Source organism: Actinomyces sp. W5033 (assembly GCF_051303165.1).
Genome location: NZ_JBPPGD010000006.1, coordinates 102,915 through 158,816, shown reverse-complemented (window position 1 = coordinate 158,816; position 55,902 = coordinate 102,915). Strand labels below are relative to the sequence as shown.

The 55,902-nt window shown below is 71.2% G+C and carries 50 protein-coding genes, 1 tRNA gene, 1 pseudogene and 1 riboswitch (1 of these 53 cut by a window edge); of the genes and pseudogenes, 24 read left to right on the top strand and 28 right to left on the bottom strand.

Annotated features, from left to right (window positions below):
• Positions 1-310, top strand: the 3' portion of a protein-coding gene (locus ACSJJR_RS05895; protein WP_435942643.1) for a LytR C-terminal domain-containing protein. Its footprint begins 314 nt before the window's first position; only the last 310 of its 624 coding nucleotides appear in the window; its start codon lies off the left edge, out of view; it ends in the stop codon at positions 308-310.
• Between the two features lie 181 nt (positions 311-491).
• Here the strand turns inward: ACSJJR_RS05895 and ACSJJR_RS05890 are convergent, their stop codons facing one another.
• The gene (locus ACSJJR_RS05890) at positions 492-1,886 is read right to left on the bottom strand and encodes a uracil-xanthine permease family protein (protein WP_435942641.1); all 1,395 of its coding nucleotides are present in this window, start codon (positions 1,884-1,886) and stop codon (positions 492-494) included.
• Between the two features lie 181 nt (positions 1,887-2,067).
• Between ACSJJR_RS05890 and ACSJJR_RS05885 the strand changes: the two genes are divergently transcribed.
• Positions 2,068-2,442 (top strand): DUF4190 domain-containing protein, encoded by a 375-nt coding sequence (locus ACSJJR_RS05885; RefSeq protein WP_435942640.1) that lies wholly within the window; start codon positions 2,068-2,070, stop codon positions 2,440-2,442.
• Between the two features lie 43 nt (positions 2,443-2,485).
• Entirely contained in the window at positions 2,486-3,226 is a 741-nt protein-coding gene (locus ACSJJR_RS05880; RefSeq protein ID WP_435942638.1) for a glutamine amidotransferase-related protein, read from the top strand.
• A 49-nt stretch (positions 3,227-3,275) separates the two neighbouring features.
• On the opposite strand, the gene ACSJJR_RS05875 is transcribed toward ACSJJR_RS05880, so the two are convergent.
• The gene (locus ACSJJR_RS05875) at positions 3,276-4,106 is read right to left on the bottom strand and encodes a phosphorylase family protein (RefSeq protein ID WP_435942637.1); all 831 of its coding nucleotides are present in this window, start codon (positions 4,104-4,106) and stop codon (positions 3,276-3,278) included.
• A gap of 152 nt (positions 4,107-4,258) precedes the next feature.
• Between ACSJJR_RS05875 and ACSJJR_RS05870 the strand changes: the two genes are divergently transcribed.
• The 3 genes from ACSJJR_RS05870 to ACSJJR_RS05860 are packed head-to-tail and all read left to right on the top strand — an operon-like array spanning position 4,259 to position 7,892.
• The gene (locus ACSJJR_RS05870) at positions 4,259-4,636 is read left to right on the top strand and encodes a hypothetical protein (RefSeq protein WP_435942635.1); all 378 of its coding nucleotides are present in this window, start codon (positions 4,259-4,261) and stop codon (positions 4,634-4,636) included.
• A 26-nt stretch (positions 4,637-4,662) separates the two neighbouring features.
• Positions 4,663-7,248, top strand: coding sequence for an ATP-dependent helicase HrpB (hrpB, locus tag ACSJJR_RS05865; protein WP_435942633.1), 2,586 nt, complete (start codon positions 4,663-4,665; stop codon positions 7,246-7,248).
• A 20-nt stretch (positions 7,249-7,268) separates the two neighbouring features.
• Complete coding sequence (locus ACSJJR_RS05860; RefSeq protein WP_435942631.1) at positions 7,269-7,892, top strand: low molecular weight protein-tyrosine-phosphatase; 624 nt, start codon at positions 7,269-7,271, stop codon at positions 7,890-7,892.
• 58 nt (positions 7,893-7,950) lie between these two features.
• On the opposite strand, the gene ACSJJR_RS05855 is transcribed toward ACSJJR_RS05860, so the two are convergent.
• Positions 7,951-9,039 carry an alpha/beta hydrolase gene (locus ACSJJR_RS05855; protein ID WP_435942629.1) on the bottom strand — a complete coding sequence of 363 codons (1,089 nt, stop codon included), beginning with the start codon at positions 9,037-9,039 and terminating at the stop codon, positions 7,951-7,953.
• 99 nt (positions 9,040-9,138) lie between these two features.
• Positions 9,139-9,230: riboswitch (SAM riboswitch) on the top strand.
• Positions 9,231-9,295: 65 nt separating this feature from the next.
• Between ACSJJR_RS05855 and ACSJJR_RS05850 the strand changes: the two genes are divergently transcribed.
• From ACSJJR_RS05850 to ACSJJR_RS05840, 3 genes are read left to right on the top strand one after another with little or no spacing between them, the layout of a single operon-like run.
• Positions 9,296-10,285 (top strand): methionine ABC transporter ATP-binding protein, encoded by a 990-nt coding sequence (locus tag ACSJJR_RS05850; RefSeq protein ID WP_435942673.1) that lies wholly within the window; start codon positions 9,296-9,298, stop codon positions 10,283-10,285.
• A complete protein-coding gene (locus ACSJJR_RS05845; RefSeq protein ID WP_435942628.1) occupies positions 10,282-11,019 on the top strand; it encodes a methionine ABC transporter permease in 738 nt (245 codons plus the stop codon). Before ACSJJR_RS05850 ends, ACSJJR_RS05845 begins: the two co-directional genes overlap by 4 nt.
• Positions 11,020-11,074: 55 nt before the next feature.
• The gene (locus tag ACSJJR_RS05840) at positions 11,075-11,953 is read left to right on the top strand and encodes a MetQ/NlpA family ABC transporter substrate-binding protein (RefSeq protein WP_435942626.1); all 879 of its coding nucleotides are present in this window, start codon (positions 11,075-11,077) and stop codon (positions 11,951-11,953) included.
• A 182-nt stretch (positions 11,954-12,135) separates the two neighbouring features.
• Here the strand turns inward: ACSJJR_RS05840 and upp are convergent, their stop codons facing one another.
• On the bottom strand, positions 12,136-12,774 hold the full coding sequence (upp, locus tag ACSJJR_RS05835; RefSeq protein WP_435942624.1) for a uracil phosphoribosyltransferase: 639 nt from the start codon (positions 12,772-12,774) through the stop codon (positions 12,136-12,138).
• A 46-nt stretch (positions 12,775-12,820) separates the two neighbouring features.
• Positions 12,821-13,252, bottom strand: a complete 432-nt coding sequence (locus ACSJJR_RS05830; RefSeq protein ID WP_435942672.1) for a nucleoside deaminase — start codon at positions 13,250-13,252, stop codon at positions 12,821-12,823.
• 149 nt (positions 13,253-13,401) lie between these two features.
• Here ACSJJR_RS05830 and ACSJJR_RS05825 point away from each other — a divergent pair, with 149 nt between their 5' ends.
• Together ACSJJR_RS05825 and ACSJJR_RS05820 are read left to right on the top strand one after the other, a co-directional pair.
• Positions 13,402-13,974, top strand: coding sequence for a DapH/DapD/GlmU-related protein (locus tag ACSJJR_RS05825; RefSeq protein WP_435942622.1), 573 nt, complete (start codon positions 13,402-13,404; stop codon positions 13,972-13,974).
• A 70-nt stretch (positions 13,975-14,044) separates the two neighbouring features.
• Positions 14,045-14,133 (top strand) — tRNA-Ser (locus tag ACSJJR_RS05820).
• A 195-nt stretch (positions 14,134-14,328) separates the two neighbouring features.
• On the opposite strand, the gene ACSJJR_RS05815 is transcribed toward ACSJJR_RS05820, so the two are convergent.
• The 7 genes from ACSJJR_RS05815 to ACSJJR_RS05785 form a co-directional block, all read right to left on the bottom strand.
• Positions 14,329-15,354: a Fic family protein gene (locus ACSJJR_RS05815; RefSeq protein ID WP_435942621.1), complete on the bottom strand. Its 1,026-nt coding sequence runs from the start codon at positions 15,352-15,354 to the stop codon at positions 14,329-14,331.
• A 552-nt stretch (positions 15,355-15,906) separates the two neighbouring features.
• A complete protein-coding gene (locus ACSJJR_RS05810; protein WP_435942619.1) occupies positions 15,907-16,404 on the bottom strand; it encodes a formate/nitrite transporter family protein in 498 nt (165 codons plus the stop codon).
• Positions 16,301-16,753 carry a formate/nitrite transporter family protein gene (locus ACSJJR_RS05805; RefSeq protein WP_435942618.1) on the bottom strand — a complete coding sequence of 151 codons (453 nt, stop codon included), beginning with the start codon at positions 16,751-16,753 and terminating at the stop codon, positions 16,301-16,303. Before ACSJJR_RS05805 ends, ACSJJR_RS05810 begins: the two co-directional genes overlap by 104 nt.
• A 69-nt stretch (positions 16,754-16,822) precedes the next feature.
• Entirely contained in the window at positions 16,823-17,686 is an 864-nt protein-coding gene (locus ACSJJR_RS05800) for a hypothetical protein (RefSeq protein WP_435942617.1), read from the bottom strand.
• Positions 17,687-17,728: 42 nt separating this feature from the next.
• Positions 17,729-18,928 (bottom strand): Fic family protein, encoded by a 1,200-nt coding sequence (locus tag ACSJJR_RS05795; RefSeq protein WP_435942615.1) that lies wholly within the window; start codon positions 18,926-18,928, stop codon positions 17,729-17,731.
• 149 nt (positions 18,929-19,077) lie between these two features.
• Positions 19,078-20,052 (bottom strand): class 1b ribonucleoside-diphosphate reductase subunit beta, encoded by a 975-nt coding sequence (gene nrdF / locus ACSJJR_RS05790; protein WP_435942613.1) that lies wholly within the window; start codon positions 20,050-20,052, stop codon positions 19,078-19,080.
• A gap of 228 nt (positions 20,053-20,280) precedes the next feature.
• Positions 20,281-21,765 (bottom strand): sugar porter family MFS transporter, encoded by a 1,485-nt coding sequence (locus ACSJJR_RS05785; protein WP_435942611.1) that lies wholly within the window; start codon positions 21,763-21,765, stop codon positions 20,281-20,283.
• A gap of 255 nt (positions 21,766-22,020) precedes the next feature.
• Between ACSJJR_RS05785 and ACSJJR_RS05780 the strand changes: the two genes are divergently transcribed.
• A complete protein-coding gene (locus ACSJJR_RS05780; RefSeq protein WP_435942609.1) occupies positions 22,021-22,677 on the top strand; it encodes a phosphoribulokinase in 657 nt (218 codons plus the stop codon).
• Between the two features lie 128 nt (positions 22,678-22,805).
• Here the strand turns inward: ACSJJR_RS05780 and ACSJJR_RS05775 are convergent, their stop codons facing one another.
• From ACSJJR_RS05775 to nrdH, 4 genes are all read right to left on the bottom strand, one after another.
• Positions 22,806-23,189 carry a rhodanese-like domain-containing protein gene (locus ACSJJR_RS05775; protein WP_435942607.1) on the bottom strand — a complete coding sequence of 128 codons (384 nt, stop codon included), beginning with the start codon at positions 23,187-23,189 and terminating at the stop codon, positions 22,806-22,808.
• A gap of 79 nt (positions 23,190-23,268) precedes the next feature.
• Entirely contained in the window at positions 23,269-25,422 is a 2,154-nt protein-coding gene (gene nrdE / locus ACSJJR_RS05770) for a class 1b ribonucleoside-diphosphate reductase subunit alpha (RefSeq protein ID WP_435942606.1), read from the bottom strand.
• Positions 25,407-25,832, bottom strand: coding sequence for a class Ib ribonucleoside-diphosphate reductase assembly flavoprotein NrdI (nrdI, locus tag ACSJJR_RS05765; RefSeq protein ID WP_435942604.1), 426 nt, complete (start codon positions 25,830-25,832; stop codon positions 25,407-25,409). The genes nrdE and nrdI overlap by 16 nt, the downstream gene beginning before the upstream one ends.
• 13 nt (positions 25,833-25,845) lie before the next feature.
• Complete coding sequence (gene nrdH, locus ACSJJR_RS05760; protein WP_435942603.1) at positions 25,846-26,091, bottom strand: glutaredoxin-like protein NrdH; 246 nt, start codon at positions 26,089-26,091, stop codon at positions 25,846-25,848.
• Between the two features lie 589 nt (positions 26,092-26,680).
• Here nrdH and ACSJJR_RS05755 point away from each other — a divergent pair.
• The 5 genes and pseudogenes from ACSJJR_RS05755 (at position 26,681) to ACSJJR_RS05735 (ending at position 31,975) form a co-directional block, all read left to right on the top strand.
• Positions 26,681-27,190 carry a 3H domain-containing protein gene (locus tag ACSJJR_RS05755; RefSeq protein WP_435942602.1) on the top strand — a complete coding sequence of 170 codons (510 nt, stop codon included), beginning with the start codon at positions 26,681-26,683 and terminating at the stop codon, positions 27,188-27,190.
• A gap of 137 nt (positions 27,191-27,327) precedes the next feature.
• Entirely contained in the window at positions 27,328-28,407 is a 1,080-nt protein-coding gene (locus ACSJJR_RS05750; RefSeq protein WP_435942601.1) for a PTS transporter subunit IIC, read from the top strand.
• 181 nt (positions 28,408-28,588) lie between these two features.
• Positions 28,589-29,188 (top strand): annotated as a pseudogene (locus tag ACSJJR_RS05745) (DUF4956 domain-containing protein); the annotation flags it as partial.
• A 90-nt stretch (positions 29,189-29,278) separates the two neighbouring features.
• Entirely contained in the window at positions 29,279-30,184 is a 906-nt protein-coding gene (locus ACSJJR_RS05740; protein ID WP_435942599.1) for a polyphosphate polymerase domain-containing protein, read from the top strand.
• 63 nt (positions 30,185-30,247) lie between these two features.
• Positions 30,248-31,975, top strand: coding sequence for a carbohydrate-binding domain-containing protein (locus tag ACSJJR_RS05735; RefSeq protein ID WP_435942597.1), 1,728 nt, complete (start codon positions 30,248-30,250; stop codon positions 31,973-31,975).
• Positions 31,976-32,046: 71 nt separating this feature from the next.
• Here the strand turns inward: ACSJJR_RS05735 and ACSJJR_RS05730 are convergent, their stop codons facing one another.
• Complete coding sequence (locus ACSJJR_RS05730; protein ID WP_435942595.1) at positions 32,047-33,882, bottom strand: glycoside hydrolase family 13 protein; 1,836 nt, start codon at positions 33,880-33,882, stop codon at positions 32,047-32,049.
• Positions 33,883-34,119: 237 nt separating this feature from the next.
• Here ACSJJR_RS05730 and ACSJJR_RS05725 point away from each other — a divergent pair, with 237 nt between their 5' ends.
• Positions 34,120-34,377: a type II toxin-antitoxin system Phd/YefM family antitoxin gene (locus ACSJJR_RS05725; RefSeq protein WP_435942594.1), complete on the top strand. Its 258-nt coding sequence runs from the start codon at positions 34,120-34,122 to the stop codon at positions 34,375-34,377.
• A gap of 6 nt (positions 34,378-34,383) precedes the next feature.
• Positions 34,384-34,638 carry a Txe/YoeB family addiction module toxin gene (locus ACSJJR_RS05720; protein ID WP_435942592.1) on the top strand — a complete coding sequence of 85 codons (255 nt, stop codon included), beginning with the start codon at positions 34,384-34,386 and terminating at the stop codon, positions 34,636-34,638.
• 154 nt (positions 34,639-34,792) lie between these two features.
• Here ACSJJR_RS05720 and ACSJJR_RS05715 read toward each other — a convergent pair whose 3' ends face one another.
• The 3 genes from ACSJJR_RS05715 to ACSJJR_RS05705 form a co-directional block, all read right to left on the bottom strand.
• Positions 34,793-36,550 carry an L-serine ammonia-lyase gene (locus ACSJJR_RS05715; protein WP_435942590.1) on the bottom strand — a complete coding sequence of 586 codons (1,758 nt, stop codon included), beginning with the start codon at positions 36,548-36,550 and terminating at the stop codon, positions 34,793-34,795.
• An 87-nt stretch (positions 36,551-36,637) separates the two neighbouring features.
• On the bottom strand, positions 36,638-38,689 hold the full coding sequence (locus ACSJJR_RS05710; protein WP_435942588.1) for an alpha-amylase family protein: 2,052 nt from the start codon (positions 38,687-38,689) through the stop codon (positions 36,638-36,640).
• A gap of 81 nt (positions 38,690-38,770) precedes the next feature.
• On the bottom strand, positions 38,771-40,111 hold the full coding sequence (locus tag ACSJJR_RS05705) for a Fic family protein (RefSeq protein WP_435942587.1): 1,341 nt from the start codon (positions 40,109-40,111) through the stop codon (positions 38,771-38,773).
• 116 nt (positions 40,112-40,227) lie between these two features.
• On the opposite strand from ACSJJR_RS05705, the gene ACSJJR_RS05700 reads away from it, so the two are divergent.
• Positions 40,228-41,046, top strand: a complete 819-nt coding sequence (locus ACSJJR_RS05700) for a bifunctional hydroxymethylpyrimidine kinase/phosphomethylpyrimidine kinase (RefSeq protein WP_435942585.1) — start codon at positions 40,228-40,230, stop codon at positions 41,044-41,046.
• A 111-nt stretch (positions 41,047-41,157) separates the two neighbouring features.
• On the opposite strand, the gene dnaB is transcribed toward ACSJJR_RS05700, so the two are convergent.
• Entirely contained in the window at positions 41,158-42,702 is a 1,545-nt protein-coding gene (dnaB, locus tag ACSJJR_RS05695; RefSeq protein WP_435942583.1) for a replicative DNA helicase, read from the bottom strand.
• Between the two features lie 517 nt (positions 42,703-43,219).
• Between dnaB and ACSJJR_RS05690 the strand changes: the two genes are divergently transcribed.
• Entirely contained in the window at positions 43,220-44,608 is a 1,389-nt protein-coding gene (locus ACSJJR_RS05690) for an MATE family efflux transporter (RefSeq protein WP_435942671.1), read from the top strand.
• A 114-nt stretch (positions 44,609-44,722) separates the two neighbouring features.
• Here ACSJJR_RS05690 and ACSJJR_RS05685 read toward each other — a convergent pair whose 3' ends face one another.
• From ACSJJR_RS05685 to ACSJJR_RS05660, 6 genes are all read right to left on the bottom strand, one after another.
• Positions 44,723-45,718, bottom strand: coding sequence for a hypothetical protein (locus ACSJJR_RS05685; protein WP_435942581.1), 996 nt, complete (start codon positions 45,716-45,718; stop codon positions 44,723-44,725).
• 334 nt (positions 45,719-46,052) lie between these two features.
• Positions 46,053-46,508, bottom strand: coding sequence for a 50S ribosomal protein L9 (gene rplI, locus ACSJJR_RS05680; protein WP_435942580.1), 456 nt, complete (start codon positions 46,506-46,508; stop codon positions 46,053-46,055).
• A gap of 15 nt (positions 46,509-46,523) precedes the next feature.
• Positions 46,524-46,760, bottom strand: coding sequence for a 30S ribosomal protein S18 (gene rpsR, locus ACSJJR_RS05675; RefSeq protein WP_166858113.1), 237 nt, complete (start codon positions 46,758-46,760; stop codon positions 46,524-46,526).
• A gap of 89 nt (positions 46,761-46,849) precedes the next feature.
• Complete coding sequence (locus ACSJJR_RS05670) at positions 46,850-47,419, bottom strand: single-stranded DNA-binding protein (RefSeq protein WP_435942579.1); 570 nt, start codon at positions 47,417-47,419, stop codon at positions 46,850-46,852.
• Between the two features lie 27 nt (positions 47,420-47,446).
• The gene (gene rpsF / locus ACSJJR_RS05665) at positions 47,447-47,734 is read right to left on the bottom strand and encodes a 30S ribosomal protein S6 (protein WP_435942578.1); all 288 of its coding nucleotides are present in this window, start codon (positions 47,732-47,734) and stop codon (positions 47,447-47,449) included.
• A gap of 206 nt (positions 47,735-47,940) precedes the next feature.
• The gene (locus tag ACSJJR_RS05660) at positions 47,941-50,214 is read right to left on the bottom strand and encodes a transglycosylase domain-containing protein (protein WP_435942577.1); all 2,274 of its coding nucleotides are present in this window, start codon (positions 50,212-50,214) and stop codon (positions 47,941-47,943) included.
• A gap of 179 nt (positions 50,215-50,393) precedes the next feature.
• Here ACSJJR_RS05660 and ACSJJR_RS05655 point away from each other — a divergent pair, with 179 nt between their 5' ends.
• Positions 50,394-53,243 carry a cation-translocating P-type ATPase gene (locus tag ACSJJR_RS05655; protein WP_435942576.1) on the top strand — a complete coding sequence of 950 codons (2,850 nt, stop codon included), beginning with the start codon at positions 50,394-50,396 and terminating at the stop codon, positions 53,241-53,243.
• 44 nt (positions 53,244-53,287) lie between these two features.
• Here the strand turns inward: ACSJJR_RS05655 and ACSJJR_RS05650 are convergent, their stop codons facing one another.
• On the bottom strand, positions 53,288-54,601 hold the full coding sequence (locus ACSJJR_RS05650) for an MFS transporter (RefSeq protein WP_435942574.1): 1,314 nt from the start codon (positions 54,599-54,601) through the stop codon (positions 53,288-53,290).
• Positions 54,602-54,725: 124 nt separating this feature from the next.
• On the opposite strand from ACSJJR_RS05650, the gene ACSJJR_RS05645 reads away from it, so the two are divergent.
• Both ACSJJR_RS05645 and ACSJJR_RS05640 read left to right on the top strand, forming a co-directional pair.
• Positions 54,726-55,370, top strand: coding sequence for a TetR/AcrR family transcriptional regulator (locus ACSJJR_RS05645; RefSeq protein WP_435942573.1), 645 nt, complete (start codon positions 54,726-54,728; stop codon positions 55,368-55,370).
• On the top strand, positions 55,352-55,837 hold the full coding sequence (locus ACSJJR_RS05640) for a hypothetical protein (RefSeq protein WP_435942571.1): 486 nt from the start codon (positions 55,352-55,354) through the stop codon (positions 55,835-55,837). Before ACSJJR_RS05645 ends, ACSJJR_RS05640 begins: the two co-directional genes overlap by 19 nt.
• Positions 55,838-55,902: the final 65 nt, after the last annotated feature.

Here is a 55,902-nt window from a genome sequence, read left to right as displayed (position 1 = left end):
GTCTGTCAGCATGGTGGCGGACTGGCACCTGGGCTCCTACAACGGCAACGTCCTGCTGACCACCTCCGAGGCTGGCCTGGCCAACGCCTACACCCTCGCGCAGGCCTTCACCGGGGACGTGTCCATCTCCCTGGACCGGGAGCAGGACCCGGCCGACACCACCGTCAACGTCGTCCTGGGCAGCGCCTACGCGCAGGGCGTCCTGGCGGCCACGGAGATCGGCCAGGTCCAGGCGCAGCAGCCCATCACCGCGACCGCAGGGTGCCTGGACCCCACGTCGGCAGGAGCCGGGGCCACGCCGTCGCAGTGAGACCTCAGGACGAAGGACCTCGCACACCACGGCTGAGGCGGCCCGCCCCCACAGGGGCGTGGACGCATCCACCGATGACGAGTTCTTCCAGGCGCCAGGAGGACCCCCCCCCCCCATGTTGGGGGCGCCCCCCCCCAACGGGGGGTGTCCCGCCTCAGCCGTGTGCGGGCTCGCCCGGCGGTCAGTGGCGCTGACGGGCGCGGGTGGAGTAGGCCGGGCCCTCCAGGTCGGTCCCAGCCGGGGCGGAGGCCGGGGAGGCCTGCTCAAGGTTGGTGCCGCGCGCCCTCGAGATCCAGCGCATGGCGTGGTAGACGGCGATAGCCGCCATGGAGCCCAGGGCGATACCGGTGAAGGTCATATCACCCCAGTGCCAGGTGTAGTCGGCGATGGCCACCACCATGGCGACGGCCGCCGTGTTGAGGTTGACGGGGTCAGCGAAGTCCACGCGGTTCTGCACCCAGATGCGCACGCCGAGCATGCCGATCATGCCGTACAGGATCGTGGCGGCGCCGCCGAGGACTCCCGCGGGGATGGTTGCGATGATCTCACCGAACTTGGGCAGCATGGACAGGCCCAGGGCGGTGAGCGCCGCGACGACGTAGGCGGCGGTGGAGTACACGCGCGTGGCCGCCATGACGCCGATGTTCTCCGCGTAGGTGGTGGTGCCGGAGCCGCCGCCGACGCCGGCCAACGCCGTCGAGACGCCGTCGGCGAAGAGGGCGCGCCCGGTGACGCCGTCGAGGTTCTCCCCGGTCATGGCGGCCACGGACTTGACGTGGCCGATGTTCTCGGCCACGAGCACGAGCACGACGGGGATGAACAGGCCCAGGAGGCTGAGGTCGAAGGACGGGGCCCGGAAGGCGGGGACGCCCACCCAGTCCGCCCCGGCGATCGCGTCGAAACTGACCTCGCCGCGCACGCAGGCGGTGGCGTAGCCGATGAGGACACCGATGAGGATGCTCAGCCGGCCGATGATGCCCTTGAACAGGACGGTGATGAGCAGGATCGACACGATGGTGACCATCGCCGTCACAGGCGCCGTCTTGACGTTGTTCCAGGCACTCGGGGCGAGGTTGAAGCCGATGAGGGCGACGATGGCGCCGGTGACGATCGGCGGCATGAGGCGGTCGATCCACGCGGTGCCGGCGAAGTGGACGACGACGCCGATGAGCGCCAGCGACAGGCCCGCGGCGATGATGCCGCCCTGCGCCATGGAGGCCTTGGCCGCGTCGATGGGGCCACCGCCGTCAGACACATACCCCGTGACCGCACCGATGGGGGCGATAAGAGCGAAGGACGATCCCAGGTAGGAGGGCAGGCGCCCGCTCGTGACGGCGAGGAACAGGAGGGTGCCGAACCCGGTGAAGAACAGGGTGGTCGAGGGGTCGAAGCCCGTGAGCAGTGGGACCAGGAAGGTCGCCCCGAACATGGCGACGACGTGCTGCACGCCGATGCCGACGGTACGGGGCCAGGTGAGACGCTCATGGGGAGCGACGACCTCGCCGGGGGCGATCGAGCGGCCGTCGCCGTGGAGGGTCCAGCCGCGCAGGAGGCGGCTGCTGGAGGAGGAGGACACGTGGGCTCCTGTCGCGTGGGAACGGGGACCGGCGCCGTGAACGGGTCAGCGGGGCGCCGGAGCGACAGGGCCCGGCAGAGCCCTGCCGGGGCTCCAGTCTAGGAGCCGAAGGAGCGGGTGTCGGGCCGGGATCCTCCTGAGGCAGGATGCCATCCGCCACACGCACCGGCATCATGGGGCCGTGACCTCTCCCCTGACACCGCGACCGGGCCAGACGACGCCCTCCTGGCAGGAGCAGGACACCTGGCCCACGCTGCGGCCCCCCTTCCCCGGCACGGAGCACCTGAAGGCGGCAGAGGTCTTCTCCGGGCCCGGCTACCAGGCGCCGCGCCCGTCCCCGGACCCGGTCGCCGTCCTCGCCCTCGTGCTGGCGCTGGCCTCCGTGGCGCCAGGCGTGGGACTGGCGGCGGTGGCGGCGGGCACGTGGGCGCTGCACCGCCGTCGCGGCCGGTGGGCCAGCAGCCCGGGCATGGCCTGGTTCGCCGTGGTCGTCGGCTGCGCGACCTCGCTCGTGTGGCTGTGGGCGTGGTGGCTCTACCACGCCCTCGGGGCCTGAGGCCCTCAGTCCCCGCCCGGGAGGAGTCGTTACACTGCCGGGCGTGAAGCCCTTCATCATGGTGTCCACGCGCCCCGAGATCGAGGCCGCTGAGCAGGAGTACGAGTCCTTCCGCATCCAGGGCGGTCTGGAGCCCGCGGACCTGCACCACGTGCGCCTGGAAGAGGTCGATTTCCTCAGCAGCTTCCAGGCGGGAGACGTCTCGGGGGTCTTCATCGGCGGCAGCCCCTACGACGTCTCGACTCCCGCGGCCTCCAAGACGCGCACCCAGCTGCGTGTGGAGGAGCAGGTGCGCGACCTGCTGTCGGTCGCCCTCAAGGAGGGGGTGCCGGTGCTCGCGACGGGCTTCGGCCTGGAGGTGCTCGCCGGCTACCTGGGCACCGGGACCTCGACGCGCTACGCCGAGGTGCTGGGCTCCGCGGAGATCTACCTGACGGCCGAGGGCCGCCAGGACCCGGTCCTGGCGGGCATGCCCGAGGTCTTCACGGCCTTCGTCGGGCACCACGAGGGCGTCGGCGAGGTACCGGCGGGGGCCAGCCTGCTGGCGACCTCCCCGGACTGCCCGGTGCAGATGGTCCGGGTGGGACGCAGCGTCTACGGCACACAGTTCAACCCCGAGCTCGACGTCAACCTCTTCCTGGCCCGCCTGTCGATCTACAAGGACGCCGGCTACGGGGACCCGGGCCTCATCGACGACCTCCTCGACCAGGCGCGCACCAGCGGCTCCAGCCACGAGGCGGGGCGTCTCATCCGCTCCTTCGTCGAGCACTTCTCCCAGGCCTGACCCGGGCCCGCAAGAGCCCGGCGAGCCCGGGCCCGCGCGGCGCCACCCCCTAGCCGAGCCCGGCGAGGACGGCCTCCACCGCCTCGTGCACCACCTGTGCGGCAGGGTGCGGCGGCTGCTGCGCGCCCACCTGGCCGTCGGCCACGCGGCGACCCCCCTGTCGCCGGCCCGCCTGGCCGGGGCCGGCCCCCACGACCGTGTGGTCAACGCAGGCGAGGCCGGCGACGCGCACGCCCCGTGAGGCCAGGACCATGGCCTCGGCGACGCTGTCCATGACGACGGCGTCCACCCCGAGCCCGCGCAGGATGAAGGCCTCGGCCGGGGTGGGCCGGGTGGGACCGGGCACGAGGCCGACGACGCCCGCGGCGCCGACTCCAGCGAGCTGTGTCAGGCGCGCCAAGAGGCCCGGGTCCCAGGCGGCGTCGAGCGGCTCGGTGGCGCGCAACAGCGACGCGCCGGTGAGGTTGACATGGTCCCCGACGGCCAGGATGTCCCCACCGGTGGCGGTCAGTGCGCAGGCGCGCGTGACGAGCAGGGCGGCGCGCACCCCCGCGCCCGCGGCGATCCTCGCGAGGGCGGTCGTGCGGTGCGCCGGGCCACCCTCGTAGGCGGCGGTGCGGCCGCGGGCGACGAGGACACCGAGGCCACCGCGGTCGTAGGAGTCCAGGGCGTCCTCCTGCCCTGCGCCGGCAGGGGCGCTGACCCCGGGCAAGTAGGACAGCCGCACGCGCGCACCGGGCCTGCCCCAGGCCCGGACGGTCTCGGTCAAGAGGGCAGGCTCGGCGATGACGAGCAGGTCGTGCCTGGCCCGGCCGGTGGACAGGAGGATGGAGACGCCGTCGGGGTCCTCGTCCCAGGTGGCTGCGGGCTGCACGGTCACGGCTCCTCCTTGCTGCTGGCTCGTCCTCGGCTGGCGTGCGTGGCAGCCCCCATCTTGTCACGCACGCCCTGGCGCGGCGGGACCGCCGCCAGCGTCCCGGGCCGGTGCGCCGCAGTACCCGCGCACCGGCCCGGGGCACGTAGCCTCGACCCGTGCCCACCATCACCGCCCTCATCGCCCACGCCCCCGAGCCGCAGGTCCGCGCCCTCCTCAGCAGGCTCTTCACCGAGGGTGGGTGGCGCGTCACCGACGGCCCGGGCACCCTCGTCGTCGAGCGAGGCTCACGCGGCAAGACCCTCCTGCTCGGCGGCGGCGCCGGCGAGGACTTCTACCTGCGCCAGACGCTGGCCCTCGAGCCCGGCCGGCACGAGGGCGAGCCCACCACCGCCATCACCTACCCCACCTCCGGCGCCGCCATCACCCGCGGCGGCCCCTACGGCGCCGAGCGCGAGATGCGCCTGCACGAGGAGTTCTCCCAGCGCATCGTCACCGTCCTGCGCGAGGCCGACGTCGTCGTCGGCCTCGCCTGAGCCTGAGGCACCCGGGCCCCGCAACCGTGAGGAGCGACCCGATCGCGAGCCTGCTCGCCGCCCCACCCGACCTACCCGTCGTCGCCGGGCTCGACGGGCTGCGCAGCCTGCTTGAGGAGCACGCCTGCGCCGTCGTCACCGCCCCGCCCGGCACGGGCAAGACCACCCTGGTCCCGCCTCTTGTCGCCGACGTCCTGCGCGGGCGGGGCCGTGACGGGCGCGTGGTGGTCACCCAGCCGCGCCGCGTCGCCGCCCGGGCCGCCGCCCGCCGCCTGGCGGACCTGCTCGGTGAGGAGATCGGCCACAACGTCGGCTACGCCGTGCGCGGAGAGCGAAGGACCGGCCGCAGCACCCGCATCGAGGTCGTCACCGCCGGGCTCCTCCTGCGGCGCCTCCAGGCCGAGCCCGACCTCCCCGGAGTCGCCGCCGTCGTCCTCGACGAGGTCCACGAGCGCTCCCTCGACTCCGACCTCCTGCTCGCCCTCCTGCTCGACGCGCGCGCCCTGCGCGACGACCTGCTCCTCGTCGCCATGTCCGCCACCGTCGATCTCACGGTCCTGCCCCACCTGATGGGCCCCGACGGCGACGCCCCCGTCCTCGACATCCCCTCCGCCCTGCACCCGGTCGAGGAGCGCTGGGCTCCTGCGCCCCCGGCGGTCGCGCGGCTCGCCGAGCACGGGGTGCCGCAGGCCTTCCTCGCCCACGTCACCAGCACCGCCCTGGACGCCCTCGCCCACGAGGACGGCGACCTGCTCGTGTTCCTGCCGGGAGCCCGGGAGGTGGACGAGGTGGTCGCACGGCTGGGCTCCTCGGTGCCCGACGGCGTCGATGTCCTGGCGCTGCACGGACGCTTGGGGGCCGCCGCCCAGGACGCCGCCCTGAGGCCCTGCCCACCCGGGCGCAGGCGCGTCGTCGTCTCCACCAACGTCGCCGAGTCCTCACTCACCGTTCCGGGGGTGCGCGTCGTCATCGACTCCACGCTCACCCGCGAGCCGCGCCTCGACGTCGCCACCGGGATGAGCGGGCTCGTCACCGTCGGTGCCGCGCGCGCCAGCGGGGTGCAGCGGGCGGGCAGGGCGGGGCGCGAGGGCCCTGGCGTCGTCGTGCGCTGCTGCTCACCGGTGGACTGGGCGCGCGCTCCGCAGGCCCCCACGCCCGAGATCCTGTCCGGTGACCTCACCAGCGCCGCGCTCGAGCTCGCCGCCTGGGGCGCGCCCGGTGGAGGCGGCCTGGCCTGGATCGACCCTCCTGCGGCGCCCGCCCTCGCCTCGGCGAGCGCCACCCTTGAGCGGCTGGGGCTCACCGGGCCGTCGGGAGCACCCACCCCTGTGGGCCGCGCCGTCGTCGCGGTGCCCGCGCCTGTGCGCGAGGCCCGGGCAATGCTGGCTGCCGCACCCGGGCTCGGGCTGCGGCGCGCAGCCGAGGCGACCGCCCTGCTCACCGCCGACCTGCGCGCCCCGGGTGGGGACCTCACCGCGCTCGCCCGTCAGGTGCGCGACTCCTGCCCGGCGTGGCGCGCCGAGGCCCGGCGCTTGGAGAGGGCGGCCGACCAGGCGCTGCGCGGGCTGCCAAAGGCCGTCGCGCCTCAGGCACCGGCCACCGTCGGCGCCCCGGGACACCCGGGTGGTGCCCTCAGCCCCGGCGAGGCCGTCGCCCGGGTCGCCGCCCTCGCCCGCCCCGAGTGGCTCGCCCGGCGCCGCGGACCCCTCACCGGGCAAGAGGCCGTCTACGCGACGGTCGGTGGCACCGGCCTGCGCGTGCCGGCACGCTCCGCCCTGGCGGCCTGCGAGTGGCTCGCCGTCGCCGCCGTCGAGCGCGCCCCCGGCAGCGCGGACGCCCTCGTGCGCGCCGCGGCCCCCGTGGACGAGGAGCTGGCGCTCGAGGTCGCCTCCGCCTGGCTCACCGAGACCGAGCGCACCGTCTGGGAGGGCACGCGCCTGCGCGCGCAACGGGTGCGCTGCCTCGGCTCCATCATCCTGTCCGCCACGCCGGTCACGCCCTCACCGCAGGTGGTGAGTGACGCCGTCGTCGCACGCTGCCGCCAGGAGGGGCTGGACGTCCTGCCCTGGGGGGAGGCGGCCCGGCTGCGCGCGCGGATGCGCTTCCTGCACCGCGTGCTCGGCGATCCGTGGCCTGCCGTTGACGACTCCAGCCTGCTGGCCCGGTCCGATGAGTGGCTGCGTCCAGCCGCCCAGGCCCTGGGCGGACAGCGCCACCTGGATCTTGGGCGCCTCGAGGTCGGCGCGGCGCTGAGGGCCCTGCTGCCCTGGCCCCAGGCGGCCCACCTGGACGAGCTGGCCCCCGAGCGCCTCGAGGTGCCCTCCGGCTCCCGGGTGGGCCTCAGCTACGACGGCGAGCGGCCCGTGCTCGCCGTGCGCGTGCAGGAGTGCTTCGGCTGGGCCCAGACGCCGCGCGTGGCCGGGGTGCCCGTCCTGCTGCACCTGCTGTCGCCGGCCCGGCGCCCGGTCGCGGTCACCGACGACCTGCGCTCCTTCTGGCAGGGCCCCTACCAGCAGGTGCGGCGTGAGCTGCGCGGGCGCTACCCGAAGCACGCGTGGCCCGAGGACCCGTGGACAGCGCCCGCCCTGAGGGCAGCCCCGAGGCGCGGATGAGCGTGAGCCACAATCGGGGGGTGAGCACCGCCCCGACCCCGCCCGTCCTGCCCGCACCCCGCGACCCCACCGGGCCCTACCGCGTCACCATGGTCTGCACCGGCAACATCTGCCGATCCGTCATGGCACAGGTGGTCCTCACCGACCGGCTGGCCGCCGCGGGACTGGCGGGGGACGTCCTGGTCACCTCCAGCGGCGTCAGCGACGAGGAGCACGGCAAGCCCATCGACCCCCGGGCGCTGCGCCTGCTGGGCGAGCGCGGCTACGGCCAGGGGGACGACGTCGCCGCCCACGCGGCGCGGGCGGTCCTGTCCGGCCACCGGGCGCACCGTGTCACCGACCTCGAGCTCGCCTCACACGACCTCCTCCTCGCCATGACCGAGGCTCACCGGCGCGAGCTCGTGCGCCGCGCGCAGCAGGTCGGCACCGACGACGGGCGCGTCCACATGTTCCGCGCCTGGGACCCGGCCGCCCCGGCGCAGGCCACCGGGTCCCCGGCCAAGGCCACCGGCCGCCACCTGGACGTGCCGGACCCGTGGTACGGGACGATGTCGGACTTCGTGGACACCCTCGAGGTGGTCGAACGGGTCTGCGACGCCCTGGTGACGGCCCTGCGGCGGCTGCGCGCGCCCCGCCCGGCCTGAGCCGCGCCCACCCGGCCCCGGGGCGGGTGGGTGCGCCGTCGGCCCTCCCGGCGGGGCCTCAGACGGCAGGACCCAGCCGCGCGGCCAGCCAGCCGGTCAGCGTGGACAGGTACTCGCCACGAGCCGGCTCGGGCGACAGCGCCAGGTCGTGCACGCCCCCGGGCACCTGGCGGACCGTGACGTCACTGCCCAGGAAGGGGGCGCGCGCCACCATCTGGCGCACGTCGAGCACGAGGTCCTGGCGCAGCGCCTCCTGCGGCGTCATGTCCCCCCGGGCGGCACCGGGGGCCGAGTCGGTCGAGCAGCACAGGAGCACCGGCACCGCGATGCCCAGGCCGTGGTGGACGTCACGGTGCGCGCGTCGCACAGCCGCCATGAACCCCGCCCTCACGGGGAAGGACGGCGTCGGCTTGAGCGCCAGGTCCCAGTCCCACTCGCCTCCCCAGCGGCAGTGGAGGGGGCGCCCGTACAGGTCGTCGGCGACGTCGCCCAGCGTGGCGCCCACCGCCCAGTCGGCGGGCTGCTCGCCGTCGCCCGCCCACCCCGGGACCCCACGAGCCAGGGGCTCGTCGATGAGGATGCGGTCCGGGTCCCGCCGCGAGAGCAGGTCCACGAGGGCCGAGCCGTAGGAGCGCATGAACCCACCCGCCTGCAGGTCCAGCCACGGTGAGTTGAGCGTCACCGCCTCCACGGCCCCCGGGTGGTCCGCCGCCCACAGCACCGCCTGGAGGCCGCCAGTGGAGTGCCCGTTGAGGACGACGAGCGTGTGCCCGTGCTCCTCGCGGATGATCCGCATCGCCTCGTTGATCTCCTCGTCGTGCACGCGCAGGTCGCGCACGTCGTGCGGTGAGCGGTAGCCGACGCCGGAGCGCCCGCAGGTGCGCAGGTCCAGGGCGTAGAACTCGTAGCCCGCCTTCAGCAGGGCCTCGGCGAGCCAGGTCTGGAAGAAGTAGTCGTTGCGGCCGTGCAGGTACAGCACGGCGCGCGCGTGACGCGGGGCCTGGCCCGGCGCGGGCACGGCCGCGCGCTGGTGGACCAGGACGGCGTGGTCAGCACCGGGGGCGTTGTCACTCACCGTCACCGGCAGGCGGCGGGCGACCCACGGCTCACCCAGGAGGTCCGTCTCGAGGAAGGGCTCAGTGCTCATGGCCGCATCCTGGCACTCCCAGACCCAGTCTGAGTGACCTTCATCCCTCACGGTCGGCAGTCCTTGACACGGTCCGCCGTCGGGCACCTATCGTGTGCTCAACCATCCAGAGCAACCGAGAGACCTGGCTCGACGACGTTGCAGCAACCCCCGCTTCGCGGTGAGGGTGCTTCCGCCAGGACCGATGGAGGAATGAGTGAGCGACTTGTACGCACCCACCGCCCCCGGCGAGACCGGGCCGACCGGCCAGGGCCCCATGATCTCGCTGCGCGATGTCCGCAAGGTCTACACGCTGCGCGACGGGACCGAGGTCCGCGCCCTCGACGGCCTGAGCCTCGACGTCGCCCCCGGATCCATCCACGGCGTCGTCGGGACCTCCGGCGCCGGCAAGTCCACCCTCATCCGCTGCCTCACCGGGCTTGAGCCCGTCACCAGCGGACAGGTGCTCGTCGCCGGCCGGGACATCTCGCACCTGTCCTCACGCGAGCTGCGCGAGGCCCGCCGGCAGATCGGCATGGTCTTCCAGCACGCCAACCTCCTCGAGCAGCGCACCACCGCCCAGAACATCGCCTACCCGCTCTACCTGGCCGGGGTGCGCAAGGGCGAGCGCCACGAGACCGTCACTCGCATGCTCGAGCTCGTCGACCTCGCCGACCGCGGCTCGTCCTACCCGGCCCAGCTCTCCGGGGGCCAGCAGCAGCGTGTCGGCATCGCCCGTGCGCTCGCGGACCAGCCCGCCGTGCTCCTGTGCGACGAGCCCACCAGTGCCCTCGACCCGGAGACCACCCGCTCGATCCTCGAGCTCATCCGGGACGTGCGCGACCGTCTCGGAGTCACCGTCATCATCATCACCCACGAGATGAGCGTCGTGCGCTCCGTGTGCGACTCCGTCAGCCTCCTCGAGGCCGGCAGGATCATCGAGTCGGGCTCCATCGAGGAGGTCGTCTCCGACGTCACCTCCCGTCTGTCCCTCGAGCTCGTGCCCGTTCCTGCCGTGCCCGACGACGCCGTCCACCCGGGTGAGTCCGTCATCGACGTCGCCCTCACCGCCCACCCCGGACAGCCCGCCGCCGCCCAGGTCCTGGCCCTCGTGGCCGAGCAGGGCGCGGACGTCGCCGGAGGCGTCTTCGAGACCCTCGGCCAGGCGCAGGTGGGCCGCCTCGCCCTCACCCTCCCGGCCGAGCGCACCGAGACGGCCCTGGCCGTCCTGCGCTCCGCCGGCGTCCACGCGGAGGTCCGCGCATGAGCACCCTCACCACCCTGACCCTCCTGGCGCACCCGGCCCTGCCCGCTGCCACCTCCGGCGACGGCACCTGGTTCGAGCGCAAGGTCATCCAGCAAAAGCTCGTCACCGCAGTCCTCGAGACCCTGGGCATGACCTTCGTGTCCGGCGTGCTCGCCATCGCCTTCGGCCTGCTGCTCGGTCTCGCGCTCGTCACCACCGGCACGCGCGGCCAGCACCGCAACCGCCTCGTCTACGAGGGCCTGTCGCAGGTGGTCAACTTCGGCCGCTCGATGCCCTTCATCATCCTGCTCGTCGCCATCATCGCCTTCACGCGCCTCATCGTGGGCACCTCCATCGGCTGGCAGGCGGCCTGTGTGCCGCTGACCGTCGGTGCGATCCCCTTCTACGCACGCCTCGTGGAGAACGCGGTCGCGGAGGTGGACGAGGGCAAGGTCGAGGCGGCGCTCATGATGGGCGCGACCCCCAACCAGATCACCTGGGGCGTGCTCGTGCGCGAGGCCCTGCCCGGGCTCATCAGCGCAGGGACAGTCACCTTCATCACGCTCCTCGGCTACTCCGCGATGGCCGGCACCGTCGGCGGCGGCGGCCTCGGTGACCTCGCCATCCAGTACGGGCACAACCGCAACTGGACGGACGTCATCATCCTCACCGTCGTCATCATCGCGGCCATCGTGGCCGCCATCCAGGTCGCGGGTGACCTCCTCGCCCGCGTCGTTGACCACCGCCGCCGCTGACAGCCCCGCTGCAGCCCGGCCCCCATCCCCCACCAGGAAGAGTAAGGACACCATCATGGCCTCCACCCTCACCCGTCGTTCCGTCATCGCCGGCGGCCTCGCCTCCGCGCTCGCGCTCACCCTCGCCGCCTGCGGCGGATCCAGCTCCTCCACGGGCTCGGCCGGCTCCGGCGCCGTCGGCGGCCTCAGCGTCGACGGCGAGACCACCACCATCAAGATCGGCGCGACCCCCAACCCGCACGTCGAGATGCTTCAGTGGATCCAGGACAACCTGGCCGCCAAGGCAGGGCTGAAGCTCGACATCGTCGAGATCACCGACTACCAGACGCCCAACTCCTCGCTCGCGGACGGCTCCCTGGCCGCGAACTTCTACCAGACGCCGAACTTCCTCGCCCAGCAGATCGACGAGAAGGGCTACGACTTCGTCGCCGTCGCCGACGTGCACATCGAGCCGATGGGCATCTACTCCGCCACGGCCAAGAGCATCGACGAGATCGCCGACGGCTCCTCCATCACCCTCAACAGCGACCCGGCGAACGCCGCCCGCGGGCTCAAGCTGCTCGAGTCCGCTGGCCTCATCACCCTGGACGCCTCCGTGGAGATGCCCTCCGACCTCGACATCAAGAGCAACCCCAAGAACCTCAAGATCGTCACGGTCGCCGGCGAGCAGGTCGCCACGACCATGACGGACGCGAACGTCGGCGCCGTCGTCCTCAACGGCAACTACGCCATCGACGCCGGGCTGACCCCCTCCAGGGACGCCCTCCTCCTGGAGAAGGCCGCTGGCTCCCCCTACGTCAACCAGCTCGTCGTGCGCACCGCTGACAAGGACAACGAGGCTCTCAAGACGCTTGCTGGCCTCATGACCTCCCCCGAGTTCGGCGCCTGGATCGCCGAGCGCTGGACGGACGGCTCCGTCGTCGCCGCCTTCTGAGACCCCCGTCCGGGTCCCTGGCGACCCGGCTCGAGTCCCACACGCACGGACCCCCGCCTCCAAGGAGGCGGGGGTCCGTGCGCTTGCCGCCGCCCCGCGTGACGGCGAGGGCGCGGGGCGGCGGCCCGAGGCGCCAGCCATGCGTGCGTCAGGGTGCCAGCGGCGTCAGGGGGGGCAGGGCGTCAGTCAACGATGCCGTACAGGCGGTCGCCGGCGTCACCGAGGCCGGGGACGATGTAGGCCTTGTCATTGAGGCGCTCATCGACGTGGGCGGTGACGATGGTGACGTTGGCGCGGCCGCCAATGGCCTCCTCGAGGGTTGTCAAGCCCTCGGGGGCGGCGATGAGGCACAGGGCGGTGACGTCCCGGGCACCGTGGGCGAGCAGGTACTCGATGGCGGCGATGAGCGTGTGGCCCGTGGCGAGCATGGGATCGACAACGAAGCACTGGCGTCCGGAGAGGTCGTCCGGGAGCCGGTTGGCGTAGGTCTCGATCTCGAGGGTGTCCTCGTCGCGCTTCATGCCCAGGAAGCCGACCTCAGCGGTGGGCAGGAGACGGGTCATGCCCTCGAGCATGCCGAGCCCGGCACGCAGGATCGGCACGACGATGGGGCGGGGGTCCGCGATGCGGCGGCACTGGGCGACGGCGACCGGGGTCTGGATGCTGACCTCCTCGGTACGCACCTCACGGGTGGCCTCGTAGGCCAGGAGGGTGACGAGCTCGTCGACGAGCTGACGGAAGACCGCGGAGGGGGTCGTCTCGTCGCGCAGGACGGAGAGCTTGTGGTCGATAAGCGGGTGGTCGGCAACGTGCAGGCGCATGGGCACAGCCTACGGCGCAGTCGCTGCCCGCGCCGTCGTCCAGGGGTCAGCGCCGCTCGGAGAAGAAGGAGCGCAGCAGGGCCTCGGACTCTGCGGCACGCAGCCCGGCGAGGACCTCGACACGGTGGTTCGCGCGCGCATCCCGCAGGACGTCACGCACGCTGCCACAGGCGCCGGTGCGCGGCTCCCAGGCCCCCAGGACCACGGTGGCGAGGCGGGCGAGCTGGATGGCCCCCGCGCACATCGTGCAGGGCTCCAGGGTGACGACGAGCGTGCATCCGTCCAGGTGCGAGTCACCCAGGACGGCGCCCGCGGCCCTGAGCGCGCGGACCTCGGCGTGGGCAGTGGGGTCGTGCTCGACCTCGCGGGCGTTGGCTGCCTCGGCCAGGACCCGGCCGTCGGGGGCGAGGACGACGGCGCCCACGGGTACCTCGCCCTGCTCACCGGCGGCCCGGGCGAGGTCGAGGGCTCGGTCCATGGCGGCGCCGTAGCGCTCGTCGGTCAGGGTCACGGAACCAGCCTCGCACGTCGGTGGTGACCAGCGGCACGGGCGCGGGCCAGCGTTGGCGGCCGTTCAAGGCCCGAGGCGGCAGATGCTCTTGCCGTGTGGCACATGCGGTGGAAGAGATGACTCTTGAGCGGTTCCTTGAGATGACGGCACGCGGACAGGCCCTGCCGCACGACGAGGAGGTGCACGCCTTCATGGTCGCCGTCGGGGAGGAGAGCCGGCGGCTGACCGCGCGCCTGAGCTCCGAGTACCTGGACCCGGCTGAGCGGGCCGAGCTCTTCGGGCGGATCACCGGGGAGGGGGCGCCGGAGGGGTTGGGCATCTTCCCGCCCTTCACGACGGACTTCGGCCGCAACATCCACGTCTCTGAAGGCGTGTTCATCAACTCGGGGTGCCGCTTCCAGGACCAGGGCGGCATCTGGATCGGGGCTCGCAGCCTCATTGGGCACAACGTCGTGCTCGCGACCCTCAACCACGACCTGTCCGTCACCCGGCGCGGTGACACGATCCCCGCCCCGATCCGCATCGGTCAGGACGTGTGGATCGGCGCGAACGTCACGGTGCTCGCAGGTGTCACCATTGGCGACGGCGCGGTGGTGGCTGCGGGCGCGGTCGTGACCAAGGACGTACCCGCACGGACCGTGGTGGCCGGGGTGCCGGCGCGCACGGTACGGGAGGTGCCCGAGGACTGAGTGCGTGAGCGAGGTCGCAGGGCCACGGGATTGGGTGTGAGGGGTTCATCCGTGTACCCTCGATCTCCGAGGTAGTGTGTCCGAGCGGCCGAAGGTGCAGATCTCGAAAGTCTGTGTGGTTCATAGCCACCCTGGGTTCGAATCCCAGCACTACCGCCACCAGGAGGCCCGGTGTTCCAACGAAGAGTTGGACCGCCGGGTTTCTTGCGCGTAGCGCGTGGGCAGGGGCGCGGGTGCGCCTCTCCTGAGGGTTTTCAGAACCCCTGTGGGCGGGACACGGGACCAGCGCGCTACGTGGTGTCGGGGTAGCAGCTGGGCATACGTGTGCCCCAGAACTGCGTCTATCAGAACGCGCTACGGACGGAAGGCGTCGATAAGCGACATGTTGGCGATCCACTGCCCACGCTCGACATGATGAATCAGTCCTAGCTTGCTGAGCCTGAGCAGGTCGCGGGAGAGTGTGCGCTCGGTACCCAGGTAGGCGGCGGCCAGGTCAGGCGTCAGCCGTGTGAGCTCCTTGCGAGTCCTGGGCGTCTCGTCCATAGCGAGTGCCAGGTCTCGACGACGGTCTTTCGTCCTGCCGCTTGGCTCGTCGTGCATCTGTTCGTGAACGTAGTTGACCCACGCGATCCACCGTTGCTTAGCCTGAACCTGTTCGATTTGCTCACGCAGCATATCGACGAACCCCTGGGCCGAATAGGCCAGGAACCCCGTCACGTCGTCCTTCTTGGATGCGATGTCAAGACGCCGGTAGTACTCGCTGCGCGTCCGGTTATAGAAGTCCGACAGCAGATTGGTGCTCACCCACGGCACCATCCCGGACGAGGCGAGGATCGCGACCTGTGCCAGGCGCGCAGTGCGCCCGTTGCCGTCCCCGAACGGGTGAATCCATGCGATATACAGGTGTGTGAGGGCGGCCGCGAGGAATGCCAGGTAGAACCGCTGGTCATCGGGCGTGTCCCTACGGGCAGCCAGCTCCAGGAAGTCATGGTTGATCCACTCGCACAGACGATCCACCAGGTATGGGGTGTATTGCGGTGAGGGCGGCTTGTAGGGCGAGCCGACGATGAGTTGGACGGTGCTGTACTCACCGGGCGTGACGTGGTCGTCGCAGGCAAGTCCGTCGAGGATCTTGACGTTGGCCCGCTTGAGCCAGTCGACCGATAGGCGGAAGGTGCCACGGTGTGGGTCGGCGTCGATCTCCCGTAGAGCTGTCAGGACGTTGTCCACCTCCCGCTGCAGATATGCCTGCGAGGGCGGTAGGTTCTTACCGCCGACGAATATACGCTCCACGTCTTCCTCGGTGAGCGTATTACCTTCGATGGCGGTGGTGGCGAGTGCGCCCTTGCGCATGTAGACGCCAGCGAGGTTGGTTGCCAACTGTGGTTGCAGTGGCGTGCCAACCAGGTGCTGACACTTGGAGTACGCCTCTCCAAGGTGCGCCCACAGTGGGCTGAGAGTGGCCTGGTAACTGAATGTGATCCATGGAGCCTGCGAGACGTGAGGGGGAGTCTCCATACGGTGAACCTACCTACTTGCCCTCATATTGTCCATACGGAACGGTCGCGCTAGCGGTCAGCCCAGCAGCCCTCATGCTGATTAGGTCGAGGTCGCCGGCGTCCCCGCCGAGCCGCGTCTGTGGGTGCCCGACCAGGTGCTGGGCGCCTACGGTGACGCTCTGGCCGGTGACGCCCGCGCCTGGGAGCACCTGGGCCACAGGGTCCGGGTCGAGCACGTGAGCCTGGCGTAGACAGCACCGCAGACAGCGCGAACGCCGGGCCCTATGACCTCACAGGAACTCCGGCGTTTACTTCCACACCGCATCGTGATGCGGGGGCAAGGCCCAGTGTGCCCCACCAGGCCCCGAAGGGTCAAGGACACGGGCCCGGCTCCGGGGTCGGCAGACGCACCGGCCCCGGAGCGTCATCGCACTCAGTGACCAACCGGGAGGCCGGCCTCAGCTCGAGCCTCCTCGGCTCCCGCCTCCGCCTTGTGGGCCACGAGGTAGGCGCAGCCGACGAAGACCGCGCCTCCGATGATGTTGCCCAGGCCGACGACGAGGAGGTTGCGCGCCGCGTTCACCAGCGTGGCCGCCTCGTAGCCCTCGAGCAGACCCAGGGAGAAGGTCGTCATGTTTGCCACGACGTGCTCGAAGCCGCTGGTGACGAAGGCGGCCATGCACCAGGCCATCGCGATGATCTTCGAGCCCTCGCTCGTGGAGCGGGTGGCCCACCAGATCGCCAGGCACACGAGGATGTTGCACAGGATGCCGCGGGTGAGCATCTCGGGCACCGAGTAGTCGATGCCCTTGTGGTGGACGGCGTACTCAACGAAGGCGCCCGCAGCCGTCCCGGGCTCGACGACGCCCGCCCAGTGCACCAGCAGCGACAGCACGACGGCCCCCAGCAGGTTGCCCAGCAGCATGAGCATCAGGACACCGCCCGATGAGCATCAGGACACCGCCCGCTCGGGCCCAGCTGATCGTGCGGCGCACGGCCCCGACGGTGAAGACCATCATCGCGCTCGTCGCGAGCTCCCCACCGGCGAAGACGCACAGGATGAGGCCCATGCCGAACACCGCGCCGGACACGAGGGGGAACCAGGGGTCACCGGCCTGCCGGAAGGGGCCGGCCGCCGTGAACATGAAGACGTCGGCCAGGCCGATGAAGGCGCCACCGAGCATGGAGGAGACGAGGAAGGGAAGAGGGCGACGCGCCTCGCCGGTGCGGGTGACGGCGTAGCCAGCGTGGTAGTCGATGTTCTGGGTGAGGGAGAGCATGGTCTGATGTTCTCTCCGCAACGGGCTCGGCAGCGGGCCTAACGGCACATCACCGCCGTGGTCCACGCCTCATTCCGGCACGATGAAGGAGCAGCCGAGCGCGAAGGGGAAGCCGGGAGCCAGGACCGCGTCGACCACGGGCTGGGCCATGGCGACCAGCCGCTCGACGTCGAGCCCCTCCTCGCCCTGCGCCTGGCTCACGAGGGTCGAGTAGGGCACCTCGAGATCCAGCAGGGTCATGCCGTCCTGGTGGGTGGCCTGCGCCCAGGCGGTGGTGCTGACGTCGAGCAGGGTCCCCAGGTGGAAGCGCATGACGGCGTCGGCACCGACCTCGCTGGGCACGGACAGCAGGTGGTGGGCCTCCGGGTCGCGTGGGGCCCGCAGCGTGAACAGGAGGATGGCACCGTCGCGGGCAGCCCGCAGCATGAGCCGGGCGACGTGCACACTGAAACCGGTGATGTCGAAGTCGGCAGCGCTCGCCCCCATCGCCTCCTGAACGGTCAGGGGCGGGCCGAGTGGCACCCGGGCACCGTCACCCGGGTCGTTGACAGCCCGGCGTCCCGACGGCGAGGCCGCCCGCAGCAGGAGGACGGGTCCGGTCCCACCGTCGCGGGCAGGCAGGAGCGTGCCCGTCTCGACGCGCTCCACCCAGCCGGCCGGCGTCGGAGAGGGACCCGGCTCGGTCTCGACGTGGCCCAGGCCCAGCACGTGAGTGAGGTCAGTTCCGTCGGTGGGGCGGTACCACTCAATATCGGTGCCGTCGTGCCACAGGGGCACGACGCCGTTGAAGGGCACGCCGAAGCGGACGTGGCGGGGACCGGTCGGAGCCTCAGGGTCCTGGGACGCGCCGTCGGAAACCGTCCCGGCAAGAGGCGGCTCCACCGGGTCCTCGGCGTCACCGAGGCCGGGCCTGCCCACGAAGTACTCACTCACGCCCGCAGGCTACCAACGCCCTGCGGTGGCGGCCCGACGGCGTCAGGCGCCGCCGAGCAGGACGCGCAGCACCTCCGGCGCGGCGAAGCGCCGCGTGCCCGCTCCTCGGCCCACCTCCTCCAGGATGCCGAGATCAACGAGCTGACCGACCAGCGTGTTGGCCCTTCCGTAGGACACTCCTGTCTCCCTCTCGACCGTCCGGACCGTGAAGGACGGGTGGGCGACGGCGAGGTCGACGACGGACAGGGCGTGGGCCGAGCGCAGGCGGGAGCCCCGCACCCGTTCCCTCAGCGTCTGGCGGACCTCGACGAGCGAGAGCATCTGCTGACGGGTCGCCCCGGCGGCCTTAGCGAGCCCGTGGGCGAAGAAGGTGAGGAAGGTGTCCCAGTCGCCGTCGGTGCTCACACCCAGCAGGGCGTCGTAGTACTCGGCGCGACGCGCTTCGAACCAGGGTGAGACCGTGAGGGTGGGCTCGGACAGCAGACCGTGGCGCAACAGGGTCAGGACGATGAGGTAGCGCCCAAGTCGACCGTTCCCGTCACGGAAGGGGTGGAGGGTCTCGAACTGGTAGTGGGCCATGCCGGCGACGACGACGGGGTCGATGTGCTCGGTGTGGTCGGTGCCGATCCAGTCGAGCAGCGCCTCCATGCCGGCACGCAGCTGGTCGCCCGGGGGCACCGGGACGAATCGTGCGGCCTCGATGGGGGTGAGGTCAGGGCCGGCACCCACCTTCCTGCCAATGACGACCTGGCCGGTGCGCAGCCGCCCAGACTCGGCCTCGAGAGGGGTTCCCTGCATGAGTCGGCCCTGAAGGTCCTCCAGGAGTCCCAGGGTCAGTGGTCGCTCCTGCTGCACCCATTCAAAGCCCGTGCGAGCCATGGCGACATAGTTGAGGATCTCGGCCATCTCCGCCGTGGCGGGGGACTCGTCGTCGGCGGTGAGGACCTCGGCGAGCGGAGCGTAGGTTCCCTCAAGGGCGGAGGTGGCCTGCGCCTCCCTGCGCAGGGAGGGCGTGCGCAGCAGGTAGGGGTTGGGGAGCTGACGCGCGGTGGCATCCAGTGCGGCGAGGGCGCGTCCGGCCGCGGCCACGGCCCGGTAGGTGACGCCGGCCAGCTGCGGCTCCGCCTGAGGAAGGGCGACGGGGATGAAGGCCTGGTGCTGCCAGGGTCCCCGCAGGGGGTCGGAGCCCGAGATGTTGACGAGCTGTCCCATCGCAGGGTTCCTGAACATCGTCACGTCCACGATGTCAGTCTAAGCAGCGTTATGCGATACATCCACAGCCTCGATGTCACACAACGGACCCTTGTGTGACATCGAGGCTGTGGACATGTCTGTTTACAGAGGTGGTCGGAGTCGGCGCCTGTGCACAGGCGCGACGCCGGCCCTGGGTGTCAGAAGTCCCAGTCCTCGTCCTCGGTGGCCTCGGCGGTGCCGATGACGTAGGAGGAGCCCGAGCCGGAGAAGAAGTCGTGGTTCTCGTCCGCGTTCGGGGACAGGGAGGCGATGATCGCCGGGTTGACGTCCGTGGTCTCCGCCGGGAACAGCGCCTCGTAGCCGAGGTTCATCAGCGCCTTGTTGGCGTTGTAGCGCAGGAACTTCTTGACGTCCTCGGTCAGGCCGAGCTCGTCGTAGAGGCTCTCGGTGTAGGACTCCTCGTTGTCGTAGAGCTCCATGAGCAGGTCGAAGGTGTAGTCCTTGAGCTCAGCCTGGCGCTGCGGGGAGGACTCGCGCACCGACAGCTGGTACTTGTAGCCGATGTAGTAGCCGTGCACCGCCTCGTCACGGATGATGAGGCGGATGAGGTCGGCCGTGTTGGTCAGCTTGGCGTGGCTGGACCAGTACATCGGCGCGTAGAAACCGGAGTAGAAGAGGAAGGACTCGAGCATCGTCGAGGCGACCTTGCGCTTGTCCGGGTCGTCACCGCGGTAGTAGTCGAGGATGATGCGCGCCTTGGTCTGCAGGTGCTCGTTCTCCTCCGACCAGCGGAAGGCCTCGTCGATCTCCTGGGTGGAGATGAGCGTGGAGAAGATCGAGGAGTAGGAACGCGCGTGCACCGACTCCATGAAGGCGATGTTGGTAAGCACGGCCTCCTCGTGCGGGGTGCGCGCGTCCGGGATGAGGGAGACGGCGCCCACCGTGCCCTGGATCGTGTCCAGGAGGGTCAGGCCCGTGAAGACGCGGGTCGTCATGTTCTGCTCGGCCGGCTTGAGCGTGGCCCAGGACTGCACGTCATTGGACAGCGGCACCTTCTCCGGGAGCCAGAAGTTACCGGTGAGCCGGTCCCAGACCTCCAGGTCCTTGTCGTCCTCAAGACGGTTCCAGTTAATGGCCTGGACGCGGTCAATGAGCTTGATCGGCTCGTGCATAGGGTTTCCTCCGGTCGGATCGCGAGCTGCCTGAGCGGTCTCGGGCGTGCTGCGCCTCATGCTAGCGAGGGCGCAGCCGCCGCACTGAGGGCACGCGCCTCGCCCGCGGGGGTGGTCGTGAGCGGCTGGGAGAGCCCGGGCTTGGCCCCGCAGCCCCAGGTGGCGAGGTTCGGCGCCCCACAGGCCAGAGCGCCTCAGTCAAGGGGACGAGCCTGTGGGGGCGCTCCCTCAGACCGCCAGGTCCTCCATCTCCTCCAGCTCCTTGCCCTTGGTCTCGGGCACGCGCAGGGAGACGAAGACGAGCGACAACAGCGCGAAGACGGCGTAGAAGCCGTAGGCGAAGGTCAGGCTGATGTTGGAGAAGGTCGGGAAGGTGGTGGAGATGAAGAAGTTCGCGACCCACTGGGCCGCGGCGGCCACGGCCAGTGCCCCGGCACGGATCCGGTTGGGGAACATCTCGCCCAGCAGCACCCACACCAAGGGCCCCCAGGTGGCGCCGAAGGCGACAACGAACAGGTTGGCAGACACCAGCGCGACGGGCGACCACGGTGCCTCCAGGGTCACCTCCCCACCGCTGGTACTGGCGAAGGAGAAGGCCAGAGCCATCATCCCCAGGGAGATGGTCATGAACAGCGAGCCGACCAGCAGCATGGGTCGGCGCCCTACCTTGTCCACGAGGAGGATCGCCAGGATCGTCACGACGATATTCGTCACCGAGGTGATGACGGTGATGGTCAGGGCGTCAGACTCCTCGAAGCCCACTGTGCGCCACAACGTCGTCGAGTAGTAGAAGATAACGTTGATGCCCACGAACTGCTGGAAGACGGACAGCAGGATGCCCACCCACACGATCGGCTTGAGCCCGAAGGCCGTCCCGCGCAGGTCGGAGAGGGACTCACGCTTCTCGGAGTCGATGGTGGAGCGGATCTCCTCGATCTTGAGGTTGACGTTGACGATTCCGGTGAAGTCGTAGAGCACCTGGGAGGCCTTGTCGTAGTCGCCGCGCGCCACGAGGAAGCGCGGGGACTCCGGCAGCCGGAAGGCGAAGAGCCCGTAGACGACAGCCGGCAGGGCCTCCGCGATGAACATCCACCGCCAGGCCTCCATCCCCAGCCACAGCTCGTTGGCAGCACCGCCCGCCTCGCCAGACAACCAGGCGTCGGCCAGCAGGGAGGAGAAGATGCCGATGACGATGGCCAGTTGCTGGAGCGAGCCCAGCCGACCGCGCACACTCGCCGGGGAGACCTCGGCGATGTACGCCGGGGCGATGACGGAGGCCGCACCCACCCCGAGGCCGCCTACCACCCGCCACACGATGAAGTCGATGACGCCGATGGCGAGCCCCGAACCGAGCGCGGAGACGAGGAACATGACGGCGGCGATGAGCATGACGGGCACGCGGCCCATCCGGTTGGAGACCGGCCCGGCGAACCAGGCGCCCACGGTGCAGCCGATGAGTGCTGAGGACACGGAGAAGCCCTTGAGGGCGGCACTGAGGGTGAACTCGTCGGAGAGGGCGTCAACGGCGCCGTTGATGACGGCCGTGTCGAAGCCGAAGAGGAAGCCGCCCAGGGCCGCGGCCACGCAGATGCCGATGATCCGGGCGTTGATGCGGCTGACGGGCGAGCCCGCCTCATCCGGGGTCGGCGCCGGGGAGGAGGGGGACTGGGGACGAGAGGACGGTGACTGCGCTGAAGGGGACGACGCTGCCATGGGGTGTCTCCTGACGTCGGAAGAGCCGCGCACGGCACTCGCTGGGCACCGCGCGGCATGGCTAACCCAAACAGGCTACGGCTGCGTCGTCCATCAAACAGCCGTGTCGGCGGGCTGCCTGCCCGCCCGCTCCGGCGCCGTCGGTCCGACGGCGCCCAGCCGGGACCCAGGTCCTGACACAGTGGCGAGGTGCCATCACGCACACGGGTACGCGGCAGTGGCGGCGCCCAGCCGCATGGCTGGGATCATGACCCCATGAGCCCCACAGTCCGGACAGGCGAGATCGCCCCCCTCATCAACAACCTTGTCGACCGGCTCGCGGCGCAGCTGGCGCAGGAGGGCGCACCCGCACGGCTCGTCGTCGGGCTGACGGGGGCGCCCGGTTCCGGCAAGTCGACGCTCGCCGGCTCGCTGTGCACCGCGCTGGCCGGGCGGCGGGCCCTGGCGGGCTTCGTGCCGATGGATGGCTTCCACATGTCCAACGCCGTCCTGGACGAGCTGGGTAGGCGTGGACGCAAGGGCGCTCCGGACACCTTCGACGTCGAGGGCTACCTCGCGGCCCTGGACCGGGTGCGTGCGGGAGCCGAGGTCCTGGTCCCCGTGTACCGCAGGGAGCTGCACGAGCCGGTTGCGGCGGGCGCGCGGGTGGCAGGGCCTGGCGTCGTCGTCACGGAGGGCAACTACCTGGCTCTCGACGCGCACGGCTGGCGCGGGGCTCGTGGGCGGATCGACCTGCTCCTCATGCTCGACGTCGCGCAGGACGAGCTCATCCGGCGTCTCATTGCCCGGCACGAGGCCTTTGGGCGCAGCCGGGCGAAGGCTGCGCACTGGGTGAGGACCGTGGACGTGCCCAACGCCGCGCTGGTGGCGGCGTCGGCGGAGCGTTGCGACGAGGTCTGGCGGGCCGGCTGATCCGCAGCGGACCCGCGGCCAGGCCGCTGCGGGACAGCTTCCCGCCGGGCCTCGGCTACTCAGCCGAGGCCCCTGGGCCCCGTCCCCGCGGTCGCGAAGGGCGACCTGGCACAGGCGCCCGGCCGGGGCTAGTCGGTGACGATCTCGCGTCCCAGGGCCGTGGCGGCGTCCTTGAGACCGCCGAGGTCGTGGACGTCCGTGAAGCCAGCGGCCTCCATGCGGGCCACCGCCTGGGCCGAGCGGTTGCCGCTGCGGCAGTAGACGCCGTAGGAGTCGCTCATGTCGAGGGCGGCGATGCTCTCACCGAAGGAGTCGGAGGAGACGTCGATGTTGAGGGCTCCCTCGATGTGCCCCTCGGCGAACTCCTCCGGTGTGCGCACGTCGATGATGACGCTGGGGGCCGCGCCGGTGGTGGCCCCGGAGGAGGGCTCCTCCGAGCCGCACGCACCGAGCGTGGCGGCAGCCGTGGCGATGGAGAGCAGGGTGAAGGTGCGTCGGGGCAGGGCAGACACGTGTGTCCTCTCGGCTGGTTCATGCGATGGCTCGCCCAGTGTGCCAGAGCCGAGGAGGACGGGCCTCACACGTCCTTGCTCACAGCATGCAGCTGACGCAGCCCTCGACCTCGGTGCCCTCCAGCGCCATCTGGCGCAGGCGGATGTAGTAGAGCGTCTTGATGCCCTTGCGCCAGGCGTAGATCTGGGCCTTGTTGACGTCGCGCGTCGTGGCCGTGTCCGGGAAGAACAGGGTGAGGCTCAGACCCTGGTCCACGTGCTGGGTGGCCGCGGCGTAGGTGTCGATGATCTTCTCGGGGCCGATCTCGTAGGCGTCCTGGTAGTACTCCAGGTTGTCGTTGGTCATGTAGGGCGCCGGGTAGTAGACCCGCCCGATCTTGCCCTCCTTACGGATCTCGATCTTGGAGACGATGGGGTGGATCGAGGACGTGGAGTTGTTGATGTAGGAGATCGAGCCGGTCGGCGGCACGGCCTGGAGGTTGCGGTTGTACATCCCACCCTCCTTGATGCGTGCCGCGAGCGCCGCCCAGTCCTCGCGGGTGGGCACGTGCACGCAGGAGCGCTCAAAGATCTCCTTGACTCGCTCGGTCACCGGCACGAAGTCCTGGGTCGTGTACTTCTCGAAGAAGGCGCCGGAGTAGTAGTCGGACTCCTCGAAGCCGACGAAGGACTCACCGCGCTCCACGGCGAGCTCGTTGGTGGCGGTCAGGGCCGCGTAGAGCACGCAGGCGAAGTAGACGTTGGTGAAGTCCAGGCCCTCCTCAGAACCGTAGAGGATCCGCTCACGGGCGAGGAACCCGTGGAGGTTCATCTGGCCCAGGCCGATGGCGTGGGACTCCTTGTTGCCGCGGTCGATGGAGGGCACGGAGGGCAGGTCCACCTGGTCGGAGACGGCGGTCAGGCCACGCACCGCCGTGCGGACCGTGCGCATGAAGTCCGGCGAGTCCATCGTCTTGGCGATGTTGAGCGAGCCGAGGTTGCACGCGATGTCCTTGCCGACGTGGGCAAAGCTGAGGTCCTCGTTGAGGACGCTGGGCTCGGAGACCTGGAGGATCTCGGAGCACAGGTTGGACATGATGACCTTGCCCTTGACGGGGTTGGCCCGGTTGACCGTGTCCTCGTACATGACGTAGGGGTAGCCGGACTCGAACTGGATCTCCGCCAGGGTCTGGAAGAACTGCCGCGCGTCGATCTTGGTCTTCCTGATGCGCGGGTCATCGACCATCTCACGGTACTTCTCGGTCACCGAGATGTCCGCGAAGGGCAGCCCGTAGACGCGCTCGACGTCGTAGGGGCTGAAGAGGTACATCGGCTCCTTGTTGCGGGCGAGCTCGAAGGTGATGTCCGGGATGACCACACCCAGGGACAGCGTCTTGATGCGGATCTTCTCGTCAGCGTTCTCGCGCTTGGTGTCGAGGAACCGCATGATGTCGGGGTGGTGCGCGTGCAGGTAGACGGCGCCGGCTCCCTGGCGGGCACCGAGCTGGTTGGCGTAGGAGAAGGAGTCCTCGAGCAGCTTCATCACCGGGACGACACCGCTGGACTGGTTCTCGATGCGCTTGATGGGCGCCCCCATCTCGCGCAAGTTGGTCAGGAGCAGGGCCACGCCGCCGCCGCGCTTGGACAGCTGGAGGGCTGAGTTGATGCCGCGCGCGATCGACTCCATGTTGTCCTCGATGCGCACGAGGAAGCAGGAGACGGGCTCCCCACGCTGGGCCTTGCCCTCGTTGAGGAAGGTGGGGGTGGCGGGCTGGAAGCGGCCCGTCATCATCTCCTCGACGAGGTCGAGGGCGAGCTGCTCGTCGCCGGCGGCCAGGGTCAGGGCCACCATGGCGACGCGGTCCTCGAAGCGCTCGAGGTAGCGCTTGCCGTCGAAGGTCTTGAGCGTGTAGGAGGTGTAGTACTTGAAGGCGCCGAGGAAGGTCTCGAAGCGGAACTTGTGGGCGTAGGCCGCCTTGAAGACCGACTTGATGAAATCGAGGTCGTAACGGTCCAGGACGTGCTTCTCGTAGTAGCCCTCCTCAACCAGGTACTCCAGCTTCTCCTCGAGGTCGTGGAAGAAGACCGTGTTCTGGTTGACGTGCTGGAGGAAGTACTGGCGTGCGGCCTCGTGGTCCGCGTCGAACTGGATCCTGCCGTCCGCGTCGTACAGGTTCAGCTTGGCGTTGAGGGCGTGGTAGTCCAGGGCCGGGGGGACCGACTCCGAGCCGGTGTCCGTCAGCGTGTCTGCCAAAACGTGTCCAATCCTTCGGTGACGCGTGCGACGTCGGTGGGGGTGCCAAGGAGCTCGTAACGGTACATGTGGGGCACGCCGAGCTTGGCGGAGACGATGTCTCCGGCGATGCAGTAGGCCTCGCCGAAGTTGGTGTTGCCGGAGGAGATGACACCCCGGCACAGCGAGCGGTTGTGCTCGTTGTTGAGGAACTTGATGACCTGCTTGGGCACGGCCCCCTTGCGGTTGCCACCGCCGTAGGTCGGCACGAGCAGCACGTACTCGCGGTCCACGACGAGCGGTTCCTGAGTGGGGCGCAGCGGGATGCGCGCGCTGGGCACGCCGAGCTTGGCCACGAACCGGTGCGTGTTCTCCGAGACGGAGGAGAAGTAGACGACGAAGGGCCCGTCAGGCTCCTGGGCGCAGGCCACGAGGTGACCTGCGTCAGATGGCGACGGCCTCGACGGCGGCAGCGAGGGACTTGATCTTGTCCGGGCGGAAGCCGGACCAGTGGTCCGATCCCGCGACGACGACGGGTGCCTGGGCGTAGCCGAGGGACTTGACCTGCGCGAGCGCCTCGGCGTCGACGGAGAGGTCCACCGTGCTGTAGTCCAGGCCGGCCTTGTCCAGGGCGCGGTAGGTGGCGTTGCACTGGACGCAGTTGGGCTTGCTGTAGACGGTGATGGCCATGTCAGTCGCTTCCTGGCAGTCGGGGTCGGGGTCGGTTCCTGTGTCCGTGCGGGGCTGAGGCCAAGCCCCCGCTCGGGGGGATCTCAGCCGTGTAAGCACACGGATGTAGTTCTCGGGAAGGCAGGGGTGCCTTACGAGGTAAGACACTACCCCTAGGGGTTGGCGACTGCCAGCACCCCAACATGATGTGTCTCGCCACCACCTGTGCATGACGCGCTCCTTTCCTGTGGACAGGCGCGGAGGACCTGTGGACGGGCCCGCGGGCACCCCTGTGGCGTCCCCTTGGACGGGGCCGACGGAGGAGGGCCGGACCGGCGCAAACATCGTCACACCGGGGTGTGACACGAATTCGGGCTCGAGCCCGCACTGCTCCCCAGGGCGTCTTCCGCACCGGTCCCCAGCCTGGGGACAACAGGCCGGGAGCTCGTCCCGCGCAGCCGCGCGCCCGGGCGTGTCGCGCCCCTGCCCCGCCCCGGCCGGCGCCCGCTCGGCCAGCCACCTCGGCGCCGGACCACCACAGCCTCCACCCGCACGCATGACGTCCGACGTGTTAACGTCCCCATATCCCACCCTCTCCACAAGGAGGACCATGGAAGCCGCACGACGTCGCGAGCAGATCCTCGACCGTCTGAGTGCCGCCACCACCCCCGTCCCGGCCTCCACCCTGGGGCACGAGCTCGGCGTCTCGCGCCAGATCGTCGTCGGCGACGTCGCCCTGCTGCGGGCCACGGGACAGGCGATCCGCGCCACCAACCGCGGCTACGTCCTCGTGCGCCCGAGCACGCGCGCGCGCCGCTCCTTCCACGTCCAGCACGGACCCGAGCAGGTCGAGGCCGAGCTGGCCGCCATCATCGACGCCGGCGGGACCCTCCTCGACCTGAGCATCCCCCACGCCGCCTACGGACAGGTCACCGTCGACCTGCTCATCCGCGACCACGAGGACATCGCCCACCTGCTCGGTCAGCTGCGCACCAGCCCCCCGCTGTCCCAGCTGACCAACGGCGACCACTTCCACACCGTCGAGGCGGACGACGAGGCCACCCTCGACGCCGTGAGCACAGCCCTCGACGCCCTCGGCCTCCTGGTCCACGAGGACTGAGCCCCGTTCCTGCGCCCCCCAGGCAGGCCTGGTGTCACCACACTCACAGTGAGCAGCCCGGGCCGACAGCCTTCCCACGCCTTAGGCTCCAGGTGTCAAGACACCCGTCTGACTGTGCCACGACCCCAGGAGCACCTGTGAACCACCTGCGCGCGCTTGCCACCAGGATCTTCGTCGAGGGCCTGACCGGCATGGCCCACGGCCTCTTCGCCACCCTCATCATCGGTACGATCCTCACCCAGCTCGGTGGGCTCCTGCCCGGGGAGCTCGGCGCCACCAGTGCCCTTCTGGGCCGCGTCGCCGCCAGCATCACGGGCGCCGGCATCGGGATCGGCACCGCCCTGCGGCTCAAGGCCTCCACCTTCACCACCGTGAGCGCAGCCGTGGTCGGTCAGGTCGGCGCCCACGCAGCCACCCTCCTGTCCGGCAGCGCCCTGTACTCCGACGACGCCGGGGCAGCGCTCCTTCTGCGCGGCCCCGGAGAACCCCTCGGCGCCTTCATCGCCGCCTACACGGCCATCGAGGTCGGCCGCCTCGTCTCCGGGCGCACCCCCCTCGACCTGCTCGTCACGCCACTGGCCACTGTCGTCACCGGCGGCGGAGTCGGCCTGCTCGTTGGCCCCCCGATCTCCGCGGCCATGACCGCGCTCGGCCAGGTCGTCAACTGGGGAACTGAGCGCCAGCCCCTGCTCATGGGCGCCGTCGTCGCCGTCGTCATGGGCATGGTCCTCACCCTGCCGATCTCCTCCGCCGCGCTGGGCGTCATCCTCGGTCTGTCAGGGCTCGCCGCCGGAGCCGCCACCATCGGCTGCACCACCCAGATGGTCGGCTTCGCCGTGGCCTCCTTCCGCGAGAACCGCTGGTCCGGGCTGCTCGCACAGGGTCTGGGCACCTCCATGCTGCAGGTGCCCAACATCGTGCGCCACCCCCTCATCTGGGTGCCCCCGACACTGGCCTCCGCGATCCTCGGTCCCGTGTCCACCACCCTCATCGGCATGGAGTCCAACGCGGTCGGCTCCGGCATGGGGTCCGCCGGCCTGGTCGGCCAGATCATGACGTGGCAGACCATGGCGCCGACGACGTCGCCCACCGCCCTGTGGGCAATCATCCTCGGCTTCCAGTTCCTCGCCCCGGCCCTGCTCACACTTGGCCTGAGTGAGGTGATGCGCCGGCGCGGGTGGATCAGGCCGGGGGACATGCGCCTCGCCCAGGCCTGACGGGGAGGTGACCCGGCCGGCGCCGGGCCCTCACCGAGGCCAGACCCATGCCTGAGGGACATGCTCATCACAGCCCGGTCACAGGCTCACCGTCTTGGCTGATGGTCAACCCGCCCGGGGCCGTCGCCACCGGGAGACCCCACCGTCAGGACCCAGCATGAGCACCACCGCCCTCGCCTTCATCGTCGCCTACCTCGGCGTCAACACCGGCGTCCTCGCCGTCACCACGCTGCTGTCCACCAGCTCAGTGGGCGCCGGGCTGGGACTGGGGCTCTTCGGCGTGCTGTCGATCATCCGTCTGCGCTCGACCGAGCTGAGCCAGCACGAGGTCGCCTACTTCTTCGCCTCCCTCGCGCTCGGCCTCCTCGGCGGCATCCGGACGGCGCCCCTGGCCCTGGCCGTGGCCCTCATGGCACTCGTCGTCCTGTCCCTCGCCGTCGCCGACGCCCCCGTCCTCCTGTGCCGCAACCGCCACCAGGTGGTCATGATCGACCGGGCCATCACCGACGAGCAGGCGCTCGTCACCCACCTGGAGGACCTGCTCGGCGCCAGGGTGCGCTCCTTCGAGGTCCAGCGCCTCGACATGGTCAACGACACCACGCTCGTCGATGTGCGCTACGTCCTCACGCGCGACCGCGCCACGGCCGCCGGGGCCGCCGGACGCAGCGGCCCCGCCCAGCAGGAGCGGGCCTGCGCCGTCGCGCCGCTTGCTGCCTCCATCGCCCCGGTGCAGGACGCGCGCGCCGCCCGTCGCCGCGAGGCGCTTGCCGTCGGCTGCTGACCGCCGCGCTGCCACTGGCCCGGGCGCCTCCGACCGGGCGCATCCGACACCGACCACCAGCGAGAGCACCCCCCCCCCGCAGGGGGAGCCATGACCCCCAGCCCCCTGGATACGAGCCACCTCGAGAGGATGAGCCTGGACGAGCTCAACGCCGTCGCCGGGCTCCTGACGCGGGTGGACCGCAAGTACCTCGTCCCGGCCACAGCCGCGCAGGGCCTCCTCGACTCCCTGACCGGCCAGGCACGCGTCCTGTCCATCGCGGGCGCTACCTTCGCGCACTACGCCTCCGTCTACTTCGACACCCCTGCGCTCGACTCCTACCTGCTGGCAGCCCGCAAGCGCCGCCGCCGCTTCAAGGTCCGCACCCGCACCTACCTCGACTCCGGGCTGTGCTTCCTCGAGGTCAAGACCCGCGGGGCCCGGGGCGCCACTGTCAAGAAGCGCCTGGCCTACGACGCCGGCTCCGCCGAGGTCCTCACCCGCGAGGGCCGTGACTTCGTGGCCGCGCAGCTCGCTGCCGCACAGGTCAGCGCCGTCCCCCACCACCTGGTCGAGACGCTGGTCCCCGTCATGGGAACCACCTACGAGCGCACCACCGTCCACCTGCCGGCCGCGAGCGCCCGCCTCACCCTCGACACCTGCCTCGCCTGGCAGGACCTCACCGGGCGCGTGGCAGGCGACGTGCCAGCCGGGGACCTCGCCGTTGTCGAGACGAAGAACCCTGCGGCGCCCGGGCCCGCCGACAGGCTGCTGTGGGCGGCGGGCCACCGGCCCACGAGGGTCTCGAAGTACGCCACTGGCCTGGCGCTCCTGCACCCCGGCCTGCCCTCGAACAAATGGCACCGCGTCATGCGCCAGGACCTCCAGGCCGCGCTCCGGGCGGTCGGAGACCGGGCTGGCTGTGGTGCAGACGCCCGTGCCACTGGTTCCAGCCTCACACGCCGACGCCCCGCCACCTCATGCCTCAGGAACACCCTGCGCACAGCGTCCTCATAGGACTGCCGCATTGACTCGGAGCCGTCACCAACGCGGACCACCGCGCACCAAAGGAGCCTCACCATGACACCGACCCTGACCCGCCGCTCCAGCCGGAACGCCCGCCGCGCCTCCCACCGCCGGGCCACCGGGGCCATCGCCGCCCTGGCCGCCATCGCCCTCGTCGCCGCCTGCGGCAGCACTGTGGCCAGCACGAGCGGAGCCTCAGACACCGCCACGCAGGCCGTCGCCGCAACCAACGCCAGCGCTCAGGACTCAGGAACGACCTGGACCACCATATCCGCCGCCGTGCGCCAGGCCACCGCAGGCGCCGACGCCGCCACCGTGCTCGCCGCCAACGCCGACACCTCTGAGGCCGTCGCCGCAGGCGCCCGCTACGAGAAGGGCACCTATGACGCCACCACCGCCACAACCATCACGCTCAACGGCAGCTCCGTCACCGCCTCCGGCAGCGCCTCCTCCCTCGTGAAGGTGGACGGCACCACCGTGACGGTCACCGGCTCGGGCACCTACGTCCTGACCGGGACCCTCGACGACGGCGAGGTCGTCGTCAACGCCGAGGGTGCCGACGTCGTCCTCGTCCTCGACGGGGCCTCGATCAGCAACGCGGACGGCGCCGCGGTCAACATCCAGGACGCGGGCAGCGTCGTCGTCCTGGCCAAGGACAGCACGAACACGCTGACGGACGGGGCGGCCTACGCCGACACCAGTGAGGACGCGCCCACCGCCGCCCTGTACTCCTCTGACACGCTCACCCTCACCGGCACCGGCTCGCTCACCGTCACCGGCCAGTCGAATGACGCCATCTCCTCGACCAACGGCCTGGCGGTCACCGGGGATCCGGTCATCACCGTCAAGGCCGCCGACGACGGCCTGCGCGGCAAGGACTGGCTGCTGGTCGCCGGCGGGACGCTCACGGTCACGGCAGGAGGCGACGGCCTGAAGTCCACCGAGGACAACGACGAGACCAAGGGCTTCGTGGCGCTCGGCGCCGCACGGGTCACCATCACCTCGGGCGATGACGGCATCGCCGCGACCACCGACGTCGTCGTTGACGGCGCCACGGTGACCATCACGGCCGGGGGCGGGCAGGCCCAGGCCGTTGGGGAGGGGGCTGAGGAGTCCCCGAAGGGCGTCAACGCCGGCGTCGCCTACGCCCAGTCCTCGGGGAGCGTGCGCATCGACGCCGCCGACGAGGGGATCCAGGGGGCCTTCGTCACGGTCACCGGCGGCGAGCTGTCCATCAGCTCCGGCGACGACGGGATCAACGCCTCCAACGGCGACTACACGATCGAGGGCTACGAGACCGCGGACTCCGAGGCCGACGACGGCTCCGTGCTCACGGTCTCCGGCGGCACCGTCCAGGTGGACTTCGCCGCCTCCGACGGCATCGACTCCAATGGCTCCGCATACGTCACGGGCGGGCAGGTGCTCATCTCGGGCGCGGCCGGCGCCATGGACGGCTCGGTGGATGTCAACGGCGAGAGCCAGCTGGTCGGCGTCACCGGCTCGCTGGCGGTCGCGGCGGGTGACACGCTCACGGTCACGGGCGACGACGGGACGAGCTGGTCCGTGACCTCGACGGTCTCCGACAGCAGCGTCACCGTGCTGGGGCTGACCGAGGCCGTCTCGTACACGGTATCGACGACGTCGGGGGGATCCTTCATCGCGTCGGCCTCCGCGCTCAGCGCCGGCATGGGCGGCGGGCCCGGCGCCATGGGAGGCGGCCCCGGTGGCTCCGGCGGTCCCGGTGGCTCCGGTGGCTCTGCCGGCGCGCGCGCAGGCTTCTGACAGCGGCCCCCGAGTCACTGGGTCCTCACGCTGAGACCCGGCCTTCCGGGACCAGGGCCCCGCGTGAGGGCTCAGGGCCCGACGTGCACCCAGGCGGTGGCGTCGGCGGGCAGGACCTGGACCGTCCGGCCGTCGGCGCCCACGCGCTCCTGGACAGGGGCGGAGGAGACGAGGACCCGTCCCTGCGGCAGCTCGACCTGCGCACCGAAGGCGGTCCAGGACTGCACCGCACCGCGGGCGAAGGCGAGCACGCCCTCCTCCCGGCGCACCCACCTGAGCTCGTCGCCAACGCCGCTGGCCACCAGCGCGCGACGGGCTGCGAGCCCCCGGCGGTAGACGGACAGGACGGAGTCCTCCTGGCCCTCCTGGCTCTCGACCGACAGCTCACCCCACCACGAGGGCTGCGGCAGGTGCGGCTGTGCCCCGCCGTCGGGACCGAAGCCGCAGGAGGCACCGCGAGCCGTCCACGGCAGCGGCACACGGCACCCGTCGCGCCCCTTCTCCACGGCGCGGTTGCGCCTGGCGATCGGGTCCTGCAGCCGCTCCTCCGGGATGTCGGGGACCTCCGGCAGGCCAAGCTCGTCGCCCTGCCACACGTACATCGAGCCCGGCAGCGCCATGACGGCGAGGGCCCCGGCGGCGGCCCGACGGCGGCCCGCGGCGGCGTCGTAACGGGCCAGGGGGTCGTCGCCGTCGGCGAGGAGCCAGCGGCGCGCCAGCTCCAGCGAGCGCCCGAAGACGTCGCCCTGGGCGTCTGTCGTCCGGGACGTGCGCCCGCCCGCGTGCTCACCGTCCTGCTCAGCGGGCAGCCCGGCGGGGTCGAAGCCGTAGCGGCTGGCGACGCGCACGACGTCGTGGCAGCCCAGGACCCAGGTGGTCGAGCCGCAGCTGGCCAGGTCCGCGAGCCCCGCGCGAATCGCCCACTCGTAGGAGGCGGAGGTGAAGTCCGCGTCCTGCATCTGGAAGTTGAAGGCCTGGCCCACGCTGCGCGCGTAGGCGGCGCGGCGCTCGGGCGCGACACCGGCCTCGGCCACGGCGAAGCGGGGCGGGTCGTAGGCCTCGAGGACCGGGCGCCACTCGGCGTAGATGTCGTGGACCTCGTCGCGGTCGAGCAGCGGGTGGGAGCCGTCGGCGGTCAGCGGCCAGGGCAGCTCGGACCAGGGCCGGTCCAGCTGGCTCAGGTCCTTCGTCATGCCCAGGGCGACGTCGATGCGGAAGCCGTCAACGCCGTGGTCGCTCCACAGGCGCAGGGTCTCGATGAGGTCCGCGTGGACGGTCGGCTCCTCCCAGTTCAGGTCCGGCTGCTCAGGCGCGAAGATGTGCATGTACCACTGGAACGGGCGGCCGGTCCCAGGGCCGGTGAGGGGACGGCCGGCGTCGTCGAGGTCGTCGATGCGCTCCCAGATGGAGCCGCCGAACAGGGAGCACCAGTCGTTGGGAGGCAGCTCGCCGTCGGAGCCCTTGCCCTCGCGGACGATGTACAGGCGCCGCTCCGGGGCGTCGGGACCACCGGCGAGGGCCGCACGGAACCAGGCGTGACGGTTGGAGGTGTGGTTGGGGACGATGTCCACGAGGACGCGGATGCCCGCGCTGTGCAGCGCGGCAACCATCTCGTCGAAGTCGGCCATCGTGCCGATCTCGGGGGCGACGTCGCGGTGGTCGTCCACGTCGTAGCCGCCGTCGGCGAGGGCGGAGGGGTAGAAGGGGGACAGCCACACGGCGTCCACACCGAGCGCGCTCAGGTAGGGCACGCGGCTCGTGATGCCCCGGAGGTCGCCGGTGCCGTTGCCGTCAAGGTCCGCGAAGGAGCGGGGGTAGACCTGGTAGATGACGGCGTCGTGCCACCACTGACGGGCGGGGGCGGCCTGGGCGGGGCTCGACGTGGGTCGCTGGCGGGTCTCGGTCACCGCGCCATTGTGCCAGGTTCTTGGTGTACCGCTACACCATCCGCCCACCTCCTCGGTTTGCGCTCGAAACCACGGGGTTCGCCCAGGGAGTTCGAGCGCAAACCGAGGAGTTCGGCGTGGGCCGGGGCGGGGCGGTGGAGCCGAACGGAGTCGGCGCTGGCAGGCGCTCTCGCAACGACTCGATATGTCCAGTATCCTGTACGTGTCTGGGTATGGCATACACGATGAGGAGCGCCCGTGAGGACGATGACCTACACCGAGTCCCGCGCCCGCTACGCTGAGGTCCTCGACTCGGTCGTTGACGACTGCGAGGAGGTCGTCATCACCCGCGCCGGCCATGAACCCGCCGTCATCGTCTCCCTGGCGGAGTACCAGTCCCTCAAGGAAACCGACTACCTCATGCGCAACCCCGTCAACGCCCGTCGCCTGCTCGCCTCGATCGAACGGCTTGAGAACGGCCACGGTGCCGAGCACGGGCTCATCGAGGACGACTGACGTGCGTTGACCTGGGACGACGACGCCTGGGACGACTACCTGTGGTGGCAGGCGGCGGACCGCACCGTCCTCAAACGGATCAATCGGCTGCTGCGCGACATCCAGCGCGGCGGGAACGTGGGCATCGGCAAGCCGGAGCCGCTGCGGTTCCAGCTCTCCGGATACTGGTCGCGCCGGATCACCGACGAGCACCGGCTTGTCTACCGTATCGACGAGGACGGCACCGTCCTCGTCGCCTCCTGCCGCTTCCACTACGAGTGAGGGGACACGCCACTCCCCGTCCAACTCCTCGGTTTGCGTGCGAACTCCCTGGGGTTCTGCCGTACGTTCGCGCGCAAACCGAGGAGTTCGACGGCGGGACGACGGCGGGGCGGGGCGGGCGCAGGGGCGGCGCGGGGGCCGGGGCGGCGCGCGCTCAGCACTCGACGACGTTGACGGCCAGGCCGCCGCGGCTCGTCTCCTTGTACTTGGCGAGCATGTCCTCGCCGGTCTGGCGCATCGTCTCGATCACCGTGTCGAGGGAGACCGCGTGCCGACCCTCGCCCCACAGGGCCATGCGCGCAGCGTTGATCGCCTTGACCGCCGCCACGGCGTTGCGCTCGATGCACGGGATCTGCACCAACCCGCCCACCGGGTCGCAGGTGAGACCCAGGTTGTGCTCCATCGCGATCTCCGCGGCGTTCTCAACCTGCGCGGGGGTGCCCCCCAGGGCCTCGGCGAGCCCGGCCGCCGCCATCGACGACGCCGAGCCCACCTCCCCCTGGCAGCCGACCTCCGCCCCGGCGATGGAGGCGTTGATCTTGATGAGGGAGCCGACGGCGGTCGCCGCCAGCAGGAAGCGGCGCACACCGTCGTCGTCGGCCCCGGGGACGAAGTCCTGGTAGTAGCGCATGACCGCCGGGACGATGCCGGCCGCCCCGTTGGTCGGGGCGGTGACGACGCGGCGGCCGGCCGCGTTCTCCTCGTTGACGGCCAGGGCGAACAGGTCAACCCAGTCCATGCCGCGCAGGGGGTCAGCCTGCGTGTAGGCGGCGGCAGGGCCAGTGGCCTGGGCAACGAGCCGCTCATGGAGGGCCTTGGCGCGCCGCTGGACGCCGAGGCCGCCGGGCAGCACACCGTCGCACGCCATGCCCGCCTCGATGCAGGCGTTCATGGTCGCACGCAGCCGGTCGAGGTAGGCATCGACCTCCTCCTCGCTCCGCGCGGAGACCTCGTTGGCACGCACGACGTCGGAGACACGCAGGCCCTCGCGCTCGCAGATGGCGAGCAGCTGGACGGAGGAGGAGAAGGGGTAGGGGGCAGGCGTCGCGTGCGCCTCGGCGCTCGAGACGGTGGCGAGCGCACGGATGGACGGGGCTCCGGGCACGCCGACGTCCTCCATGACGAAGCCGCCGCCCACCGAGTAGTAGGTGCGGCGCAGGACCTCCCGGCCAGAGGGGCAGTAGGCGGTGAGCGTCATGCCGTTGACGTGGTAGGGCAGGACACGGCCGGGCAGGAAGTGGATGTCGGTGGCCGGGTCGAAGGGGATGTCACCGACCCCGTCAACAGCGAGGGTGCCGACGGCGGTGACCTCCTCCATCTGCCGGGCACAGACCTCGGCGGGAACCGTCTGCGGCTCGTAGCCCGCCAGCCCCATGACGACGGCGCGGTCGGTGGCGTGCCCGCGGCCGGTGGCGCCGAGGGAGCCGTAGAGCTCGACCGTGAGTCGGGTGACCTGGTCAGGGCCCGCGGGCAGCAGGGACGAGGGCGCGGCGGAGCACGTGGGGTCACCGCAGGGCTGCTCGGCTGGCCCGGCTGCCTGCGGGGACGCCCCCTTTCCGGGGGCGAGGGCGGCCGCGAGCTCGTCGGCGAAGGCCCGCCCCGCACGCATGGGGCCCACGGTGTGGGACGAGGAGGGGCCGATGCCGATGCGCATGAGGTCGAAGACGCTCAGGGGGCGCGAGGCCTGCTCGGCGGAGATCTCACCGGCCAGGAGCGCAGCGGGTGTGGCGGCGTCCAGCGTCGCGAGGTGCAGGGTCGTGTCGGGGCCGTCATCCGCAGACAGGGCGGAGACGGCGCCCGGCGCGGGCAGGGGCGCGGGCCGGTCGCTCGCGACGCCGCCGGTGGCGCCACCCCCAGCACCGACGGCGGTGCTGGGGGCACTCGGCCGGTTCCTCACGAGGTCACTGGTCATGGGGCCATGATGCCCCGATCGGGGCAGCCGCCCGCAGGCCACCGTCTGCGCGCCCCACCGCCCCGGCGGGCTGGTGGTGTCCCGGCCTCAGTCCGTGGCGCGCACGAGCCACCAGGCGGCGTAGGGCGGCACCGGGACGAGCCCGTCGCCCGCGCCCTCCAGCGTCGTAGACCACTCCGGGACCGTGCCCGTCAGGACGTCAACGGCGCCCAGCACGCCGTACCCGGCCAGGCGGGAGGCCGGCACCGAGCGCCACTCGGGGGTGACGTTGTAGACGCCGACGAAGCTGCCCCGCGGGTGGTCGCGGAAGGTGACGAGGACGCCGTCGTCATCCACCGGTGCCACCTGGGTGCGCACGTCCGCACGCAGCTGCGGCAGTGAGGCCCGCACCCGTCCGAGCGTCACGAGGTCGCCGAACACACGGCCGGCAACCGTCGTCGGGTCGTGGCGCTGGGCCACGAGGGCGTCGGACAGGACCGGTCGGCCGGCCCACCGCGAGTCCGTCTCGTGCCCGGGCTCGGTGTCCCAGTTCGGGTCGTTGAGCTGGCCGACCTCGTCGCCGCTCCACAGGACCGGCACCCCGCCCCACCCGTAGATGATGGCGTTCGCCAGCCGCAGCGCGTCCAGGCGTTGGGCGAGCCAGGTGCGCAGCTCCTCCTCACGCCACCGGGGGGTGTCGTCGCCGATGCCCTCGACGGCCTCCGCGGCCGCCTCGATGCCGATGAGGGAGGCGGCCGTGCCGGTGATGCGCCGGTCCTGGGTGACGGGGTTGTACTGGAAGACGAGGCCCCGCGCGTCACTCATGGGGTAGACACCCCGGTACCAGTCGGCAAGGAACTGCCGGTGCCAGAAGCCGGTGAGCCCCACGGCCTCGGCGTCGGCGTCGTCAATGGCCCAGCCGATGTCGTCATGGCAGCGGATGTAGGTGATCCACGTGGCGGTGGCCGGCTCGACCGGCAGGCAGGACAGCGCCCGTGCGGCCAGGCCGACGCTGCGCGAGGCGAGCATGGACCAGACCTGGACCATGAGGGAGTTGTGGTAGGCCAGGTCGGAGACCTTGCCGGTGTAACGCCCCTGCCCGAGGTACTGCAGGAGCTCGGTGGGCGCGACGATGGCCTCGGCCTTGAGATCGACCGCGGGGCAGGCGATGCGCGTGAGCGCCCGAAGGACCTGGGTGATGGCGTGGACCTCGGGCTGCCCCTGGCAGTCGGTGCCCTTGCGCTTGATCGTGAAGGCGATGGCGTCCAGGCGCAGGACCTCCACCCCCCGGTTGGCCAGGTCCAGGACGATGGACACGTACTCCTCCATGACGTGGGGGTTGCGCCAGTTGACGTCCCACTGGAAGGAGTTGAAGGTGGTCCACACCCAGCCGGCGGCCTCCTCGTCCCAGGTGAAGTTGCCCGGGGCGAAGTCGGGGAAGATCTCCGGCAGGGTGCGCTCGTACTCGTCCGGCTCGGTGCGGTCGGGGTAGATGTAGAAGTAGTCGCGGTAACGCTGCTCACCAGCGCGGGCGCGTCGCGCCCACTCGTGCTCGCGGGCGACGTGGTTGAGGACCAGGTCGATGACGAGGCTCATCCCGTGGGCGCGCAGCTGCCCGGCCAGGTGCTCCAGGTCCTCCATGCCACCCAGGTCCGGGCGGACCGAGCGGTAGTCGGCGACGGCGTAGCCGCCGTCGGAGTCGCCGGGGCGCGGGGTGAGCAGGGGCATGAGGTGCAGGTAGGTCACCCCCAGCTCGCGCAGGTAGGAGATGCGCTCCTCGACCCCGCGCAGGTCCCCAGCGAAGCGCTCGGTGTAGGCGGCGTAGCCGATGCGGGAGGGATCCTGGACCCACGTGGGGTCGAGGGTGCGGGCGAGGTCGAGCCGGCGCAGCTGGGGGTCGCGCGCGACCCACGCGGTGGTGGCCTCGGTGAGGAGGTGGACCGCGGTGGCGCGCACGGCACCGTTGCCGCGCTCGCCGTAGAGGGTGACCAGGCCGTCGATGACGTCGGGGTACCAGCGCTCGACGCGGGTGGTGAGGACCTCTCGCTCGGGCTCCGGCAGGGCGGCGTCGTCGAGAACGGCGTCAACGGCGCCGCGAACCTGCTCGGGCACGGCGCTGTCCGTGGACCAGGGGCTGCGGGAGGGTGTGGTGGCGCTCATATCACTATGGTCGCGCATGCGGGGCGGCCGGGGGGAGGACTTGGGGGCGCTCCGTGCGGTTGTGGGCGAGAGCGGGTCCCGCTAGCCGCCGACCTGTTCCGCCAGGTCGGGCGAGGGGAACCACACGACCTTGCGCCCCTGCCTGGCACTGACGAGCAGGCCTCGACGCTCCAGGTCCTGCAGGTCCGTGCGGGCCGTCTGCGGGACCACGCCGTGCGTCGCGCGGTGCGCCTCCACAGTGGCGCTACTGGCCGGGTCGCGCAGAAAGGTCTCGACAAGCGCGACCTGCCGGTGGTTGAGCCCGAGGTCACGCAGGAGCCGGGTGGCCTCGCGCAGCTGGCCGGTCTTGCGGGCCAGGTAGGCGTCGAGCTCGTCTATCGCGCGCACCACCACCTGCGCCTGGGCCAGGTAGAAGTACGTGAGGTCCCCCTCGTCCTGCTCGGTGAGCAGGAAGCTACGCGCGTACCGGGCGGGTGCTTTCCTCAGCAGGCGCGAGATCGACAGGAACTCGGTGAGGAAGAAGCCCTGGCGGAGCATCGACCAGTAGAAGACGGCCCGCGACGTACGGCCGTTGCCGTCGGCGAAGTAGTGGTCGTAGCCCATCATGAAGTGCAGCGTGAGCGCGCGCAGGAGCGGCGGCATGTAGGGGACCGTGCCGTCAGGCCGGTCGACGTCATTGGCGAAGCGGCACAGAGTCTCAAGTCGTTTCGGCAAGGCCTCGGCCGGAGGTGGGACGTGAAGGACCTGCTCCTCGGTCTGGGTGCCGTAGATGCGGACCCTCGGCTCCCCCGGGCGCTGGAGCCGACCGGCGTCGGCCGGGTCGTCGAGTGTCCCATCCGTGACGATCCGGTGGATCTCACGGACGAGCCCCGGCGTCAGCCGCTCGTCCTTGAGCGCGATGACACGCTGCATCGCACTGTAGTTGTTGAGGATCATCTGCTCGCTACGGTCACGGGGGGAGCGATCCTCCCTCAGCATCTGCTTGGCCCGTACCCGAGAGGTTGAGGCCCCCTCGAGCTGCGAGGAGGTCATCGCCTCCTCGATGAGCGAGCGCACAAGGTAGCGGTCTCGCGTCGCGGCGTTGGCGATGGGCTCGGGCAGCTCGACCTGTCCCCGCGCCCGCGCGGACACGTCATCGATGACACGCAGGAGCGAGTCCGGCAGGTTGTAGGTGAACTGGGTTCCGTTCGTCATCGTGAATGGAGTGGGGCGGGCGGTCTGGGTTCGGCGCAGCCGCACCGCCACCCACCACTGCTCACGCGTGAGACCCGCTGGCGGGTCGTGGCGGAAGAACCACTCCCACGGTCGGTAGTCGGCGTCCGCCATCGACGGCGACACGAGCACCTCAGTCAGACGACCGTCCCCAGCCAAGCGAGTCAGAAGCACCTCCACAGCCGCCGGCGGTGGAACAGGAACCTTCATATCACAGCACCTCGCTACCGACCTGTCACTTGTTGCTAATCTAGCCTAAATTAGCAGTTGGTGACAGTTGGGGCGCGATGTTTGCACAGAGCCCCATCCAGGGGCAGGCTCTTGCCATGGCTACAGTCAACAAGCCCCTACCTCCGATCGCCCTCGCCATCGCCGGCTCCGAGGCCTCCGGCGGCGCCGGCGCGCAGACGGACCTCAAGACCTTCACCCAGCTCGGCGTGTATGGCTGCCTGGCCCTGACCTGCATCGTCTCCATGGACCCCGCCCACGACTTCAACCACCGCGTCGTCGGCATCGAGCCCCAGGTGATCCTGGACCAGGTCGAGGCCTGCGTGGGGGTCAACCCCCGCATCGACGCCGTCAAGATCGGCATGCTCGGCTCCCTGCCGACGATCGAGGCTGTGGACCAGGCCCTGGAGACCCACGGCTTCACCAACGTCGTGCTCGACCCTGTGCTCGTGTGCAAGGGCCAGGAGTTCGCTGAGGCCAAGGCCGTCGACGACGCGCTGCGCGCCCGGATCCTGCCGCGCGCGAGGATGACGACGCCGAACCTCTTCGAGTCGGCGACCCTCGCCGGCATGGACGAGATCATGACCGTCGCCCAGCTCAAGGACGCCGCCAAGCGCATCCACGACCACGGCGTGCCGAACGTGCTGGCGAAGGCTGGACCGAGCCTCGGCACCGGCACGGCCCTCGACGTCTTCTACGACGGCACGAACCTCGAGGTCCTGGAGACCGAGGCCGTTGGCGACGTGCGCGTCCACGGCGCCGGCTGCACGCTGGCGGCAGCGGTGACGGCCGAGCTCGCCAAGGGCGCCACGCCGCTGGAGGCGGCCGTCACGGCGAAGAACGTCGTCAACGCGTCCATCGGCATGCGGGGCCACATCCCCTTCACCTACGTCTGGCAGGGCTGGTACCAGGCGTGACGCCAGCCGGGCCGGGGGCGGGCGCGTCCGCCCGGCTCAGCGCTCCGGCTCAGCGCTCCGGCTCAGCCCGCCCGGCTCAGCGCTCCCCCGGCCGTCGGGAACCCTCCCGGTTCAGTACTCCGGCTCAGCCGGGGCGATGTCACGGGCCATGTTCGCGAAACGCGACAGGTGGCCCTGGAAGGCCACGGGAATGACCCGCGTCTGGCCGTTGCGGTGCTTGGCGACGATGATGTCGGCCTCTCCCGGGCGGTCCTCCGGCTGGTAGTACTCCGGCCGGTGCAGCAGCATGATGATGTCCGCGTCCTGCTCCAGCGAGCCCGACTCACGCAGGTCAGACATCTGGGGCTTGTTACCCGTGCGCTGCTCGGGCCCGCGGTTGAGCTGCGCCACGGCGATGACCGGGACCTCGAGCTCCTTGGCGAGCAGCTTGAGCGAGCGCGAGAACTCCGAGACCTCCTGCTGGCGGGACTCCACGCGCTTGCCCGAGCTCATGAGCTGCAGGTAGTCGATGACCATGAGGCCCAGGTTGTGCTGCTGCTTGAGGCGCAGCGCCTTCGAGCGGATCTCGGGCATCGTGAGGTTCGGGGAGTCGTCGATGAACAGGGGGGCCTCGCTCACGGGGTTGTAGGCGAGGGCGACGTCCGTCCAGTCGCGGTCACTCATCTTCTTGCCGCCGCGCAGCTTGGTCATCTCGACGCCGGACTCGGCGGCCAGCACGCGCATCATGAGCTCACTGCGGCCCATCTCCAGGGAGAAGTAGCAGGAGGTGATGGCCCTGCCGCTCTCGTCGCGCGAGTGGATCGAGGCCGAGCGGCAGATATCCACTGCGAGCGTGGACTTTCCCATGGCGGGGCGCGCCGCGATGATGACCATCTGCCCGCCCTTGAGCCCGCCGGTGAAGAGCTCGTCCAGCTCGATGAAGCCCGTGGGGACACCGCAGGAGGCACCCCGGTCCTGGGACTGGCCGGCCTCGATCTCGAGGTTGGTCTCGTTGAGCAGCTGTCCGACGGCGATGTAGTCCTCCCGGTCACCGTCGCGGTGGGCGACGGCGTAGACCTCGGCCTCCGCCATGGTGACGAGCTCGTCGATGTCCCCGGCGTCGGTGGAGAAGCCGAGCTGGGTGATGCGCGTGCCCGCCTGGACGAGCCCGCGCATGAGGGACTTCTCCTTGACGATGCGCGCGTAGTAGGCGGCGTTGGCAGCGACCTGGACGCCGGCGATGAGGTCGGACAGGTAGGCAGCGCCGCCGACGATCTCGAGCTCGCCGCGCTTGGACAGCTCGTCGGAGACGATGAGGGCGTCGGCAGGCTCGGAGCGGTTGTAGACCTCGACGATGGCGTCGAAGATCATCTCGTGGGCGGGCTTGTAGAACTCGGGGCCGCGCAGCACCTCGATGACGTCGGTGATGGCCTCCTTGCTCATGAGCATGCCGCCGAGCGTGGCCTGCTCCGCAGCCAGGTCCTGTGGGGGGACGCGGTCGAAGACGCCGTCGAAGCGGGCTCCACGTGGGTCACGGCGCTCGGTCCGGTCGCGTGCGCCCCGACGGCGAAGGCCCCAGCCCTCGCCGTCGGGGCGGGCGCCGTCGGAGCGGGCACCGGCCGCGTCGGGGTAAGGGGTCTCGTAGGAGGGCTCTGCCCCCGGGTCGATGTCCGTCATCCGCTCCTCCTCGCCCGCGCGTGGACACGGCTAGGTCCGCGGGGTCCGTCCCCACGCCGCCGCTCAGGTCCCGTGCGCGCGCACCATAGCCACCCGCGGGGGCGTGGGCAAACGCTCGGGGGCAGGGTCATGTGGACAACGCGGGACGGCCTGTGGAGTGACGGGTCAGGCCTGTGCCCGACACGCTCATGACATGTGGACAACCATGTGATGAACTCGCATGACGAGAAACACGCAATCCGGAGATCCGCGTGAACACAACGTTTTCCTACCGTGTGAGTCGGTGCCGGCACTGCCGGGAGGATCTGTGGACAAGTCCGGTTGCCTGTGGACATACCTCAACCCGTGCCTGAGGTTTGGGTGCCGGCGCCGGAGGCCTCCTGCCACCGCCGGCCCGCGAGGGGGCGCATGAGACACTGACCGCCCCCGCCCCGTGGAGAGACCCGTGCCGCCAGCATCCTCAGGACCGCAGCCTAGGGACAGCGCCCGCCCGGCTGTGCCCGCCCGCACCGCCGTGATGCCCCTGCGGGCGCTCGACCGCCGCATCCTGTCCCTCGCCGTCCCCGCGCTCGGCGCGCTGGTTGCGGAGCCCCTCTTCGTCATCATCGACTCCGCGATGGTCGGGCACCTGGGCGCAACGAGTCTGGCCGGACTGTCCCTGGCCTCAACGGTGCTCACCACCGTCGTCGGCTTGTTCGTCTTCCTCGCCTACGCCACGACGGCCACCACCTCTCGCCTTTTCGGCGCCGGCGACCGTGGGGGCGGTCTGCGCGCCGGGGTCGATGGCCTGTGGCTCGCCCTGCTTCTCGGCACCGCTGCTGCGCTCCTGCTGTGGTCCCTGGCCCCCTGGGTCACCGGTGTGCTGGGCGCCGACGGCTTGGTGTCCCGGGCATCGGTGGCCTACCTGCGGGCCTCCGCGCCGGGTCTGCCCGGGATGCTCGTGGTCTTCGCGGCCACGGGGACCTTGCGCGGGCTGCTGGACACGCGCACACCCTTCGTCGTCGCCACCGCCGGCGCGGTGGTCAACGTGGTCCTCAACGCGACCTTCCTGTACGCAGTCGGCATGGGGGTGGCCGGTTCGGGCCTGGGCACGGCGATCACCCAGACGCTCATGGCGGTGGCGCTCACGCTGCCGGTGGCGCTCACGGCCCGCGCCGAGGGCGTGGGCCTGGCGCCGAGGCGCGCGGGGCTGGGGGCCTCGCTGGGTGCCGGCGCCCCTTTGCTCGTGCGCACGCTCACCCTGCGCGCTGCCATCCTCGCCACCGTGTGGGCGGCGACGGCGCTGGGTGAGGTGCCGCTCGCCGCCCACCAGGTGGTCATCTCCCTGTGGACCTTCACCGCCTTCTGCCTCGATGCCCTGGCGATCGCCGCGCAGGCGCTCATCGGAACGGCCCTGGGGCAGGCGGATGCCGCAGCAGGCGGCGCCCGGGCGCAGGACGCCGCGCCACAGCCAGACGCTCCCGGGCAGGCCGATCAGGAGCCGCTGCTGTCCATCGACGCGGTGCTGCGCCGGTCGCTGGGCTGGGGCGTGGGGACCAGCGTGGTGACCGGCCTCCTCCTGGCGGTGCTGAGCCCGTGGCTTCCCCAGCTGTTCACCTCCGACCCGCAGGTGGTGGCGGCGGTGGTGCCGGCGCTGCTGGTGACGGCCACGGCGCTGCCGGTGGCGGGCGCGGTCTTCCTCTTCGATGGCGTGCTCATGGGTGCGGGCGACGGGGTGTACCTGGCGAGGGCGGGACTCATCACGCTGGTGCCCTACCTGCCGCTGACGGTGGCTGTCCACTCCGGGTGGCCGTCGGGCGGGGCCCCGGGCCTGGTGTGGCTGTGGGCCGCCTTCGCGTGGGTGTTCATGGGTGCGCGGGTGGTGACCACGGGCCTGCGTGCTCGCAGTGACGCCTGGCGCCACTGAGTCCCCTCCCCCAGTCGGGCGAGCTCGGCGCTAAGGCCGCGAGGTCGTCCGCTAGGGGGCCGAGCTCGCGCGCTAGGACCCGAGCTCGCGCAGGGCAGCCGGCGCAGGGCCCGGCTACCGCCACAGGTCGCGCACACGTCCGCCTCCTGAGGTGCCCGGGGGCAGGAGGGCAAGCAGCCGCGTCCTCAGCCCGCGCTGGTCGCGCAGGTCCGCCCAGGTGACGTGCAGGCACCGCCAGCCCATCCTCGCCAGCGCGTCCCTGCGCCGTTTCTCGCGCCACAGGCTCCGCTCGTCGCGGTACTTGAGCTCTCCGTCAAACTCAAGGTAGGCGTGCGCCTCGGGCCAGGCGAGATCTGGGAAGAAGACCTCCATCGTCTCCTCCACCTCGATACCCATCTGGGGCACCGGCGCTGGCAGCCCCAGAGCGGAGACGAACCACCGCAGGACCGACTCCCCGGGGGACTCCGCCCACGCCGACGCGATCGCCACCACGGCGCGTGCCCGGCGCGCACCTCGTCTGCCCGGTTGTGCCTCGACGGCCGCCTGCAGCGCACGCACGGCCACGGCGACGCGCCGATCGCTGGAGAGGCGCCGGTACCGGTCGGGACGGGTCAGCGCACGCAGTGCGGAGTCGATGACGCACACCGACTCATGTGCGGGCAGGTCGAAGGCGCAGTCCACAGCCGTGCGCAGCAGGTTCGTCACCGCGAGGCCGCTGACGACGGTGATGTCCTCCTCTGGGACTGACAGCACCCGACGGCGCACGCGCACGTCCTGGCGTCCACCCGCGACGGCGGGCAGGCGCTGCGTCGTCGGGCTCGGGCGCGAGCGCACGACGATGCTGACATCCGGCTCCTGGGAGCGCACCGTCAGCCCGTGGACAAGCGCGGCGGACTCGTGGCTCAGGCAACGGGCGGACCGGAAGCGCCATGGTGCGGCGGTGCACCTGGCAAGGCTGAGCTCGCGCCTGACCTGCCACGACTTGAGGGCGGAAAGGTCGAGGTCGGTGTAGAGGCCGCGCATGAGACGGACTGGGTGGCTCATCGCCGTCGGCGTCCGGTTGGACATGACGACGACCGGCAGGTGTGGGGGCTGCGGGTACCTATCCATGGACGTGATCCTGAGGACCACGCAGCCCGAGCGCATCTTCCTCGGGCCCGCCTGTGGACACGACTGCACGGCACGGCGCTGTGGATCCCGGCTAGGTCCGACGCCCGGCGCCTTGGCGGCCTCTCGTCCCTCGCGAGTTCGGCCCTGAGGACGCGAGGTCGGCTCCTTAGGCGCCGCGTTCGTGTCCTCAGGGCCGAACTCGCGGGTTGGGGGGCTGGGCAGGGCGGGCAGGGGCAGGGGGGGTGGGGGGGCGGGGCGGGGAGACGCGTGGGAGCCCGCCACCGAGGTGGTGGCGGGCTCCCACGTGCCGTCGGCGACGGCTAGTCAGCGGCGCTCAGCGAGCAGCGACGACGTTGACCTCGAGGGGGGCCACGACGTCGGCGTGCAGGCGCACGGTGGCCGAGTGGCGACCGGTCGACTTGATCGGGGGGATGACCTCGATCTTGCGGCGGTCCAGGACCGGGCCCCCAGCGGCCTTGACGGCCTCGGCGAGCTCGGCGGTGGTGACGGCACCGAAGAGGCGGCCGTTGGCGCCGGCGGTGGCGGTCACCGTGACGACGTTGTCCTGCAGCCAGGCGCGGCCGGCCTGGGCCTGCTCCAGCGACTCGATGGTGCGCTTGCGGCGGGCCTCGGCCATCTGGTCGATCTGGCGCTGGGCGCCCTTGGTCCACGGCGTGGCCAGCTTGCGGGGCACGAGGTAGTTACGGGCGTAACCGTCCTTGACCTCCACCACGTCGCCAGCGGAGCCGAGCTTGGTCACGTCGTGCGTGAGGATGAGCTTGGTGGTCATGTCGGTGTCCTCCGATCAGCGAGCAGAGCTCGAGTAGGGGAGCAGAGCCATCTCGCGGGCGTTCTTGACGGCCTTGGCGATCTTGCGCTGGTCCTGGACGGAGACGCCGGTGACGCGGCGGGCGCGGATCTTGCCGCGGTCCGAGATGAACTTCCGCAGGGTGGCGGTGTCCTTGTAGTCGATGGTGCCGACCCTGATGGCCTTGACCGGGCCGAGCTTCTTCTTCGGCTTACGAAGCTGAGGCTTCGCCATAGTGGTACTCCTTGGTCCGAGCGCCCGGGGCGCTCATACGAGATTGGGGGTGTGGGGCGCTGCGCACGGTCGCGGCGCCGGGAGAACGATCAGAACGGGGGCTCGTCACCGAAGCTGGTGGCACCACCGCCCGTGGCCCACGGGTCGTCCGTGGAGCCGCCGGAGGGGGCGTTGTAGGAGGCCTGCTGGCCGCCGTAACCGCTGTTGCCACCACCCTGGTAGCCGCCCTGCGGGGCGCCGCCCTGGTTGTAGCCCCCGCGGCCGCCACCCTGGTTGTAGCCGCCCTGGCCTCCACCCGAGGTGCGGGTGACCTGGGCCTTGGCGCGCCACAGGGACGGGCCGATCTCATCGACCTGCATCTCGACGACGGTGCGCTGGGCGCCCTCACGGTCCGTGTAGGAGCGCTGCTGCAGACGACCCTGGGCGATGACGCGCATGCCCTTGTCGAGACTGTCGGCGACGTTCTCCGCCATGTCACGCCACGCGGAGCAGCGCATGAACAGCGTCTCGCCCTCCTGCCACTCACCCGCCTGGCGGTTGAAGGTGCGCGGCGTGGAGGCGATGGTGAAGGAGGCCACCGGCGCGCCGGAGTTGGTGTAGCGGATCTCCGGCTTGGCCGTCAGGTTGCCGATGATCGTGATGACGGTGTCGCCAGCCATGCTCGTCTACCGTTCCCCGTCCGAGGCTCAGGCCTCGGGACGCAGCAGCTTCGTGCGCAGGACGGTCTCGTTGAGGCCGAGCTGGCGGTCGAGCTCCTGAGCGATGGCCGGCGTGGTGGTCATGTCAACGACGACGTAGAAGCCCTCGGACTTCTTCTTGATGTCGTACGCAAGACGGCGCTTGCCCCAGATGTCGACCTTGTCGACGGTGCCCCCGTTGCTGGGAACGACCTGCAGCAGCTTCTCGAGGGACGCGGCGACGGTGCGCTCGTCGGTCTCGGGCTCGAGGATGATCATGATCTCGTAGTGACGCATGCTTGGTACCCACCTCCTCTGGTCTGTGGCGGTCACGGTCTTTCCGTGACAGGAGGGTGATGCGTGGGCTGCGCGGTCCGGACGGGTGCCCGATGGCGCAACCAGGTCACGACCCTACCGGAGGGCTCCAGGCGGGAAAAGGCGAGGGGCCGCCTCAGCGCGTGGGATCCAGCACGCCGACGACGGCCCCTCAGCCCCCGCAGGGACTACCCGGTGGCCTGGGTGGAGCCAGCCGTGGGCTCCTGCTCAGGCTGGCGCGTCGGCACCGACTGGCTCGGCTCCTGGGCAGGCTGCGCGGGCTGCTGGGGCTCGGTGGGCGCCTCGGCGCTCTGGGTGGCGGTGGACTCCTCGGTGGGAGCCGGCGTCGTCGCCTCCTCGATGGACTGGGCGGTGCCGTACAGGCCGCCGCGGTTGTAGGAGCCCTCGGTGCGGTCGGGGAAGCTCACCACCGGCAGGTCCGCGAGCGCGGTGGCCATGTACTCGGTGAAGATGTCAGCCGGGTAGGTCGAGCCGGTGATCTCGTCGTACTCGCCCCAGGGGGTGATCGACTCCTCCGAGCCGTCCGCACCCGTCTGGTAGAGGGTGACGGCCGTCGTGATCTGGGGGGTGTAGCCGACGAACTGGGCGGACTTGTTGTCCGACGACGACCCGGTCTTGGCGGCCACCGGGCGGCCGAGCGCGAGGGCGGTCGTGCCCGAGCCGTACTCGACGACCTTCTGCATCGCGTAGGTGGCGTCGGCCATGACGCCCTGGTCGAAGACCCGCTCGCCGTTAGTCGAGGGCTGGTAGGCGACCGAGCCCGCCGAGTTCGTCACCGAGGCGACGATGTGCGTGTCATGGCGCACGCCCTGCGCGGAGAAGGTCGCGAAGGCGGTGGCGATGTCGATCGTGTGGGGGGAGGCAGAGCCGAGCACGTTCTGGGCGTAGGAGTCCAGACCGATGGTGTCCGAGGGGTAGCCGGCGCGCACGGCGACCTCGTTGGTGACCTCCGCGCCCAGGTCGCGGTTGAGCTGGACGTAGGAGGTGTTGATGGAGTAAGCGGTCATCCTGATGAGGTTCGACCACGGGTAGGACACGTTGCCGAAGTTCCTGAAGGTGTTGCCGTCGATCTCCATGGGGGAGGCGCCGCTGTAGCCGTTGACGAGGGTGTCACCGTTCTCGAGGGCGGCGACGAGCGCGAAGGGCTTGAAGGTCGAGCCCGCCTGGGCGACAGCGTCGGTGGCGGCGTTGACCTGGTTGGTGAGGTAGTCCGAGCCGCCGTAGAGGGCGACGATCCCGCCCGTGGCGGAGTCGATGGACACGAGGGCGGCCCGAAGGTTCTCGGAGTGGCCCTCGGGGAGGTTGGCGACGGCGGCGACGGCGGCGTCCTGCTTCGTCTTGTCGATCGTGGTGACGATGGTGTAGCCACCGGTGTCGATCTGCTCGGCGCTCAGGCCGGCGTCGGCCTGGAGCTCGGCACGCACCATCTGCAGAAGGTAGCCGTTGGGGCCGCCGTAGACCTCGGCGTCGTCGTTGGCGATGGTCTCGGGCATGACGGCGGCGTCGTGCTCGGCCTGGGTGATGTGGCCGTCCTCGAGCATGAGGTCGAGGACACGCTCGAAGCGCGAGGCGGCCTGCTCGGGGTCGATGGCGGGGTCCCAGGCACTGGGAGCGGGCAGGATGCCGGCCAGCAGGGCGGACTCGGCGATGGTCATCTCGCTGGCCGGGTGGCCGAAGAAGGCCTGGGAGGCGGCCTCGATGCCGTAGGCGCCACGGCCGAAGTAGACGGTGTTGAGGTAGGAGCCGAGGATCTGCTCCTTGGGCAGCTCGCGGTCGATCTTGATGGCCATGATGGCCTGCTGGAACTTGCCGACGTAGGAGCTGGTGGTATCGACGTAGTAGTTCTTGATGTACTGCTGGGTGAGGGTGGAGGCGCCCTGGGTGGCACCACCGCGCAGGTTGTTCCACAGGGCGCGCACGATGCCCTTGGGATCGACCCCGCTGTTGGTCCAGAAGGTGCGGTCCTCGCTGGCGACCACCGCGTTGCCCACGTACTGCGGCAGCGTCGTGGTGTCGATGATGGTGCGGTCAACCTCGGCGAAGGTGCCCATCTCGGTGACGCCGTCGGCGTAGTAGACGCTGGTGGACTGGGCCTGGGCGAACTCGCTGGGCTCGGGGACCTTGATGACGCTGTAGGCGACGATGAAGCCGGTGGCCAGGGCCGCGACGAGCAGGAGGAAGGAGCCGAGAAGGAAGCGCCAGCCGGGAAGCCAGCGCATGACGGGGCCCTTGCCCGCACGCGGGTAGTTGATGAGGCGACGGCGCCCCTGGGGGCGGCGGGCGGCGGTGCCGCGGCTGCGAGCGGGCGCGCTCGTGGCGGGCCGACGGCGGGCGGTGCGCCCACCTCCGCTGCGAGGGGTTCTCGTGCTGCTGCTCCTGGCCGCGTCGGCCAGGCGTCGGCCGGTGGGGCGGCCACCGCCGTTCGCGCTGGTGTCTGCCACGCGCTCCTCGTTTCGGATCGGGTCCGCGGCCGTCGGGCCGCACGAACGCCGTCAATTATGGCGTCTGCCGGGCGCCGGTGACAGGACGCAGATCACGGGAAGCGACTGGAGTCCGCCTGCGCGCCAGCCGAAGGCGAAAGCGGATGACGCCCGCCCCTCGCATCGGCCAGGGTGATCCCATGACACCCCCAACCACCACCGTCTGGAGCAAGACCGCCGAGGCCGTTGCCGCCGCCGTCGGGACGGACACGGCCACCGGCCTGACCCCCGAGGAGGCCGCGCGCCGGCTCGCCACCGACGGGCCCAACGAGCTGCCCTCGACACCCCCGGTGCCCGCCTGGCGGCGTTTCCTCGCCCATTTCCAGGACCCGCTCGTCTACCTGCTCATCGCCGCCATCCTCATCTCGGCGGCCGCCTGGGTGCTGGAGGGGGCGCACGGCCTGCCGGTGGATGCCCTCGTCATCCTCGCCGTCATCACCCTCAACGCGGTCCTCGGCTTCGTCCAGGAGAGCAAGGCGGCCGACGCCGTCGCCGCCCTGTCCGCCATGACGAGGGCGCAGTCCACCGTCCTGCGCGGCGGCAACCGCCTGCTCGTCCCCTCCTGCGACCTCGTCGTCGGCGACGTCCTGCTCCTGGGTGAGGGCGACCAGGTGGGGGCGGACGCACGGCTGGCCCAGGCGGCGGCGCTGCGCGTCATCGAGTCCTCCCTCACCGGTGAGGCCGACGCCGTGTCCAAGACCGCCGAGGCCGTGGAGGCCCAGGCGGAGCTCGCCGAGCGCAGCTCCATGGTCTACCGCGGCACCTCCGTCGCCCAGGGCACGGGCCGCGCCGTCGTCACCGCCACCGGCGCGGACACCGAGATGGGCGCCATCGCCCGGATGCTCGACTCGGTGGAGGAGGAGCCCACTCCCCTGTCGAAGGAGATCGCCCAGATCTCCAAGATGCTCGGCGCCATCGTCGTCGTCATCGCCGTCGTCACCGTGGCCACGCTGCTGCTGCTCGCGGACGTCATCACGAGCCACACCGTCATCGACGCGCTGCTGCTGGGCGTGTCCCTGGCCGTCGCCGCCGTCCCCGAGGGCCTGCCCGCGATCCTGTCGGTGGTGCTGGCCCTGGGCGTGCAGCGCATGGCCCTGCACAAGGCGGTCGTCAAGAAGCTCACGAGCGTGGAGACCCTCGGGTCAGCCTCCGTCATCTGCTCGGACAAGACCGGCACGCTCACCCGCTCGGAGATGACGATCCAGGAGGTGGTCACCCTCTCCGGCGACGCCGTCGTCACCGGGACCGGCTACGTGCCCGAGGGCGAGGTCTCCCCCGACGCCGACGGCGACGGCGCCCCCGACGTCGAGGAGCTCGCCGGCGACCAGCTCGCCGAGGTCACGGTGGTGCTCTCCGGCGGCGCCATGGCCTCCGACGCCGAGCTCGCCGCCGACGAGGGCGTGTGGTCCGTCATCGGCGACCCCACCGAGGGCGCCTTCCTCGTCGCGGAGCGCAAGCTCGGCACCAACGGCCGCCGTGAGGGCCGCTTCGAGCGGGTAGGCGAGGTCCCCTTCACCTCCGAGCGCAAGCTCATGAGCGTCATCTACACCGACGCCCGCCACGAGGGACGGGTGACGATCATCTCCAAGGGCGCCCCCGACGTCCTGCTGGAACGCTGCACCCAGGTGCGTCGCGGCACGGGCGAGCAGGTGCTCGACGAGGCGGTGCGCCGCCACTTCACCGAGGCCATCGGCGCCATGTCCGGGCGGGCGCTGCGCACCCTCGGCGTCGCCTCGCGCCTGCTCACCGCCGAGGAGACCGCGCGCGTCACCCGGGCCCTGGCGGAGGGTGGTGAAGCGGACTTCTCCGACCTGGAGCACTCCCTCGTCCTGGCGGGGGTCGTCGGCATCATCGACCCGCCGCGCCCCGAGGCTGCCGACGCTGTCGCCGAGGCCCACCGCGCGGGCATCCGCGTCCTCATGATCACCGGTGACCACCCGGCCACGGCCGGACGGATCGCGGCAGACCTGGGCATCGCCGAGGCGGGCGCGAGCGTGCTCACGGGCCGCGAGCTGTCCGCCATGGACGACCGTGCCCTGGGCCGGGCCGTGGCGTGCACGAACGTGTACGCGCGCGTGGCCCCCGAGCACAAGATGCGCATCGTCGCCGCCCTGAAGTCCCAGGGGCACACGGTCGCCATGACCGGCGACGGCGTCAACGACGCCCCGGCGCTGCGCCAGGCGGACATCGGCGTGGCCATGGGCGTCACCGGCACGCAGGTGACGAAGGAGGCCGCGACCATGGTGCTGGCGGATGACAACTTCGCCACCATCGTCGCCGCCGTCGCCGAGGGCAGGCGCATCTTCGACAACATCAGGAAGTTCCTGCGCTACCTGCTGAGCTCGAACATGGGTGAGGTCATGACGGTCTTCGGTGGCGTCGTGCTCGCCGGGGTCATCGGGCTCAGCGAGCACGCGACCTCGGGTGTGGTGCTGCCGCTCGTGGCCACCCAGATCCTGTGGATCAACCTCGTGACGGACTCGGGCCCGGCGCTGGCCATGGGTGTGGACCCGAGCGTGGAGGACGTCATGGGGCGCTCGCCGCGCAGGCCCACGGACCGGGTCATCGACGCCTCGATGTGGGCGGGCGTCATCATGGCCGGCGCGGTCATGGGCCTGGCGACGCTGGCGACCCTCGACATCTTCCTGCCTGGCGGCCTCATCGAGATCGCGGGGACCTCCGTGGACGACCTCACGACGGCGCGCACCGCCGCCTTCACCACGCTGGTCCTCGCCCAGCTGTTCAACACGCTCAGCTCGCGCTCGCAGAGCGTGTCCGCCTTCAGCCACCTCTTCGTCAACCGCTGGCTGTGGGGCGCGATCGCGCTGGGCGTGGCGCTCCAGGTGGCGGTCGTGCAGGTTCCGGTGCTGCAGGCGGCCTTCTCGACGGCGCCGCTCGACCTCACCCACTGGGCGGTGTGCCTGGTCATGGGCTCGCTCGTCCTGTGGTTCGACGAGCTGCGCAAGGTGGTGCGCCGGGCCCGGGGCTGACAGGCGCCGGCCCCGCAGGCCGGTGGGCCCCCGCCCGGCCCGCCTCAGTCGAGACCCGGCAGCCCGGTGACCTCGCGCGGCCGGTCGCCCAGGCGCCGCACGCCGCGCAGGTAGCACAGCGCCACGGCCCAGACGAACAGGACGAGGAGCGCCTGGACGGGCCGGGACCAGCCGACGTCGGGCAGGACGAGCACGGCCACGCCCGCGGCCACGCACTCGGCGGTGTTGAACAGGACGTCGTAGATGGAGAAGGCGCGTCCACGGTAGGCGTCAGCCGTGTCCGACTGGACGATGGTGTCGACGGCGATCTTCGCGCCCTGGACGCCGACGCCGAAGACGAAGATCCCCGTTGTCATCGCCAGCTGCTCGTGGGAGGCGACGAGCACGAGCTGTCCCAGCGAGCCTCCCAGCAGGCACATGACGACCCAGGTGGAGGGGGCGAGCCTCTCGTGGGCCAGGGGCGTGAGCACGATGGACAGGCCGTGCCCCGCGACCATCGCGCCCATGAGCGTGCCGAAGAGGGCCAGGCCGCGGTCCGCGTCCTGCGGCGCGGCGAGCAGGTTGCGGGCGGCGAGGATGATGGTGATGAGCTGCATGCCGTAGACGAAGCGGTGCAGCGCCATGGTGCTTAGGGCGAGGCCGGGGGTGGCCCGGCGCCGCAGGTAGCGCAGGGCGTCGGCCAGCTCGGTGGCGGTGGCGGCCAGTGCCCTGGCCGTGCCCTCGGCAGCCGGGTGCTCGGGGCCGAGCTCGTCGCGTCCGAGGCGGGTGACGACTGCGGCGGCGAGCACGTAGAGGAGGACGGCGCTGGCGAGGCTCGCGGTGTCCTGGGCGGCCCCTGCCGGCAGCAGCAGGCGCAGGGCGAGGCCGATGACGGCGCCGACCGCCGTCGCCGCACCGCCGAGGGTGGGCACCAGGGAGTTGGCGACGAGCAGGCGCTCGTGGTCGATGACCTGCGGCAGGCCCGCGGAGAGCACGGACAGCAGGAAGCGGTTGACGCCCAGGGCGGTGAGGACGAGCACGTAGACGGCCGCTCCGACCCCGGCCGACCGCAGCACGAGCGCGGTCAGGCCAATGAGCCCGGCGCGCAGGAGGTTGCCCCACAACAGGGTCTGGCGGCGGCGCCAGCGGTCGATGAAGGGGCCGGTGAAGGGACCGACGAGGCAGAAGGGCAGGAGCATGACGACGAGGGCGGAGGCGACGCCTGCCGCCGTCGTCATGTTCTGGGGCTGGAAGAAGAAGAGGGTGGCGAGCCCGGCCTGGACCATGCCGTCGCCGGTCTGGGAGACCAGGCGCACACCCAGCAGGGTGCGGAAGGCCGGGACGGTGGCGAGGTCCGTGAGGTCGTCGGTCAGCCGCATGCGCACACCTTCTCCCACAGGGGGCTCCGACGGCGTCGCGCCCGCCAGCGTGTCGACTGCGACGCCCCCTGTGGCCGAGCCCCTGGGCCACGCCGGGTGCGCGGCCACCGATAGGATCGCCGCCATGAGCCCCACGAGCACCAAGCGTGTCCGTCTCACCGCGGAGCAGCGGCGCGAGCAGATCGTCGAGGCCGCCACCGCGCTCGTCGCCCGCAAGGGCTTCAACGGACTGGCCCTGCAGGAGGTCGCGGACGCCGTCGGCATCACCCAGGCGGGGCTGCTGCACTACATCGGCACCAAGGACGGGCTGCTCACCCTCCTGCTGTCCGACCGCTACGACCGCCAGGGCACCCCGCAGGACTTCCTCGACTCCGGCGACCCCGCCGCCACGCACCCCGAGGGCATGAGCCTGCCGACCTACCTGCGCTACCTCGTGGCCTACAACGAGGCCCGGCCCGCGCTCATGGGCCTGTACATGACGCTCGGCGCCGAGTGCGCCAACGATCCCGACCACCCCGCCTACACGCACTTCATCGACCGCCCCGACGCCGTGTGGGACTACTACTCGCAGTTCACCTGGCGCCTGCCCCCCGAGGTCGAGGCCGCCGGCGGCTGGGCGGGCATGCGCCCGCTCGTCGAGCTCGCGCTCCAGGCGATGGATGGCGCGCAGACGCGCTTCTTCCGCCGCCCCACCGTGTCCCTGGCCGGGCTGTGGGCGCGTTGGGAGGCCGTCCTGTTCCCCTCGCCGGTGTGGGACGGCTACCGCTGAGGGGCGCGCTGGAGGCGGTCGCCTCCCGTGGGCACCAGGTGGTCATGCGCCTGTACCTCGACTTCCCGGGGCGGCCCAGCGCCTTGCCCCGCTACCTGCTCGATGAGGGTGTGCGCACCCGGCCCATGGGCGGCGAGATCTACCCGCCGCTCCAGTCCTGCGTCTTCGAGGGCCCCAGGAGCTGCGAGCAGCAGGTGGGGCTCGTCGCCCAGGACCTCACTGAGGCCGTCGAGATCACCCACGCGACCTGGCTGCTGGCCAGGGCGGTGCTCGACGGCGACCTGCACGCCCTCCTGCCCGGGCGCACCTCACTGTGGACGGGGACCCTGGACCCGCCGGCCGCGACGACGAGTCTGCTGCTGCGGGTCGTCAACCCCCTCGAGGGCGGGGCGGCGCTGCGCTTCGCCAACGCCGGGCAGGACACGGCGCTTCCGGGCCACCTCACCCTGGGGCCCCCCACAGGCTGAGGCGGTGGGGGGGGTGTTGGGCACGGGGGGGGGGGGGGGAAGGGGAACGAGGTTATGCTGGGGGT

What these genes read in the sequence shown, in the direction of transcription:
- ACSJJR_RS05780 (WP_435942609.1), top strand. Translation starts at nt 22,021, where the DNA reads ATGAGCCCCACAGTCCGGACAGGCGAGATCGCCCCCCTCATCAACAAC.
- ACSJJR_RS05655 (WP_435942576.1), top strand. Translation starts at nt 50,394, where the DNA reads ATGACACCCCCAACCACCACCGTCTGGAGCAAGACCGCCGAGGCCGTT.
- ACSJJR_RS05685 (WP_435942581.1), bottom strand. Translation starts at nt 45,718, where the DNA reads ATGGATAGGTACCCGCAGCCCCCACACCTGCCGGTCGTCGTCATGTCC.
- rpsR (WP_166858113.1), bottom strand. Translation starts at nt 46,760, where the DNA reads ATGGCGAAGCCTCAGCTTCGTAAGCCGAAGAAGAAGCTCGGCCCGGTC.
- ACSJJR_RS05670 (WP_435942579.1), bottom strand. Translation starts at nt 47,419, where the DNA reads ATGGCTGGCGACACCGTCATCACGATCATCGGCAACCTGACGGCCAAG.
- ACSJJR_RS05715 (WP_435942590.1), bottom strand. Translation starts at nt 36,550, where the DNA reads ATGACCAGTGACCTCGTGAGGAACCGGCCGAGTGCCCCCAGCACCGCC.
- ACSJJR_RS05755 (WP_435942602.1), top strand. Translation starts at nt 26,681, where the DNA reads ATGGAAGCCGCACGACGTCGCGAGCAGATCCTCGACCGTCTGAGTGCC.
- ACSJJR_RS05690 (WP_435942671.1), top strand. Translation starts at nt 43,220, where the DNA reads ATGCCCCTGCGGGCGCTCGACCGCCGCATCCTGTCCCTCGCCGTCCCC.
- ACSJJR_RS05855 (WP_435942629.1), bottom strand. Translation starts at nt 9,039, where the DNA reads ATGAGCACTGAGCCCTTCCTCGAGACGGACCTCCTGGGTGAGCCGTGG.
- ACSJJR_RS05840 (WP_435942626.1), top strand. Translation starts at nt 11,075, where the DNA reads ATGGCCTCCACCCTCACCCGTCGTTCCGTCATCGCCGGCGGCCTCGCC.
- dnaB (WP_435942583.1), bottom strand. Translation starts at nt 42,702, where the DNA reads ATGACGGACATCGACCCGGGGGCAGAGCCCTCCTACGAGACCCCTTAC.
- ACSJJR_RS05785 (WP_435942611.1), bottom strand. Translation starts at nt 21,765, where the DNA reads ATGGCAGCGTCGTCCCCTTCAGCGCAGTCACCGTCCTCTCGTCCCCAG.
- ACSJJR_RS05825 (WP_435942622.1), top strand. Translation starts at nt 13,402, where the DNA reads ATGACTCTTGAGCGGTTCCTTGAGATGACGGCACGCGGACAGGCCCTG.
- ACSJJR_RS05650 (WP_435942574.1), bottom strand. Translation starts at nt 54,601, where the DNA reads ATGCGGCTGACCGACGACCTCACGGACCTCGCCACCGTCCCGGCCTTC.
- nrdH (WP_435942603.1), bottom strand. Translation starts at nt 26,091, where the DNA reads ATGGCCATCACCGTCTACAGCAAGCCCAACTGCGTCCAGTGCAACGCC.
- ACSJJR_RS05705 (WP_435942587.1), bottom strand. Translation starts at nt 40,111, where the DNA reads ATGAAGGTTCCTGTTCCACCGCCGGCGGCTGTGGAGGTGCTTCTGACT.
- ACSJJR_RS05850 (WP_435942673.1), top strand. Translation starts at nt 9,296, where the DNA reads ATGATCTCGCTGCGCGATGTCCGCAAGGTCTACACGCTGCGCGACGGG.
- nrdF (WP_435942613.1), bottom strand. Translation starts at nt 20,052, where the DNA reads ATGCACGAGCCGATCAAGCTCATTGACCGCGTCCAGGCCATTAACTGG.
- ACSJJR_RS05805 (WP_435942618.1), bottom strand. Translation starts at nt 16,753, where the DNA reads ATGCTCTCCCTCACCCAGAACATCGACTACCACGCTGGCTACGCCGTC.
- ACSJJR_RS05735 (WP_435942597.1), top strand. Translation starts at nt 30,248, where the DNA reads ATGACACCGACCCTGACCCGCCGCTCCAGCCGGAACGCCCGCCGCGCC.
- ACSJJR_RS05830 (WP_435942672.1), bottom strand. Translation starts at nt 13,252, where the DNA reads ATGGACCGAGCCCTCGACCTCGCCCGGGCCGCCGGTGAGCAGGGCGAG.
- ACSJJR_RS05645 (WP_435942573.1), top strand. Translation starts at nt 54,726, where the DNA reads ATGAGCCCCACGAGCACCAAGCGTGTCCGTCTCACCGCGGAGCAGCGG.
- upp (WP_435942624.1), bottom strand. Translation starts at nt 12,774, where the DNA reads ATGCGCCTGCACGTTGCCGACCACCCGCTTATCGACCACAAGCTCTCC.
- ACSJJR_RS05845 (WP_435942628.1), top strand. Translation starts at nt 10,282, where the DNA reads ATGAGCACCCTCACCACCCTGACCCTCCTGGCGCACCCGGCCCTGCCC.
- ACSJJR_RS05710 (WP_435942588.1), bottom strand. Translation starts at nt 38,689, where the DNA reads ATGAGCGCCACCACACCCTCCCGCAGCCCCTGGTCCACGGACAGCGCC.
- ACSJJR_RS05740 (WP_435942599.1), top strand. Translation starts at nt 29,279, where the DNA reads ATGACCCCCAGCCCCCTGGATACGAGCCACCTCGAGAGGATGAGCCTG.
- ACSJJR_RS05700 (WP_435942585.1), top strand. Translation starts at nt 40,228, where the DNA reads ATGGCTACAGTCAACAAGCCCCTACCTCCGATCGCCCTCGCCATCGCC.
- rplI (WP_435942580.1), bottom strand. Translation starts at nt 46,508, where the DNA reads ATGACCACCAAGCTCATCCTCACGCACGACGTGACCAAGCTCGGCTCC.
- ACSJJR_RS05810 (WP_435942619.1), bottom strand. Translation starts at nt 16,404, where the DNA reads ATGCTCATGCTGCTGGGCAACCTGCTGGGGGCCGTCGTGCTGTCGCTG.
- rpsF (WP_435942578.1), bottom strand. Translation starts at nt 47,734, where the DNA reads ATGCGTCACTACGAGATCATGATCATCCTCGAGCCCGAGACCGACGAG.